The organism is Bacillus sp. RC51 (genome assembly GCF_044908115.1).
GTDB classification, from domain to species: Bacteria; Bacillota; Bacilli; order Bacillales; family Bacillaceae_G; genus Bacillus_A; species Bacillus_A mycoides.
Map to the genome: position 1 here is coordinate 170930 of NZ_JBIYCW010000004.1, position 57671 is coordinate 228600.

60 protein-coding genes, 1 pseudogene, 1 riboswitch and 1 other annotated feature (2 of these 63 running past the window's edge) are annotated in these 57671 nt (G+C 33.4%); of the genes and pseudogenes, 48 read left to right on the forward strand and 13 right to left on the reverse strand.

Features of this window, described 5'->3' with window-relative positions; translation table 11 throughout:
- The 5 genes from ABH959_RS11335 to lpdA form a co-directional block, all read left to right on the forward strand.
- On the forward strand, nt 1-192 hold the final stretch of the coding sequence (locus ABH959_RS11335) for a DinB family protein (RefSeq protein WP_404492599.1). 288 nt of this gene lie to the left of the window's left edge; the window shows 192 of its 480 coding nt (coding positions 289-480); the start codon falls outside the window, past its left edge; its stop codon occupies nt 190-192.
- A 169-nt stretch (nt 193-361) separates the two neighbouring features.
- On the forward strand, nt 362-1360 hold the full coding sequence (acoA, locus tag ABH959_RS11340) for an acetoin:2,6-dichlorophenolindophenol oxidoreductase subunit alpha (protein ID WP_404492600.1): 999 nt from the start codon (nt 362-364) through the stop codon (nt 1358-1360).
- Nucleotides 1361-1377: 17 nt separating this feature from the next.
- On the forward strand, nt 1378-2412 hold the full coding sequence (acoB, locus tag ABH959_RS11345; protein ID WP_074608677.1) for an acetoin:2,6-dichlorophenolindophenol oxidoreductase subunit beta: 1035 nt from the start codon (nt 1378-1380) through the stop codon (nt 2410-2412).
- A 27-nt stretch (nt 2413-2439) separates the two neighbouring features.
- Nucleotides 2440-3639: a dihydrolipoamide acetyltransferase family protein gene (locus tag ABH959_RS11350; protein ID WP_404448813.1), complete on the forward strand. Its 1200-nt coding sequence runs from the start codon at nt 2440-2442 to the stop codon at nt 3637-3639.
- Nucleotides 3640-3654: 15 nt separating this feature from the next.
- On the forward strand, nt 3655-5034 hold the full coding sequence (gene lpdA, locus ABH959_RS11355) for a dihydrolipoyl dehydrogenase (RefSeq protein ID WP_404448815.1): 1380 nt from the start codon (nt 3655-3657) through the stop codon (nt 5032-5034).
- Nucleotides 5035-5202: 168 nt separating this feature from the next.
- Here lpdA and ABH959_RS11360 read toward each other — a convergent pair whose 3' ends face one another.
- Nucleotides 5203-5796, reverse strand: a complete 594-nt coding sequence (locus tag ABH959_RS11360) for a hypothetical protein (RefSeq protein ID WP_000914462.1) — start codon at nt 5794-5796, stop codon at nt 5203-5205.
- 220 nt (nt 5797-6016) lie between these two features.
- Here ABH959_RS11360 and ABH959_RS11365 point away from each other — a divergent pair, with 220 nt between their 5' ends.
- Nucleotides 6017-6673 carry a DUF4085 family protein gene (locus ABH959_RS11365; RefSeq protein ID WP_404448817.1) on the forward strand — a complete coding sequence of 219 codons (657 nt, stop codon included), beginning with the start codon at nt 6017-6019 and terminating at the stop codon, nt 6671-6673.
- 49 nt (nt 6674-6722) lie between these two features.
- On the opposite strand, the gene ABH959_RS11370 is transcribed toward ABH959_RS11365, so the two are convergent.
- On the reverse strand, nt 6723-7214 hold the full coding sequence (locus tag ABH959_RS11370; protein ID WP_404492601.1) for a hypothetical protein: 492 nt from the start codon (nt 7212-7214) through the stop codon (nt 6723-6725).
- A 251-nt stretch (nt 7215-7465) separates the two neighbouring features.
- Between ABH959_RS11370 and ABH959_RS11375 the strand changes: the two genes are divergently transcribed.
- From ABH959_RS11375 to ABH959_RS11400, 6 genes are all read left to right on the forward strand, one after another.
- Nucleotides 7466-8236 (forward strand): DeoR/GlpR family DNA-binding transcription regulator, encoded by a 771-nt coding sequence (locus ABH959_RS11375; protein WP_219375815.1) that lies wholly within the window; start codon nt 7466-7468, stop codon nt 8234-8236.
- Between the two features lie 12 nt (nt 8237-8248).
- Nucleotides 8249-8845, forward strand: coding sequence for a GNAT family N-acetyltransferase (locus ABH959_RS11380; RefSeq protein ID WP_219375814.1), 597 nt, complete (start codon nt 8249-8251; stop codon nt 8843-8845).
- Nucleotides 8818-9156 (forward strand): NIPSNAP family protein, encoded by a 339-nt coding sequence (locus tag ABH959_RS11385; protein WP_404492602.1) that lies wholly within the window; start codon nt 8818-8820, stop codon nt 9154-9156. Before ABH959_RS11380 ends, ABH959_RS11385 begins: the two co-directional genes overlap by 28 nt.
- Nucleotides 9157-9470: 314 nt before the next feature.
- On the forward strand, nt 9471-11321 hold the full coding sequence (locus ABH959_RS11390; protein WP_404492603.1) for a sigma-54-dependent Fis family transcriptional regulator: 1851 nt from the start codon (nt 9471-9473) through the stop codon (nt 11319-11321).
- 115 nt (nt 11322-11436) lie between these two features.
- Complete coding sequence (locus tag ABH959_RS11395) at nt 11437-11682, forward strand: DUF3977 family protein (protein WP_000873838.1); 246 nt, start codon at nt 11437-11439, stop codon at nt 11680-11682.
- 21 nt (nt 11683-11703) lie between these two features.
- Complete coding sequence (locus tag ABH959_RS11400) at nt 11704-11943, forward strand: DUF3953 domain-containing protein (RefSeq protein ID WP_016091504.1); 240 nt, start codon at nt 11704-11706, stop codon at nt 11941-11943.
- A 47-nt stretch (nt 11944-11990) separates the two neighbouring features.
- Here the strand turns inward: ABH959_RS11400 and ABH959_RS11405 are convergent, their stop codons facing one another.
- Nucleotides 11991-12602 carry a TetR/AcrR family transcriptional regulator gene (locus ABH959_RS11405; protein WP_113936326.1) on the reverse strand — a complete coding sequence of 204 codons (612 nt, stop codon included), beginning with the start codon at nt 12600-12602 and terminating at the stop codon, nt 11991-11993.
- A 159-nt stretch (nt 12603-12761) separates the two neighbouring features.
- Here ABH959_RS11405 and kynU point away from each other — a divergent pair, with 159 nt between their 5' ends.
- The 5 genes from kynU to ABH959_RS11430 all read left to right on the forward strand — a co-directional run bounded on the left by kynU (nt 12762) and on the right by ABH959_RS11430 (nt 17241).
- A complete protein-coding gene (gene kynU / locus ABH959_RS11410; protein WP_002032712.1) occupies nt 12762-14048 on the forward strand; it encodes a kynureninase in 1287 nt (428 codons plus the stop codon).
- 2 nt (nt 14049-14050) lie between these two features.
- Entirely contained in the window at nt 14051-14680 is a 630-nt protein-coding gene (kynB, locus tag ABH959_RS11415) for an arylformamidase (RefSeq protein WP_404492604.1), read from the forward strand.
- A gap of 33 nt (nt 14681-14713) precedes the next feature.
- Nucleotides 14714-15553 (forward strand): tryptophan 2,3-dioxygenase, encoded by an 840-nt coding sequence (gene kynA / locus ABH959_RS11420; protein ID WP_404492605.1) that lies wholly within the window; start codon nt 14714-14716, stop codon nt 15551-15553.
- A 126-nt stretch (nt 15554-15679) separates the two neighbouring features.
- Nucleotides 15680-16597 (forward strand): serine hydrolase domain-containing protein, encoded by a 918-nt coding sequence (locus ABH959_RS11425; RefSeq protein WP_113936327.1) that lies wholly within the window; start codon nt 15680-15682, stop codon nt 16595-16597.
- 20 nt (nt 16598-16617) lie between these two features.
- Nucleotides 16618-17241, forward strand: a complete 624-nt coding sequence (locus tag ABH959_RS11430; protein WP_404492606.1) for a Pr6Pr family membrane protein — start codon at nt 16618-16620, stop codon at nt 17239-17241.
- A 66-nt stretch (nt 17242-17307) separates the two neighbouring features.
- Here the strand turns inward: ABH959_RS11430 and ABH959_RS11435 are convergent, their stop codons facing one another.
- Nucleotides 17308-17640 (reverse strand): DUF3889 domain-containing protein, encoded by a 333-nt coding sequence (locus ABH959_RS11435; RefSeq protein WP_404492607.1) that lies wholly within the window; start codon nt 17638-17640, stop codon nt 17308-17310.
- A 144-nt stretch (nt 17641-17784) separates the two neighbouring features.
- Here ABH959_RS11435 and sleB point away from each other — a divergent pair, with 144 nt between their 5' ends.
- The 6 genes from sleB to ABH959_RS11465 all read left to right on the forward strand — a co-directional run bounded on the left by sleB (nt 17785) and on the right by ABH959_RS11465 (nt 22230).
- The gene (gene sleB / locus ABH959_RS11440) at nt 17785-18564 is read left to right on the forward strand and encodes a spore cortex-lytic enzyme (protein ID WP_113936330.1); all 780 of its coding nucleotides are present in this window, start codon (nt 17785-17787) and stop codon (nt 18562-18564) included.
- Nucleotides 18565-18579: 15 nt separating this feature from the next.
- A complete protein-coding gene (gene ypeB, locus ABH959_RS11445; protein WP_113936331.1) occupies nt 18580-19920 on the forward strand; it encodes a germination protein YpeB in 1341 nt (446 codons plus the stop codon).
- A 26-nt stretch (nt 19921-19946) separates the two neighbouring features.
- Nucleotides 19947-20543 carry a YhcN/YlaJ family sporulation lipoprotein gene (locus ABH959_RS11450; RefSeq protein ID WP_404492608.1) on the forward strand — a complete coding sequence of 199 codons (597 nt, stop codon included), beginning with the start codon at nt 19947-19949 and terminating at the stop codon, nt 20541-20543.
- A gap of 104 nt (nt 20544-20647) precedes the next feature.
- On the forward strand, nt 20648-21004 hold the full coding sequence (locus tag ABH959_RS11455; RefSeq protein ID WP_002127693.1) for a hypothetical protein: 357 nt from the start codon (nt 20648-20650) through the stop codon (nt 21002-21004).
- Nucleotides 21005-21031: 27 nt separating this feature from the next.
- The gene (locus ABH959_RS11460; protein ID WP_242245678.1) at nt 21032-21529 is read left to right on the forward strand and encodes a GNAT family N-acetyltransferase; all 498 of its coding nucleotides are present in this window, start codon (nt 21032-21034) and stop codon (nt 21527-21529) included.
- A 164-nt stretch (nt 21530-21693) separates the two neighbouring features.
- The gene (locus tag ABH959_RS11465) at nt 21694-22230 is read left to right on the forward strand and encodes a DUF1697 domain-containing protein (protein ID WP_404492609.1); all 537 of its coding nucleotides are present in this window, start codon (nt 21694-21696) and stop codon (nt 22228-22230) included.
- Nucleotides 22231-22271: 41 nt separating this feature from the next.
- Here the strand turns inward: ABH959_RS11465 and ABH959_RS11470 are convergent, their stop codons facing one another.
- Entirely contained in the window at nt 22272-22676 is a 405-nt protein-coding gene (locus tag ABH959_RS11470) for a hypothetical protein (RefSeq protein WP_113936334.1), read from the reverse strand.
- 209 nt (nt 22677-22885) lie between these two features.
- On the opposite strand from ABH959_RS11470, the gene ABH959_RS11475 reads away from it, so the two are divergent.
- Nucleotides 22886-24055, forward strand: coding sequence for a ParM/StbA family protein (locus ABH959_RS11475; protein WP_113936335.1), 1170 nt, complete (start codon nt 22886-22888; stop codon nt 24053-24055).
- Between the two features lie 11 nt (nt 24056-24066).
- The gene (locus tag ABH959_RS11480) at nt 24067-24402 is read left to right on the forward strand and encodes a hypothetical protein (protein WP_002085171.1); all 336 of its coding nucleotides are present in this window, start codon (nt 24067-24069) and stop codon (nt 24400-24402) included.
- A 220-nt stretch (nt 24403-24622) separates the two neighbouring features.
- Here the strand turns inward: ABH959_RS11480 and mleBCA are convergent, their stop codons facing one another.
- Nucleotides 24623-25480: a BCA family alpha/beta fold macrolide esterase gene (mleBCA, locus tag ABH959_RS11485; protein ID WP_113936336.1), complete on the reverse strand. Its 858-nt coding sequence runs from the start codon at nt 25478-25480 to the stop codon at nt 24623-24625.
- Nucleotides 25481-25721: 241 nt separating this feature from the next.
- On the opposite strand from mleBCA, the gene ABH959_RS11490 reads away from it, so the two are divergent.
- On the forward strand, nt 25722-26648 hold the full coding sequence (locus ABH959_RS11490) for an NADP-dependent oxidoreductase (RefSeq protein WP_113936337.1): 927 nt from the start codon (nt 25722-25724) through the stop codon (nt 26646-26648).
- Nucleotides 26649-26709: 61 nt separating this feature from the next.
- Here ABH959_RS11490 and ABH959_RS11495 read toward each other — a convergent pair whose 3' ends face one another.
- Together ABH959_RS11495 and ABH959_RS11500 are read right to left on the reverse strand one after the other, a co-directional pair.
- Nucleotides 26710-27414, reverse strand: coding sequence for a class I SAM-dependent methyltransferase (locus tag ABH959_RS11495; RefSeq protein ID WP_113936338.1), 705 nt, complete (start codon nt 27412-27414; stop codon nt 26710-26712).
- The gene (locus ABH959_RS11500) at nt 27411-28313 is read right to left on the reverse strand and encodes an SMP-30/gluconolactonase/LRE family protein (RefSeq protein WP_113936339.1); all 903 of its coding nucleotides are present in this window, start codon (nt 28311-28313) and stop codon (nt 27411-27413) included. Before ABH959_RS11500 ends, ABH959_RS11495 begins: the two co-directional genes overlap by 4 nt.
- Before the next feature lie 140 nt (nt 28314-28453).
- Between ABH959_RS11500 and ABH959_RS11505 the strand changes: the two genes are divergently transcribed.
- The gene (locus ABH959_RS11505; RefSeq protein ID WP_113936340.1) at nt 28454-28624 is read left to right on the forward strand and encodes a DUF2197 domain-containing protein; all 171 of its coding nucleotides are present in this window, start codon (nt 28454-28456) and stop codon (nt 28622-28624) included.
- Nucleotides 28625-28695: 71 nt separating this feature from the next.
- Nucleotides 28696-28952, forward strand: a binding site (T-box leader).
- A 77-nt stretch (nt 28953-29029) separates the two neighbouring features.
- Nucleotides 29030-30583, forward strand: coding sequence for a lysine--tRNA ligase (lysS, locus tag ABH959_RS11510; protein ID WP_113936341.1), 1554 nt, complete (start codon nt 29030-29032; stop codon nt 30581-30583).
- Nucleotides 30584-30644: 61 nt separating this feature from the next.
- On the opposite strand, the gene ABH959_RS11515 is transcribed toward lysS, so the two are convergent.
- A complete protein-coding gene (locus ABH959_RS11515) occupies nt 30645-31073 on the reverse strand; it encodes a cell wall hydrolase (RefSeq protein ID WP_113936342.1) in 429 nt (142 codons plus the stop codon).
- A 159-nt stretch (nt 31074-31232) separates the two neighbouring features.
- Here ABH959_RS11515 and ABH959_RS11520 point away from each other — a divergent pair, with 159 nt between their 5' ends.
- The 4 genes from ABH959_RS11520 (at nt 31233) to ABH959_RS11535 (ending at nt 35054) form a co-directional block, all read left to right on the forward strand.
- Nucleotides 31233-32147 (forward strand): acetamidase/formamidase family protein, encoded by a 915-nt coding sequence (locus tag ABH959_RS11520; protein WP_404492610.1) that lies wholly within the window; start codon nt 31233-31235, stop codon nt 32145-32147.
- A 119-nt stretch (nt 32148-32266) separates the two neighbouring features.
- Nucleotides 32267-32974, forward strand: a complete 708-nt coding sequence (locus ABH959_RS11525; RefSeq protein ID WP_016091485.1) for a response regulator transcription factor — start codon at nt 32267-32269, stop codon at nt 32972-32974.
- The gene (locus ABH959_RS11530) at nt 32971-33954 is read left to right on the forward strand and encodes a sensor histidine kinase (protein ID WP_113936344.1); all 984 of its coding nucleotides are present in this window, start codon (nt 32971-32973) and stop codon (nt 33952-33954) included. The genes ABH959_RS11525 and ABH959_RS11530 overlap by 4 nt, the downstream gene beginning before the upstream one ends.
- 200 nt (nt 33955-34154) lie before the next feature.
- The gene (locus ABH959_RS11535; RefSeq protein WP_404492611.1) at nt 34155-35054 is read left to right on the forward strand and encodes a LysR substrate-binding domain-containing protein; all 900 of its coding nucleotides are present in this window, start codon (nt 34155-34157) and stop codon (nt 35052-35054) included.
- A 116-nt stretch (nt 35055-35170) separates the two neighbouring features.
- Here ABH959_RS11535 and ABH959_RS11540 read toward each other — a convergent pair whose 3' ends face one another.
- Nucleotides 35171-36160: an aldo/keto reductase family protein gene (locus ABH959_RS11540; protein ID WP_113936346.1), complete on the reverse strand. Its 990-nt coding sequence runs from the start codon at nt 36158-36160 to the stop codon at nt 35171-35173.
- 511 nt (nt 36161-36671) lie between these two features.
- Between ABH959_RS11540 and abc-f the strand changes: the two genes are divergently transcribed.
- The 5 genes from abc-f (at nt 36672) to ABH959_RS11565 (ending at nt 42797) form a co-directional block, all read left to right on the forward strand.
- A complete protein-coding gene (gene abc-f / locus ABH959_RS11545) occupies nt 36672-38300 on the forward strand; it encodes a ribosomal protection-like ABC-F family protein (RefSeq protein ID WP_404492612.1) in 1629 nt (542 codons plus the stop codon).
- 20 nt (nt 38301-38320) lie between these two features.
- Nucleotides 38321-38914, forward strand: a complete 594-nt coding sequence (locus ABH959_RS11550; protein WP_113936347.1) for a GNAT family N-acetyltransferase — start codon at nt 38321-38323, stop codon at nt 38912-38914.
- A 468-nt stretch (nt 38915-39382) separates the two neighbouring features.
- Entirely contained in the window at nt 39383-40153 is a 771-nt protein-coding gene (locus ABH959_RS11555; RefSeq protein WP_113936348.1) for an ABC transporter ATP-binding protein, read from the forward strand.
- Nucleotides 40128-42059, forward strand: a complete 1932-nt coding sequence (locus ABH959_RS11560; RefSeq protein WP_404492613.1) for an FtsX-like permease family protein — start codon at nt 40128-40130, stop codon at nt 42057-42059. Before ABH959_RS11555 ends, ABH959_RS11560 begins: the two co-directional genes overlap by 26 nt.
- Before the next feature lie 54 nt (nt 42060-42113).
- Nucleotides 42114-42797, forward strand: a complete 684-nt coding sequence (locus tag ABH959_RS11565; RefSeq protein ID WP_113936550.1) for a lipoprotein BA_5634 family protein — start codon at nt 42114-42116, stop codon at nt 42795-42797.
- 76 nt (nt 42798-42873) lie between these two features.
- Here ABH959_RS11565 and ABH959_RS11570 read toward each other — a convergent pair whose 3' ends face one another.
- Nucleotides 42874-43215, reverse strand: coding sequence for a DUF3914 domain-containing protein (locus tag ABH959_RS11570; RefSeq protein WP_113936350.1), 342 nt, complete (start codon nt 43213-43215; stop codon nt 42874-42876).
- A 278-nt stretch (nt 43216-43493) separates the two neighbouring features.
- On the opposite strand from ABH959_RS11570, the gene ABH959_RS11575 reads away from it, so the two are divergent.
- From ABH959_RS11575 to ABH959_RS11620, 10 genes and pseudogenes are all read left to right on the forward strand, one after another.
- On the forward strand, nt 43494-44735 hold the full coding sequence (locus ABH959_RS11575; RefSeq protein WP_113936351.1) for an esterase/lipase family protein: 1242 nt from the start codon (nt 43494-43496) through the stop codon (nt 44733-44735).
- Between the two features lie 86 nt (nt 44736-44821).
- Nucleotides 44822-45847, forward strand: coding sequence for a homoserine dehydrogenase (locus tag ABH959_RS11580; protein ID WP_098168297.1), 1026 nt, complete (start codon nt 44822-44824; stop codon nt 45845-45847).
- Nucleotides 45848-45943: 96 nt separating this feature from the next.
- Nucleotides 45944-47392, forward strand: coding sequence for a MocR-like pyridoxine biosynthesis transcription factor PdxR (gene pdxR / locus ABH959_RS11585; protein WP_002085207.1), 1449 nt, complete (start codon nt 45944-45946; stop codon nt 47390-47392).
- A 4-nt stretch (nt 47393-47396) separates the two neighbouring features.
- Nucleotides 47397-48311, forward strand: a complete 915-nt coding sequence (gene ddlB / locus ABH959_RS11590) for a D-alanine--D-alanine ligase (protein ID WP_404492614.1) — start codon at nt 47397-47399, stop codon at nt 48309-48311.
- 73 nt (nt 48312-48384) lie between these two features.
- Nucleotides 48385-48490, forward strand: a riboswitch (TPP riboswitch).
- A gap of 125 nt (nt 48491-48615) precedes the next feature.
- Nucleotides 48616-49302, forward strand: coding sequence for a thiaminase II (tenA, locus tag ABH959_RS11595; protein WP_113936352.1), 687 nt, complete (start codon nt 48616-48618; stop codon nt 49300-49302).
- A 331-nt stretch (nt 49303-49633) separates the two neighbouring features.
- On the forward strand, nt 49634-52015 hold the full coding sequence (locus ABH959_RS11600) for a pPIWI_RE module domain-containing protein (RefSeq protein ID WP_113936353.1): 2382 nt from the start codon (nt 49634-49636) through the stop codon (nt 52013-52015).
- Nucleotides 52016-52225: 210 nt separating this feature from the next.
- The gene (locus ABH959_RS11605) at nt 52226-52993 is read left to right on the forward strand and encodes a DUF3959 family protein (protein WP_002085215.1); all 768 of its coding nucleotides are present in this window, start codon (nt 52226-52228) and stop codon (nt 52991-52993) included.
- Nucleotides 52994-53136: 143 nt separating this feature from the next.
- Nucleotides 53137-53471, forward strand: a pseudogene (locus tag ABH959_RS11610) (DUF3995 domain-containing protein); the annotation flags it as partial.
- Between the two features lie 364 nt (nt 53472-53835).
- A complete protein-coding gene (locus ABH959_RS11615) occupies nt 53836-54894 on the forward strand; it encodes a glycosyltransferase (RefSeq protein WP_113936354.1) in 1059 nt (352 codons plus the stop codon).
- Between the two features lie 244 nt (nt 54895-55138).
- Nucleotides 55139-55618 carry a homoserine dehydrogenase gene (locus ABH959_RS11620; protein WP_404492616.1) on the forward strand — a complete coding sequence of 160 codons (480 nt, stop codon included), beginning with the start codon at nt 55139-55141 and terminating at the stop codon, nt 55616-55618.
- Between the two features lie 599 nt (nt 55619-56217).
- Here the strand turns inward: ABH959_RS11620 and ABH959_RS11625 are convergent.
- Complete coding sequence (locus ABH959_RS11625) at nt 56218-56409, reverse strand: hypothetical protein (RefSeq protein ID WP_002070042.1); 192 nt, start codon at nt 56407-56409, stop codon at nt 56218-56220.
- Between the two features lie 624 nt (nt 56410-57033).
- On the opposite strand from ABH959_RS11625, the gene ABH959_RS11630 reads away from it, so the two are divergent.
- Complete coding sequence (locus ABH959_RS11630; RefSeq protein ID WP_002085220.1) at nt 57034-57237, forward strand: hypothetical protein; 204 nt, start codon at nt 57034-57036, stop codon at nt 57235-57237.
- 352 nt (nt 57238-57589) lie between these two features.
- On the opposite strand, the gene ABH959_RS11635 is transcribed toward ABH959_RS11630, so the two are convergent.
- On the reverse strand, nt 57590-57671 hold the 3' portion of the coding sequence (locus ABH959_RS11635; protein ID WP_002142003.1) for a hypothetical protein. The gene runs 122 nt beyond the window's last position; the window shows 82 of its 204 coding nt (coding positions 123-204); its start codon lies off the right edge, out of view; its stop codon occupies nt 57590-57592.

Consider the following 57671-nt stretch of genomic DNA (forward strand, 5'->3'; position numbering starts at 1 on the left):
GGAAAACTATTAGAGAAACTGTTACAATGGCAAAGTCTCATAAATGAAGACAAGGTTGAAAGTGATGTAATTGGATTTCCTGTATGTGCGAAGTGGTGGGAAGTATTAGCTAATGTAACGACTCATAACGCGTATCACATTGGTCAAATTATCTACATTCGGAAATTACAGAAGAGTTTTGATAATGAATAAGATAATAATTCTCAAATTAGGTGAACAAAAGTGGACAAAACGAGACAGATGTCTCATTTTGTCCACTTTTTTATTATGAAAGAAAAGAGAAAACCTATTAAATCAGGGATTAGAATTTGGCACAGTACTTGCAATATAAAAGATGAACAAGAAAATAGGAGGGCTGGACATGTTAAAAACAACTGAAAGTAAAGGGAATGAAATTACGAAAGAACAAGTTCGTTGGATGTATGAAAAAATGTTAGAGATTCGTAAGTTTGAAGACAAGGTGCATGAATTGTTCGCGCAAGGCGTTCTGCCAGGTTTCGTTCATTTATACGCTGGTGAAGAAGCAGTAGCAGTTGGTGTATGTGCCCACTTAACAGATAGTGACAGTATTACAAGTACGCATAGAGGTCACGGCCATTGTATCGCGAAAGGTTGTGATTTAAATGGCATGATGGCCGAACTTTTTGGTAAAGCGACAGGGTTATGTAAAGGTAAAGGTGGTTCAATGCATATTGCCGATTTAGATAAAGGAATGCTTGGTGCAAATGGGATTGTAGGCGGAGGTTTTCCACTTGCTTGCGGTTCAGCATTAACAGCTAAATATAAAGGAACGAAAGATGTGAGTGTTTGCTTCTTCGGTGACGGAGCAAATAATGAAGGAACATTCCATGAAGGGGTTAATTTAGCAGCGATTTGGAAGTTACCAGTTATTTTTATCGCAGAAAATAACGGTTACGGTGAAGCAACAACATTTGAATATGCGTCAAGTTGTGATTCCATTGCAGATCGAGCGAAAGCTTACAATATTCCAGGTGTTCAAGTAGATGGAAAAGATTTACTTGCAGTGTATAAAGCGGCGGAAGAAGCAGTAGAACGTGCGCGTAATGGCGGTGGTCCAACAATAATTGAATGTATGACATATCGTAATTACGGTCATTTCGAAGGTGAAGCGCAAACATATAAAACTTCAGAAGAAAAAGAAGAACATTTAAATGAAAAAGATGCGATTGTGAATTTCCGTAAGCATTTAATTCATGAAGCTTTATTAACGGAATCTGAACTTGTGGATATGGAAAAGGCAGTAGATGAAGCAGTGCAAAGATCGATTGAATTTAGTGAAAATAGTCCATATCCGGAAGATGAAGAATTATTAAAAGATGTATACGTTTCTTACAAATAAGAGGAGGGTGAAAAATAATGACTAGAACAGTAAGTATGTCAACTGCAATTAATGAAGCGATGAAAATATCAATGCGTCGTGATGAAAATGTAATTTTAATCGGAGAAGATGTTGCAGGCGGTGCACAAGTGGATCACTTGCAAGATGATGAAGCATGGGGCGGTGTACTCGGTGTTACGAAAGGACTTGTACAAGAATTTGGTCGAAATCGTATTTTAGATACTCCAATTTCAGAAGCGGGTTATATGGGAGCGGCGATGGCAGCTGCGGCAACAGGTTTACGTCCGATAGCTGAATTAATGTTTAATGATTTTATCGGAAGTTGTCTTGATCAAGTATTAAACCAAGGTGCAAAGTTCCGCTATATGTTCGGTGGTAAAGCGAAAGTGCCAGTTACAGTACGTACGATGCACGGTGCTGGATTTAGCGCAGCGGCACAGCATTCACAAAGTTTATATGCGTTATTTACGAGCATTCCAGGTATAAAAGTTGTCGTTCCTTCCACTCCTTATGACGCAAAAGGCTTATTATTAGCGGCAATTGAAGATGACGACCCAGTAATCTTCTTTGAAGATAAAACACTTTACAATATGAAAGGCGAAGTACCAGAAGGGTACTATACAATTCCTTTAGGAAAAGCAGATATTAAACGTGAAGGTTCTGATGTAACAATCGTTGCAATTGGAAAACAAGTTCATACAGCGCTCGCTGCTGCTGAGCAATTAGCGAAAAAAGGACTTGAAGTAGAAGTAATCGATCCGCGTTCTTTATCACCGCTGGATGAAGATACGATTTTAGCATCTGTTGAAAAAACGAATCGCCTGATTGTTATTGACGAAGCAAATCCAAGATGTAGTATCGCAACAGATATTGCGGCAATTGTAGCGGATAAAGGATTCGATTTGTTAGATGCACCTATTAAACGAATTACAGCACCACATACACCAGTTCCGTTTTCGCCACCACTTGAAAAGTTATATTTACCAACGCCGGAGAAAGTAATTGAAACTGTATCAGAAATGATCGGAGACCAATCTTTATTACATGTGTAATGAAACGATGAGAAGGGAGAGAGAAACATGGCTGTAGAAGTTGTAATGCCGAAGTTAGGTATGGCGATGAAAGAAGGTATTATTACGAGCTGGAATATTAAAGCAGGTGATAATGTAGAAAAAGGTGAACTAATTGCTAGTATTAACTCGGAAAAAATCGAAACTGAAATAGAAGCACCAGCTGATGGAACTGTTCTTGATATAGCTGTAAGTGAAGATGAGGGAGTGCCGCCAGGTACTGTAATTTGCTACATCGGTAAACCGAACGAAAAAGTAGAAGCTCATGAAAACATACATGTTGTAGAAGAAAAAGCATCTAATCCAGAACCTAAAAAGGTACAACATCCAGAACCATATGCGATAGATGTGACGAAGCAAAGAGTTAAAATATCTCCAGTAGCAAAGAAAATTGCAAAAACTGAAAATCTCGATATTAGATCATTAATTGGTACAGGACCTGGCGGAAGAATTACAAAGGTAGATGTATTAAAGGCGCTTGAAGAAAGAGTAGCAATTCCAGAAGTACTTGAACAAGAAGAAAGTAAAGTCATTCCTATTACTGGTATGCGAAAAGCAATTGCGAACCGTATGCATGCAAGCCTACAAAATAGTGCGCAATTAACATTAACGATGAAAGTAAATGTTACAGATTTAGTTGCTTTACATAAAGAAATAGCGGAAGTTGTACAAAAACGATACGATAACAAACTAACTATTACTGATTTCGTTTCTCGTGCTGTTGTATTAGCGCTTAGAGAGCATAAAGAAATGAACAGCGCGTATATAAATGATGCCATTCATCAATTTGAACATGTTCATTTAGGTATGGCGGTCGCGTTAGAAAAAGGATTAGTCGTTCCAGCTATTCGCTTTGCTAATAATCTATCTTTAGTAGAGTTATCTAAAGAGATTAAAAATGTGGCACAAAAGGCACGAGCAGGCAGTTTAAGTAGTGATGATATGCAAGGGACAACATTTACAATTAGTAATTTAGGTAGCTTCGGTATTGAATATTTTACGCCAGTATTAAATACACCTGAAACTGGTATTTTAGGTGTAGGTGCAATTGAACATGTTCCTGTATATAAAGGGAAAAAATTAAGAAAAGGAAGTATGTTACCTTTAAGTTTAACATTCGATCATCGTGTACTAGACGGTGCACCAGCAGCTGCATTTTTACGCACAATTAAACGTTATTTAGAAGAGCCTGTAACAATTCTTTTATAAAGAGAAGGTGAGAAAATGAGTAATTTAGTTGTTATTGGGGGCGGACCTGCTGGTTATGTAGCGGCAATTACCGCGGCTCAAAATGGAAAAGATGTCACTCTTATTGATGAAGCTGATCTTGGCGGGACTTGTTTAAATGTCGGTTGTATGCCTACGAAATCATTGTTAGAAAGTGCGGAAGTATACGATATTGTTAATCATGCGAATCGTTTTGGAGTATTAGTAGATAAGCAGAATATATCAATTGATTGGAAACAAATACAGACGAAAAAATCACAAATTGTTACGCAACTCGTACAAGGTATACAATATTTAATGAAGAAAAATAAAATAAAAGTTATACAAGGTAAAGCGAAATTTGAAACGGATCACCGTGTACGAGTTACACATGGTGATAAAGAAGATGTAGTAGTTGGAGACCAGTTTATTATAGCGGCAGGATCAGAACCAACTGAATTACCTTTTGCTCCATTTGATGGGAAGTGGATTTTAAATAGTAGTCATGCAATGTCCCTAGAAAATATACCAAAATCATTATTAATCGTTGGTGGTGGTGTAATAGGTTGCGAGTTTGCAAGCATTTATAGTCGTCTTGGAACAAAAGTTACGATTGTTGAAATGGCATCGCAATTATTACCTGGTGAAGATGAAGATATCGCACAAATTTTAAGGGAGAAACTAGAAAATGATGGCGTAAAAATATTTACAGGAGCGGCTTTAAAAGGATTAAATAATTATAAGAAGCAGACTTCATTTGAATATGAAGGAAGTATCCAAGAAGCCAACCCGGAATTCATTCTCGTTTCTGTAGGTCGAAAACCACGTGTACAAGAATTAGCTTTAGAAAAAGCAGGCATTCAATTTTCAAATAAAGGAATTTCTGTGAATGAACATATGCAAACAAACAGATCACATATTTACGCAGCGGGTGATGTGATTGGTGGAATACAGCTTGCTCACGTTGCCTTCCATGAAGGAACGACAGCGGCATTACACGCGAGCGGAGAAGATGTGAAAGTAAACTATCATGCTGTACCTCGCTGTATTTATACAGCTCCAGAAATTGCTAGTGTCGGTTTAACAGAAAAAGGAGCAAGAGAGCAATACGGTGACATCCTCATCGGAGAATTCGCATTTACAGCGAACGGAAAAGCGCTTATTATTGGAGAACAAACGGGGAAAGTAAAAGTTATTGTGGAACCTAAATATCAAGAAATTGTAGGGATTTCTATTATCGGTCCTCGTGCAACCGAACTAATCGGACAAGGAACGGTGATGATTCATACAGAAGTTACAGCTGATATAATGCGAGATTATATTGCAGCGCATCCCACTTTATCTGAAGCGATTCATGAGGCATTATTGCAGGCAGTAGGACATGCTGTACATGCTTGAAGGTAAAAAGACCAGTCTAATATGACTGGTCTTTTTAGTAAATAATATTTAAGTAGCAATATGTATAAAAAGATACTAGAAAAATCACTATACTCTCATGTTTTTTTAATCGATGAGAGTATAGTGATTTTGAAACTTCTTCACTTATTTAATTGAAATGCGCTGTTACTATTTAATTTCAATAGCTGAAGTTATATCGTTCCAATCTGCAGCTAAATTAGCAGTTTGACCATACCAATCAGAGTGTCTAAAGGAGACACCTTTTCCATATCCTTGAGTTGAAGAATGTTCCCATAGTGTTGTTGAATAACTTGCAGAAGGTGAAGCTGTACTTACAGAAGAAATTCTGTCGTTCCAGCTAGAAGGTAGGTTTTTAAAGCCACTGCTCCAATAAATATACTGTCCACCTTTATTTTGATGCTCATAAAAATCGGTACTACCAGCACCACTACCTAAAGGGTTAATTTGATTTTTAAGTGCCTTTTTATCCTTTTCAATAAAAGCATTCAATGTTTCTCTGCTAGTAAAGCCATAAGCTAACCAATCTCCATTTTCATTTTGCTTAGGTAGTACCATAGTAATTTGGATGTCTTTTTTTGATTGATCGCTTAATTTTGTGAATGAATTAACATTCTTTTCATCAACTTTTAAATAATCAAATGATTTAATTGTATTATCTTTTTCTGCAGCACTTACTACTCCTAATCCTCCAGTTAATGCAAAACCTGCTACTAATGTCCCTGCTACTAATTTCTTCAACATATAACCATCCCTTTTTGTTTAGATTTTTGTACAGGTAAAACTTGTACATGTAAAATGTATTCTAATTTCGAATTTTTGTAAATATTCTGAAGTTTTAGAAATAATAGGCGGAATATTTACAGTTTTGCATTTATTCTTTAGAAAAAATAGCTATTGGAATGATATAATAAATAGATATATTGCTTTTGTTGGATGTTAAAATGTTTTAGGAGGAAAGCCATTGCAGTATTTCAATAAAGATTGGTATAAAGAAATGCAAGTATCTGGATTTTTAATTTTCTCAGAAACATTAGAAGAATGGGAAGAGATTTTGCGAGAGAGCGAAAAGGTAGGAATGGATTATAAGAAAAGTTTGAGAGAAGACGTGGAAGAAAAGAAAGAAGATTTATTAAAGTTTCTACCTAAGTCACTACATCCATACATTCATGATAATACAATTAAGTCAGAATACCCATCAGAAAAGTTAAAGAAACTTATGCTTGATTGGACAGAAGATTATGAGAAAAGAATGAATGATTTAGAACAAGCTTATATAGATAATTATAATGCTATAAAAGAGAAGCTCGCGCAGAATGTCGTTCAACTACATGAATACTCACTACATGACAGTGTAGTCAAATCAGTAGAGAGAAGATCAAAAGATACGCTAATTATAACTTTAGATTGCAGTGGTACTTTCAGTGAATTTGACAAACTGGAAGTAACTTTTACAGGCGTAACGAAATGTTCTATTCCGGAAAATTTTGAAGGTGCTTGGTGGTTATATCATGAAATAGATCTTACTAATGAAGGTTTCGAATTGGGTGTTTTATTTGATTGCCCATTTGAAGAAGTGACGATTTGTGCAAAAGATATATTGTTTGAGAAAGGTAACTAGTAAACTTTATAACTTTACAAACAAAAAAACAGTCTTATATGACTGTTTTTTATTTAGATGCTAAATTATCAAGTTTCCAATATGTATCTGTTAACGGCGCAGCTTTGCTATCTATGTATAAATACATATTATTTAAATCTTTTGGAGAAGTTTTCATATTAAATACAATGTCGGTAGTTAAAGAAAACTCAGATGGAACCTTTTTAGCATTTTCATTTTGTATAAATTCACCTTCGTATTTTTCACCCGTTTTTTCATCTTTTATGAAATATTTTATTTCTGAAAGATCTATCGTTTGTCCGTCAGCACGAGCATTATTTATAGTAACGCGAGCTGTGAGACGCCACTCTTTGTCTATTTTATCGAATTTAGCATTTTCAACAGTTGCTCTATAGTATTCATTTTTAACAATTTCCCCATAATGCATTGCATTCTTTTCAAAAGCGCTCTTTTCTTGTTTTGGTGCAGTATTTCCACTACATCCTGCCATTATTCCTGTAAATAATAATGCTGTACAAGTTACTTTAATTATAGATTTCATAGTAATCCCTTTCTGTATTAAAAAGTAAAACATAGGAATAATTTTACATCAACAGGAAGGTAAATGGAAGTATGTTTGTGGAATATGCAAATATACATTTATTTCGTTTTCAAGTTAATGGGATAGAAAGAGGGAGAAAAACTGTATAAAGCTGAATAAATAAGAATTGAAAATATTGTAATACAGAAAAAGCATGCATATAATTAAAATAAAGATTAAATTTCTGAATCTTCAATAATGGTGGTGATAACATGTTCACTGAAGAGCGTAGAGAGAAAATTTTAGAGTTACTTAAGAAAGATGGAAGAGTAATCGCAAAGGATCTTGCGGAAAGTTTTGATATGTCTATTGATTCTATAAGAAGAGATTTGTCTATTATGGAGAAGGATGGTTTATTAAAAAGAACGCACGGAGGTGCAGTTGAACTTACGCGAGTGAGAAACTTAGCTGCCGAACCATTGAAACGTTATCGTGATAGTTCAATAGATGAAGATGCGATTGCGAAAGTTGCTGTATCCTACATACAAGAAGGAGATTCCGTTTTTATTGGCGGGGCTTCCATTCATTATGCCATGTTAAAGTATTTACCTGAAACATCATTTACAGTTATTACGAATGCTTTAGAAATTGCTAGTAAGTTACGGGAATATAAGAACATTGATACGTACTTAATTGGTGGAAAAGTGAAACCATCAGGAAATATGACAGATACACTGGCCTCTGAATTGATAAGTAGATTCTCTATTGATCTTTATTTCTCTACAGGCGGCGGTATTTCATTGAATGGTATAAGTACTGCGACACCGGAAGTTGCTTATTTTGGAAAAACAGTAAGTAAAATTGCTAGAAGAAATATTTGTTTAGCTCCTCATAATAAACTTGGAATAGACTGCTTTATAAAAGGAGAGTCACTGATAGAAATTGACCTTATAATAACAGATGAAGGGGCTAGTAAAGAAACGATTCAACAATTTGAGAAACAAGGTAAAGAAATTGTAATAGCGTCAATAGACCTCATTTAAAAGGAGTTTGAAATGATTATAAAAGGACAAGAGTTTCATATAAATGGATTAACTTATACAGTTCGTTCTGCAGTTCAAACGGATGCTGAGCAGTTATCAGAAATTAGAGTTCAGATCGATGGCGAAACTGAAAATATGGATAGAGAAGCTGGAGAGGGGTTTATTGATAAGATAGGGTTTCAAAAAATAGTAAAAACAGATAGTGAAGAGATGAAGAATCTTTTTTTAGTTGCAGAAGTGCACAACCGAATCGTAGGATTTTCGAGATGTGAAGGATCAAATTTGAAGAGATTATCCCATAAAGTAGAGTTTGGTGTTTGTATTTTAAGAGAGTTTTGGGGATATGGAATGGGTAAGAGTCTATTGCAACAATCTATTCAGTGGGCTGATGAAAATGAAGTGAAAAAGATATCATTGCAAGTGTTAGAGACAAATGAGAAAGCTATTCAGCTTTATAAAAAGTTAGGTTTGGAGGTAGAAGGTATTCTAAAAAATGATAAAAAACTGTCAGGTGGTAAGTATTATAATACGGTAGTAATGGGAAGGTTTACTGATACTTTTCATAAAAGTGGTGAAGAAGTATGTTTTACAGAAGGAAATACTATGTAGTAAAAAATGAATTCATAGAAATATTTAATGATCATTTCAATGATACTAATTTACCTAATCAAATAAAATATACTTCTCGTTTAATAGGACGCTGGATGAAAGATAATAATGATGGTACGACTGAAGTATTTGCAATATGGGAATATGATAGTTATGAACAGTATAAAGAAATTGAATCAAAAATTAGAAGCGACAAGATACATGTTAAAAGAATACATGATTGGTATGAAAAACATGGCGGGAAAGAATATGTTTTACAGGAGTACATATTAGAGTTAAAAAATGAAGAGTTAGTATGTACTGTAAAGTGATAGAGGGGTGAGGAATAATGGGAATTAAAACAAAATTATATTTTAGTTTAGCATCCACCATTTTATTTGCAATAGCGGTGATAGTTTTCTTTATAAACGGCAATCCACAAAAGTGGTTTTGGTTATGTATTTTCTTTGCGTCCATTATACAAAATATAGTTCTACTAAAAAAGAATAAAGAAGTTCATTAAGATATTCAAATTATTAACATATTTGTGTCATCTTTTTAGTTGTATTGAAAACGCTTTTATTCAGTTTTATAATAAAAGTATGTTTTATAAATCTCCAAAACAATTAATAGGGGAGATGATACAATGTTAGCTTCACCGTTTTACTTACATACATGGAAAAAGTTTGTGGATGAAGGAGTCCTTGATTCGAACCGTATAAACGAAAGAATTTCAGAGTCATGGCATCGATGTAAACAAGCAAATGTGAATCCTCATATGAATAAAGGTCAGAAGATTTTGTCTTCTGATATTTTTCAGGATCAAAAGAAAAAGAGTGAAATCTTCCTTGATATAGCAATACCTCAAATACAAAATATGAGAAAAACCATTGATGAACTGCAAATGATGGCATTATTAATTGATCCAGATGGTTATGTTCTATCATTAAGTGGAAATCAGCAAACGTTGAAACGAGCGAAACATATTAATTTTATTGAAGGTGTGAAATGGACGGAAGCAGCTGTTGGTACAAATGCGATAGGAACAGCGTTACAGATTGAAGAGGCTATTATGATAAGTGGTACAGAGCATTATTCTGTCGCATCTCATAGCTGGAGCTGTGCGGCCTCTCCGATTCATAATGATGATGGGAAATTAATTGGTGTTCTAGATTTCTCCTGTCCAATTGAGTTTTCACATCCATATATGCTCGGAATGGTAACTTCGATCGCGCATGCGATTGAACGTGAATGTAGTATTCGAGTACATCAAAATGAACTGCATTTAATCCACCGTTTTTTAGATGTAATTGACAGTGATGAACAAGTTGTTATTTGTAACCATCGTGATGTTATCGTTTCTGCGAGCAAGAGGGTTCGTGAACGAGTATGTAATTGGTCACGAATGAAACTTGAAGATTTAATGCACAATGGATTGAAACCTAAATTAGAGGTACCGGTATATAGTAATGATAGAATGATCGGGAAATGTATTTACTTAAAGGAAAATAAACAAGAAAATTTATTTTCTACTTACCCGTTTATAAACGGAATTACTTTCCCTGGAGTTATTGGGACAAGCAGCGTATTTCAACATACTTTAGAAGAAATTAAGCTTGTTTCACCAACTGACGCTAGTGTATATGTATGTGGTGAAACAGGTGTAGGGAAAGAATATGTAGCGAGAGCGATTCATGAAAATAGTCCAAGAAAAAATGGTCCTTTTATAGCTGTTAATTGCGGTTCATTACCGAAAGAATTAATGGAAAGTGAATTATTCGGTTATGCTGAAGGTGCGTTTACAGGTGCGCGGCGCCAAGGATATAAAGGGAAATTCGAACAAGCAGACGGAGGAACAATATTTTTAGATGAAATTGGTGAAGTGCCGCCAGAGATGCAAGTGGCATTATTGCGTGTTTTGCAAGAACGAACAGTAACCCCAATTGGTAGTTCAAAAGAGGTACCAGTAAATATTCGTATTATTACTGCGACACATAAAGATTTACTAAGATTAGTAGAAGAAGGGAAATTCCGTCAAGATTTATATTATCGTTTACATGTTTATCCGCTATATGTTCCGTCGTTAATAGAAAGAAAAGAGGATATTCCGTACTTCATACAACATTTTTGTGAACGAAAGGATTGGAATGTTGTATTTCCAAAGAGTATTTGTAATCAATTTTCACAGCATACATGGCCCGGAAATATTCGAGAATTATTAAATGTATTAGAACGCATATACATTTTGTCGCAAGGACGGGAAATATGCGAAAAACAAATCTTTTTTTTATTACAAACAATGATGGGAAATCAACATCAACTTGAATTGCAAGCAGAAAATAAAACGGAGCATACATTAAATTTCCGTGAAAAAATACAGCGTGATAGCATGATTGAAGCGCTAGAAAAGACGAACGGAAATGTTTCATTAGCTGCAAAACTATTAGCTGTGCCGCGCAGTACGTTTTATAAACGAATGCAAAAATTTAGGCTATAAAAGTAGATTTTTGTAATCTACTTTTTCTTTATGGGCTCACGTTCTGTCGGAAGGTGCGCTTGCCAGGGAAATAATAGAATAATTAGAAAGAAGATTTCCTGAAGGGGGTTAGCATGTGAAGTATATTGAAATTGGAATCGGGAATAGGTGGTTCATTCGAACGGAAACCGAAAATAAAGATGGAACTGAATTCGAGGAACGAGGAATTATTAAACCAATTTATTTTGAGTCTTTATATGTACGGATTTGGTTTCGGAAAACGTGTTTTATTTTTGATACGAAAGAGGGCTTTAAGAAAGTAAGAAAAAGTAGAGCTGAGTATAAGTTTATTGTTGGGATGGTGAGTAGGTTAAAACAATAGAATCAAACAGGGGGTGTTTTTATGATTAGAATTATCACATTCATACTCGCTTTTATTATAATGGGCTATTCTATTTACAGTTGGAATGATGATTCGAAGCAAAGTATGCTCATTTTACAATTACTTTTAGGTTTTATGCTTGCCGGTATGGGGATACACAACGTTAAGAAGGATGAAAAAGAGAATAAGAATATGGGGATTCTGCTATTACTTATATCACTTTTTTGTATTATTGTATCGTTAATAAAATATTTTAAATAAACCGTTACTAAGCATATTGAGTAACGGTTTATTTAGGTTATAATGTGCTATTTATATAACCCCGTCGTATACATTACCGTTAAAGTATGTACAATTTCTTCTAATTCTAGTTCTTTATCATTTTGCACGATTGTCCAAAGAAACGTTTCATTCATAGAGAACCAGCCGCATGCGACAATCTCTTTATTTAACTCAGTTCGTACTAATTCATTTTCCTGGGAATGAGTAATGTCTTGTATAATCCGTGTTACAAAGCGTTCGCGAATCTCATCCCATTTTTGACGTATTTCTTTTGAGGTTCTTATTGCTTCTTCAACAACTTGTAATATAGCTCTTTCTTCTTGTGCTAACTGTAAAAAAGCGCGCACTTGATTCTGAATCATATCTCGTGCTTCGGCCTTTGTTTGAGGTAAAAAAGAGCGATCAGCAATATCATAAAAGCGATTCATAACATCTTCCATCAAAACGACGAGGAGAGCATCTTTGTTTTTAAAATATACATATGCTGTTCCATAACCAGTTTCTGCATGTTTAATAATTTGCGTGATTGTAGTTTTCTGAAATCCGTTTTTTATAAACATAGTATAACCGGAATGTAATAGTTTCTTTTTTGTTTCTAAGGAGCGATGTTTTCTTGTTGAAAGAGTAGAATTTTCCAAGGAATCACCTCTTTATACTGAAATATCTGAAAATATAATTGTATTGTAAAAGAAGTTCGTATATAAAGTCAACTGACATAATATCATTGACGTTATATCAATTTAAGTGATATATTTCAATTAGTTAGAATAAAAAGAAAATTAAAAGAAGGTGACACCATGTATAAAGAACCATTTCAACCAACTTATGAGTATGCGCTTGAATGTGATAAACATGATGAACTGAAAGATTTTCAATCTGAATTTTATAAAAAAGAAGGAACAATATATTTAGATGGTAACTCTTTAGGGTTGCTTTCAAAAAGAGCAGAGAAATCGTTACTTACCTTGCTAGATTCATGGAAAGAGTTTGGGATTGATGGATGGACTGAAGGTGAGCATCCATGGTTTTTCCTTTCGGAGAAATTGGGTGAATTGACAGCACCTCTTATTGGATCTTTACCGGAAGAAACGATTGTAACCGGTTCCACGACTGCGAATATACATCAAGTTATTGCGACGTTTTATGAGCCAAAAGGAATACGAACAAAAATTCTTGCGGATGAATTAACTTTTCCGTCAGATATTTATGCACTTCAGAGTCAAATTCGTTTAAAAGGCTTAGATCCAGATGAACATTTAGTACGAGTGAAAAGCCGAGATGGAAGAACACTTTCTGAAGATGATATTATTCATGCGATGACCGATGATATCGCTTTAATCTTATTGCCTTCTGTACTATATAGGAGTGGACAAATTCTTGATATGAAGCGATTAACAGCTGAAGCTCATAAACGTGGTATTCATATCGGTTTTGATTTATGTCATTCAATCGGCTCCATTCCGCATCATTTTAAAGAGTGGGATGTAGATTTCGCTGTATGGTGTAATTATAAATATTTAAATGCAGGTCCTGGTGGTGTTGCAGGCCTTTATGTAAATAATAAACACTTTAATAGACTCCCAGGATTATCTGGTTGGTTTAGTTCTAGAAAAGATAAGCAATTTGATATGGAGCATTCATTAACTGCGGCTGACCATGCTGGAGCTTATCAAATAGGGACACCTCACGTATTAAGTACTGCACCATTAATCGGTTCTCTTGAAATTTTTAAAGAAGCTGGTATTGAAAAGTTACGTGAAAAATCATTACATATTACGAGATATATGCTTGATTTAATTGAACATGAATTAAAAGGCTTTGAATTTACAATTGGAAATCCATTAGAGGATGAAAAACGAGGCGGGCATATTTATTTAGAACATGCCGAGGCGGCACGTATATGTAAAGCGTTAAAAGCAAATGGGGTTATTCCAGACTTTAGAGCTCCAAATGGAGTTAGACTTGCGCCTGTTGCTTTATACAATACGTATGAGGAAGTATGGAATTCTGTACAAATCTTAAAGAACATTATGAAAAATGAAGAATATAAAAACTTTGAAAATAAGCGAGAGGTTGTGGCGTAAGCATGAAAACATCGCAGTGGATTGATATTTCACAACCGCTAAATAATGATATCGCGACATGGCCAGGGGATACACCGTTCTCGTATGAAGTTTCATGGTCAAAAGAAGACAGTGGTTCAGTAAATGTCGGAAAGTTAACGATGAGTATCCATACAGGCACTCATATTGATGCACCTTTTCATTTTGATAATGACGGTAAGAAGGTGTTGGATTTAGATATTCAAGTTTATGTTGGTCCAGCACGGATCATTGACGTTTCTAATCTTGAAAGCATCGGGAAAAAGGAATTAGAAAACTTTCATTTAGAAGGTGTAGAACGATTGTTATTACGTACATCTTCACATGGTAAAGCAAATGAATTCCCAGATGTAATCCCGCATTTACGCGCAGATATTGCAGCCTTTCTTTCTGAAAAGGGAATTCGTTTAATCGGGGTGGACGTACCATCTGTTGATCCTTTAGATGATAAAGAACTAGCAGCGCATCATCAATTATTTAAACATGAAATTCATATTTTAGAAAATGTCGTACTAGATCACGTAGTAGACGGCGATTACGAACTTATTGCATTACCACTTGCATTAACAGATGCGGATGGGAGTCCAGTTCGAGCTGTTATTAGACCAATATAAGTAGAAATGAACACAAAGGGGCGTTTGGCTAATATGAGAGAAAATGAAAAGGTAATTATGGAAAAAGGGATTCATACGGATTTTAAGGAGAATATGACGTACGGAGAGTATTTAAAGCTAGATAGCTTATTATCTAGTCAACAAAGATTATCAGATCATCATGATGAAATGTTATTTATCGTCATCCATCAAGCGAGTGAGCTTTGGATGAAACTAATTTTACATGAATTGAATGCAGCGATTGAATCTATTAAACAAGATAAATTACCACCAGCCTTTAAAATGTTAGCACGTGTATCAAAAATTCAGTCGCAAATTATTCAATCTTGGGATATTCTTGCGACATTAACGCCATCAGAATATATTGAGTTTCGTGATTCACTTGGTCAAGCTTCAGGCTTCCAATCGTATCAATATAGAATGATTGAGTATGCACTTGGTTATAAAACACCACATGCATTAAAAATTTATGAAAAGGACCCAGAATTACATGCTCGTCTTCATAAAGCACTTCATGCACCAAGTTTGTATGATGTGGCGATACAAGCCCTTGTTAAAGAAGGATTTCCAATTCATAAAGATGTGTTAAATCGTGATGTTACGCAGCCTTACGAAGAGGATGCAACGGTAGAAGCGGCTTGGATAGAAGTATATGCGGACGTGCAGAAATATTGGGATTTATATCAGCTTGCAGAGAAATTAATCGATATTGAAGACTGGCTACAACAATGGCGTTTCCGTCATATGAAAACGGTAGAACGAATTATTGGTCATAAAATGGGAACAGGTGGCTCTTCTGGCGTATCTTATTTAAAGCGAGTGCTTGATCAATGCTTCTTCCCAGAGCTTTGGAACGTTCGAACGAAATTATAAAAATAAACTTGTCAGCTATTAAATGCTGGCAAGTTTATTTTTTTGTTTTAATAACAAATATGATTTAATAGAGAGAACGAGATGAACTACAAATATTACATAAACGTTTAGATGGAGGAAGATTTCTTGAATTTCGAGCAATTACAAAATAAATTTGAAAAGAAAAAGGTTAATGCATTTCTTGTTTATCAAAAGGGGGAATTAACGACTGAGTACTATAAAACGATAGACTGTGCAAATGACTTATTTAAAATTAATTCGATTACAAAAAGTATCGTATCTATATTAATTGGTATCGCAATTGATAAAGGATTTATAAATAATATACATACACCAATCACAACATGGATTCCAAATGTACCGGAGAATAAGAGGGAATTAACGCTGTATCATTTATTAACGATGACAACAGGAGAAGATTGGAAAGAGTTCGGAAATGGGGTTGTTTTCCCGAATGATTTTGTGGAATCAGACAATTGGGTGCAATACATTTTAGAAAAGCCGCTCATTGAAGAAATGGGTACGAAAATGAATTATAACTCAGGTTCTTCCCATTTACTTAGTTACATCATTCAAGAATCAACTGGAATGTCGACGGAGCAGTTTGCGAAAAAGTATTTATTTGAGCCGTTAAACATTACGGAGTATGAGTGGCAACAAGACCCGCAAGGTATATATGTTGGCGGATTTGGTATGAAAATGAAATCTATAGATTTATTAAAGTTAGGAAAATTATGTTTGCAGAATGGATATTCGAAGGGAAATGAAATTATATCATCGAAATGGTTAGAGCAATCAAGTACAGCTCTATTTGAAACGTATGAACATGTCGGGGCATATGGATATCACTGGTGGGTGTTAAATAACGAAAGATTTCACATACCGTATTGTATGTATTTTGCTATGGGATACGGAGGGCAATACATTATTATCATTCCGCAGTTAGAGCTCGTAGCTGTTATTAGTAGTCACATGCCCAAACGTGGCCTCGTACCATTAAAGTTATTTATAGAGCATATAAAAGAGAATTCCAATCATAAATAAGAAGAGACAGGAGGTGTTTTATGAGAAGTGCAAAAATGATAGCGATATTAAGATTGTTTTTAAGTCTTTTAGCGTTTAGTGCACTTATTACTCAATTTGTTACAAGAGCACAAGTGAAACCGTTCAATCCAGTTAATTTTTTTAGTTACTTCACAATTGAAAGCAACATTTTAGTGGCGGTAATTCTTCTATTAAGTAGTTTAGGGACAACCCTATTTGGACGTTCGGAGCAGTTTGGAGTTCTTCGAGGTGCAGCTACAGTATACATACTGACTACAGGGCTTATTTATTTTTTGTTATTAAGGGGATTAGAAGAGTCACTTCAAACACCAATACCGTGGGTAAATACTGTGCTTCATTACATCATGCCATTAGCGATGATTTTAGATTGGGTTATAAATCCACCTACGAAGACCATTACATGGAAACAGGCTGCGAGTTGGCTTGTTTTCCCGCTTTTATATGTTGTCTATAGCTTAATACGAGGTCTATTCGTTAATTGGTACCCATATCCGTTTTTAGATCCGAGAATAGGGGGATATGGTAGAGTGTTTTTATATAGTATAGGGATAGCAGTTATTATTGGAGGTATTTGTGGATTGGTGAAAATGTTAGGGAATCGATCTTTAAGTTTAAAACAATAACTTTCATTATTAAATGTGTATGAATAAACCCCTCTGTTTTAAGTAAAACAGAGGGGTTTATTTGTTCTACCGATTTGTTTTGTGAAAGGACATCTTTAAAAATTTCTCTGTTTTCGTATCGAATTCTACATCAACAAAAACACCATATTCTTTCCCACCTTCACGCAGCCACAGCTTAAATTTTTCAACTGTTATTTGAACAGTTTTTGGTTTTCTACCTATATGAAGGTAATCAATAATCTCTGCTTTCGGATATTGTTCTTTCGTTTTTTCAACGGCCAGTTTACCCCATTTTGCATAGGGTGGCTGTGCGTGAACTATAGATGGACCAGTATATATAGTTGAACATGTTGTTATTAAAAAAATTATAAATGCTGTGCGTGCGAAGAACTGCCTCATAATAAGCTCCTTTTGTCTTTTTTTATATTATTTACATATTTCTTTAAGCATATAAGTTTGGATTTTTTTGTCTTCTTTACATAAAAACGAGGGTTTTACAAAACATAACCATGAAATCATTTCCGTAATTAAGGAGGGAAATACATGCGTCAAAAAGCTGTTTTCAAGATAGCGATTTTGCTTGTATTTGTGGGACTATCTTTGATGGTCAGTAGTATACAAACCAAAAATGTGGAAGCCTTTTCTAATCAAGTGATTCAAAGAGGGGCATCTGGAGAAGATGTCATTGAACTGCAAACTCGTTTGAAATATAACGGATTTTATACGGGGAAAGTTGATGGTGTTTTCGGATGGGGTACATATTGGGCGCTTCGAAACTTTCAGCAAAAATTCGGATTGCCAGTTGATGGTTTAGCGGGTGCTAAAACGAAGCAAATGCTTGTAAAGGCAACGAAGTATGATAAGTCGACCGCTAATAAAGATACTACAACTAATAAAGGGAACAGTGGTGGAGGTACACAGGAAAATAAGCCGCCAAAAAGTACAGGGACAAATGTTCCAAACGGTTATTCTCAAAATGACATTCAGTTAATGGCAAACGCTGTATACGGAGAATCCCGTGGTGAGCCGTATTTAGGACAAGTTGCAGTAGCTGCGGTTATTTTAAACCGTGTCACAAGTGCATCATTTCCAAATACTGTTTCAGGAGTAATCTTTGAGCCGAGAGCATTTACAGCAGTAGCAGATGGACAAATATATTTAACGCCAAATGAAAATGCGAAAAAAGCCGTATTAGATGCGATCAATGGATGGGACCCAACTGGGAATGCATTATATTATTTCAACCCGGATACTGCGACAAGTAAATGGATTTGGACTCGTCCACAAATTAAAAAAATTGGCAAGCATATTTTCTGTAAATAGAGCGGAGGTGGAAACATGTTACGAGGTATTATCATCGTATTGTTAACAGTAGGTGTAGTCGGAACAGGGTATTGGGGCTATAAAGAGCATCAAGAGAAAAATGCAGTATTAATTCGAGCGGAAAATAGTTATCAGCGTGCGTTTCATGATTTAGCATATGAAGTTGATTTATTACACGATAAAATTGGAACAACACTGGCGATGAATTCACGTTCCTCATTATCGCCAGCTTTAGTAGATGTATGGCGTTTAACATCAGAGGCTCGTTCTGATGTAGGACAATTACCTTTAACATTAATGCCATTTAATAAAACGGAAGAGTTCCTTGCGAATATCGGTGATTTTAGTTATCGTGCAGCAGTTCGTGATTTAGAAAAAGATCCGTTAAATGATCAAGAATATAAAACGTTACAAGGTTTATATTCAAATGCAGCAAATATACAAGATGAACTGAGAAAAGTGCAGCATCTTGTATTGAAAAATAATCTTCGCTGGATGGATGTAGAAATGGCTCTTGCGTCAAACCAAGATCCAGCAGATAACACAATTATCGATGGATTAAAGACGGTAGAAAAGAATGTAACATCATATTCATCCACAAACTTTGGACCGACTTTTACAAGTGCACAAAAGAATAAAAAAGGCGGATTTGAGGCAAAAGGAAAGGCGATTTCGAAAGAGGAAGCGGAAAAAATCGCGAAATCATTTTTAAACTTAAAAGGGAATGAAAAAGTAGAAGTTGAGAAAAGTGGAAAAGGTGCAAAAGAATCATTCTACAGTGTGAAAATTCAAGATCCAGCAACGAACAATGAGTATTATATGGATATTACCGGAAAAGGTGGATATCCAATTTGGGTAATGAACAACCGAGAAATTAAAGAGCAAAAAATCAGTTTAAATGATGCAGGAAGTAAAGGATTGACGTTTTTAAAGGATCACAAGTTTACAAATATGGAGCTGTTTGATAGTTCTCAATATGATAATATCGGTGTGTTTACGTACGTTGTAAATGAAAATGGAGTGCGTATTTATCCAGAAGCAATCCAAATGAAAATTGCTTTAGATGATGGGTCGATTGTTGGTTTTTCCGCAAAGGAATATTTAGCATCACATCAAAAACGAACGATTCCGAGTGCGAAGCTAACCGCTGCTGAGGCGAGAAAGAAAATTAACCCCGATGTAAAAGTTATGGAAGAACGTAAAGCTGTAGTAGTAAATGACTTGCATAATGAAGTACTTTGTTATGAATATATTGGTACTTTAGGGAAAGATACGTACCAAATTTTCATTAACGCAAATAGCGGTGCAGAAGAAAAAGTGAAGAAGATGCAAGCTGTTGAGAAAATTTATGATTAAACATCAATGATAAAGTGGTGAAAATAATGAAAATCATTATATATATGTTAATGCTTTGTTTCGTTATTACTGGATGTAGCATTGGAAAAAAAGACAATCCTAATGAAAAGCCAGAACAAAAAAATGTCTCGATGAAAAATGTTACGTATACAAATAAATCAAATAAGCCAAATGAAAAAGCAGCTGATCATCTGGCATCTTTAGCTGCAAGTATACCTGGTGTAAACGATGCTACAGCAGTAGTAGTTGGGAAGTATGCTGTTGTAGGTATTGATGTGAAAGCGAAACTTGATCGAACTCGCGTTGAGTCAATTAAGTATTCTGTTGCAGAAAGTTTAAAGAATGACCCGAACGGTGCAAATGCAGTCGTTGTAGCAGATGTTGATACGTATGAAAGACTAAAACAAATAGGCAAGCAAATCAAAAAAGGTAAAACTGGTGAAGGCATACTTGATGAATTAGCAGCAATTGTTGGCCGAGTAATGCCGCAAGTTCCAAATGATATGATTGAAAATAGAGAAACGAATCCGATTAAAGATAATGATAAACAATTACCAAAAGATGAAGAACAACAACTACGAAAAGAACAAGAAGATCAGTCAAATAACCATTTGAAAAAATAGTGAAAACCCCGTACTAAATTGTACGGGGTTTTTCTGTAAGATTAAATATTCAGTTTATTTTCAAGGGAATATATGGTTTAATAATGAGGGGAGGGACAGCCGTTATGATGAAAAAAAGCGCACTCATATTAGGTAGTTTATGCATAGGTTTTAGTATGACAGCGTGTGACCAGAAGAAAGAAGTGAAGAAGAAAACAGCTATGTCTTCTACTATAACGGAAAATAAAAAGCAAGAGACCATTAATATAAATCATTTCTCAAATATTAATGAAGGAATGACTTATTTAGAAGTGAAAGATTTAATCGGTTTTGAAGGGGATTTACTCATAGAAGAAGGGGAAGAACATTCTACACGAATTAAGCAAATTTTTGCTTGGAAAGGAAACGATCCAAAATCATTTGCTAAAATAACATTTTTGGATGGAAAAGTGCATTCTAAAACACAGCAAGGTTTAAGTTAATAACTTGAAGGAATGGGAGAGTTAAGCATGAACATACATACAAGCGAAATACAATTAGTGCCGTATAAGGAGCAATATAAAGAGATAATACAATCATTTACTTTACCAAGTGAACAAGTTCAATTTACAGCGAATCCAGGTGAATTACTGGAGAAAGCGAAAAATGATCGAACGAAAAATGTAGTTGTTATTTTAGACTATAACGGAGTACCTGTCGGTGTATTTATATTACAAACAGGTGATAGGGTACAGGAGTTTACAGAAAATAAGGATGCCATACTTTTAACTTCTTTTTCCGTTAATCACAATAAACAAAAGAAAGGATATGCTAAAAAATCATTGGCGTTATTACAAGACTTTGTAAAATATTATTATCCAATAAAAAATGAAGTGATTCTCGCTGTAAATGAAAAAAATATTCCGGCACAAAAGTTATATGAGAAAGTTGGATTTCAAGATAAAGGGTTTAGAAGAATGGGACCAATTGGACAACAATTCATATTACATTTACCTATAACGAGATAATGAGATAACAAAGCTTACTCTTGAAAAAAATCATGTAGTAAGTTTTTTAATTTGAGATATTTTCCGTACATGATATGTTAGATGTATTAAAGTAAGTATTCGAGAAACATGAAGGTGCAAAACAATTCGCTTGTTAAGCATGTAAATACGTGAGGGGTAAGCATATGACAATTTATATTGCACTACTACGGGGAATTAATGTAGGTGGACATAAAGTAATCAAAATGGCAGATTTGAAAATAATGTTTGAATCAATAGGGTTAAAAAGAGTGAAAACATATATTCAAAGTGGAAATGTAGTGTTTGAGTCAGAAGAAGAGATAAGTTTTTTAAAGGAACGAATTGAATGTGAAATTAACAACGTTTTTGATTTCAATGTTCCAGTCATGTTACGAGCAAATGATGAATTTATTAATATTATTAAAAAGTGTCCTTACGAGACCCATTCGTTATTAGAAGGAGAAAGTGTACATGTGGCCTTTTTAGCTAATCTACTTTCTGAAGAAGACAGTAAGCGGTTACTTATGTACAAAAGTGACATAGAAGACTGCCATATCGAAGGAAGAGTAGTGTATTTATTTTTCAAAAAAAGTATTCGGAATTCTAAACTAATGAACCAGTTTCAAAAATTACATACGCCAGCTACAGTAAGGAACTGGCGGACTGTGAATAAACTGAAAGCAATAGCAGAAGGTATTTAAACATAAAAAAGTGGTTTTCTGCATTTAGAAAACCACTTTTTTTATTTATATTGTTTGGCGACAATGAGTTCAACGATAGGATAAATAAAGAATGAAGAACAAAGCGCTATAAAAAGGGGAAGGTTTTTTACACCATCCAAATTGGAACCCATAGAAAATCCTTCTGACCAGAATAATATAAGAAACATAACACCTACAAGAACAAAATACGCGATTTTAAAGCTTTTATATGTAATTTGTTGTCCCATCTCATCTTGACTTTCTTCTGACACGCCGTGAAGATCTCCCCATGTAATATGATTGATGAGGTAACTAAGTATTAAAGCGCTTGTGAAAATTGTTCCACCTAAAATCGTACCTTCAGTAATGTATTTATACGCTCCGTGTATAAGTACTCCGAGTAATGATAAAACGGTTGTTATTAAAATAAATTTTTTATGATTCATATTAGAACAACACCTCCACTTTTGTAAAAAACTCTTTACATCCATAGTATAAAATCAGAAAAGTTTTATGTCAAATGTTTTTTACATATAAAGTGAATGTTTATGATATTTTGTTTAAAGGATGAAGAAAAAATTACATTACATTTGAATGTAAAAGAATGGGTTCGCATATATTTGGAAGGGATGTCAGATTAATTTAGGGGGTAGTTATGTCTATTCTTTTAAAAGCGGGTGCAGATGCAGGAAATAATGGTTTGAAGTTAATGGTGAAAGGGCAGGAACCTATTTTTATTCCGAGTATTTATTCTTTATATATAGGTGAGTCTACGGGGTTGTTAGATGAGGGTGAAGTTTTATCGTCAGAATTAGAGAATCACATTGATGTGACCATTAGTTCTCCATCGCTAATGTTAAATAATGTACGATACATCGTTGGAGAAAAAGTGATTCAAGATCAATTAAAAGGTACTGAAGTGGAGAAGAAATCAAATAAATCTACTGATGAATTAATGGTCATTACAATCCTTTCAGGTTTAGCGATAAGTGCTATGCGTCAAAGTCCAACTTCAAGTCATATTAATATTCGTTATGATTTATCTGTTGCTCTTCCAATGCAACTTATTACACAGGAAATTGCTGCTGAAAATGCGAAACGGTATATGGGTAATCACAAGGTCATATTCCATTATCCAAATGGACGCGATGTTACGATTAATGTTTCTATTGAGTTTTGTAAATGTCTACCTGAAGGTGCTTCTGGGACGTGGGGGATTGTATATGATGAGGAAGGAAATGTTGTGAAACATAAAATAGAATGTGAACAAAATCAAGTTTCAGAAATTGATTTTGTAGATAAAACTTTATTGTCTTTTGATATTGGCGCGGGGACAACGGAAGAAGTTGTTTCATTAGGGGTAAATTTCCGTCCGCAATTAAGTAAAGGATTATCGTACGGTGTAAAAGAAACGTTACTACAAATTATTACGAGATGGAATCGGAAATATCCTACGAAAACAATTGATAGCATTACAGAATTTAACCAAATTTATTTAAATGAAAAGCACCCAAGAAATGCATTGTTAGTTGAGGAATCGCAGCCAGCATTTTTAGGTTTAGCAGCACGTGTCGCAACGGATATTATTAACAAAATTGATGATATGAAAGACGATCCATATGTATTTATTTATGGTGGGGGCGCAGTTATTATTAAAAATAGCTTGAAAATGATTTTGAAACAAAAAGGACGCTTGAAAAATGTGATTTTTGTAGATAACCCGTTATTCACCAATGCTCGCGGGTTATTAGTATATACATGCTCGCCAAAATATAGAGAGCATAAGCAAAAAGAGTTAGGGTTTACAAACTTAACGATAAGTTAGTTGGTGGAAGTATGCGATCTAGGCGATATAAACGTGGTGATCGAGTGAAAATTAATATTAATAAATCAGTATCGCCTGAAATGATTGCTTGGCTTAATAAACAATCTAATCCAACTAATTTCTTTTTCTTTGCGGCCCAGCAATTATTTAAACAAGTAGGAGATATTGATGTATCAAAAACCTTGCCAAGTAGCCATGTTTTTTCTTTATATATAGAACCATCATCTCTATTAAAAGTTGAAATGAATCCATTTAAACACGTACCACTAGAAAATAGTAAATCCACCGAAAATGTAAAAAAAAAATCGTGGGAATCTGTTGATCAGTTAGATTGTCCATTTTTTTAAGCATAGAAAAATATAGGTAGAGCCCATCACTATACATACGAATGCAGTGATGGGTTTTTGATATTGTATCGTAATCTTTATAAAGTGAAACTATAATCAGTGGGGGTTTTGTTCATACCCCACTGATTATTAGCCTTCACCAATCGGGAGTTTTACTGCCCACAAATAGCGGGATAAATAGAAGGGGCAAAACAACTTGTGCCCCTTCTAATAGTTGTTCTTATCTTATATGGGATATATGTTCTGAAACTGCTTTAATAATTTTATCCCAGTCATCGGGATGATTCTCATGTCCTGTACCTTCAAGGGGTAATAGCTTTGAGCTCGGAATTTCATCAATAAGTGCGAGTCCATGTTCAAGTGGAAGAGCTGTATCGTGCGTACCATGAATTACTAAAGTAGGTACTAGTAACGACTTTAGTATACCTTCATAAGAATCATCACCTGTAAGGAGGGCGTGATTAAACATACTTAATAGATTGTTAGCACGTTCTATTTCTTGCTTTACTTGTTTTAAAGTTCTTGCTTCATCAAATATACGCTTTGATCCACAGAGTAGACGTGATCCTGTAATTAAATATTTCGCTATAACATCTTTATTTGTCCAATCTAAATTTGCACCATTAGCATGATGTGTCAAAATTCTTTCATCCATTGGAGGCAAATCACGAGTATTGTTATCAGATCCAATAACGCTTGTTGCTAGTAAAGTTAAGGTCAAAATTCTTTCAGGGTGTTTTACTGCAGCAATTTGAGCAATCATACCTCCTAATGACATGCCAAAAAGGTGTGCCTTGTCAATATGATACGCATCGAGTACTCCGATTGCATCTTCAGCCATGTCTGCTACAGTGTAATTGGAAGTCCCAGGCTCATATGTAATAGAGCGACCAACATCACGGTTATCATAGCGAATGACAAATCTTCCTGTGCTAGCTAACCTTTCACAAAATTCTTCATCCCAATAAACCATTGAACACGTAGCTCCCATAATTAATAATATTGCTGGGTTATTAGGATTGCCAAAGCTTTCTGTACATATATCGATACCGTTTACTTTGAAAACTTGTTCACTCATAGCACACTCTCCGTTTCATTTAAAGGCCATTAATAAATAAAGAGAAATATAACTTTGGGTGTTTCTTAGGCGTAAATTAGATTGTATTTAAGTGAAATAAATGTTTTTTGCACTCATGATGCTTAATTAGTAGAGTAGAGTAGCATAAATATCACCTCCTAACATATTTATTGTCATCCAAGGCGGAAAATTTTGAAAAATAATTGTTTGTTATTACAATAAACAACAAGGGGGAGAGGAAATGAAAGCAATTGCTATTGATCAATATGGTAGTGTTGAAGAATTACAAGAAAGACAAGTTCCTAAACCAGTTGTTAAATGTAATGAAGTATTAATACGTATACAAGCAACATCTGTCAATCCTGTTGATTGGAAAATAAGAAAGGGAGAATTACAAGAGAAGCTGCAATTTTCATTTCCAATAATATTAGGTTTAGATGTTGCTGGAGTAATTGAAGAAGTTGGAGAAGATGTGGACCATTTCAAAATAGGAGATAAAGTGTTTACGAAACCAGAAAATATAGGGAAAGGCTCCTATGCTGAATACATTACAGTGAAATCAGATTTAGTAGCACATATGCCAAATAATATTAGTTTTGAAGAAGCTGCGTCTATACCTCTTGCAGGACTAACAGCTTGGCAAAGTCTTGTTGATTACGCACAAATAAAAGAAAATGATCGAGTATTAATTCATGCTGGAGCGGGCGGAGTAGGTAGTTTTGCAATTCAAATTGCAAAATCATTTGGCGCCTTTGTCGCTACAACTGCAAGTAGTAAAAATGAAGAGTTTTTAAAGTCTTTAGGTGCTGACCTCATTATTGATTATAAAAAAGATAAATTTGAAGAGCTACTATCAGATTATGATATTGTGTTAGATACAATCGGCGGAGAAGTACAAGAAAAAAGTTTTCAAATTATTAAATCTGGTGGTGTTCTAGTTTCTATCGTTCATGAACCACGTCATGAAGTAAAGGGCATAAAATCAGGGTTTTTATGGTTGAAACCAAGCGGGAAGCAATTGGACGAATTATCTGTTTTGATTGAGCATGGAAAAATTAAACCTATCATCAGTAAGGTTGTTCCGTTTAATGAAAAAGGCGTTAGAGAAGCTCATATTTTGAGTGAAAGTCAGCATACTAGAGGGAAAATTGTAATTACGATGGAGTGATATTTACATAAATATAGGAGTGGTGACTATAAAAAATAAAAATTGTCACCACTCATATAAACTACAATTTTTGCACGACAAAAGTAATCGCATTCGTATTGAATTGAATGTGTTTACCGTTTCGTACAATATCATACGCTAAATTTTTTATTTCAACTTTTACTTCTTTCCATTCGTTATAAACGCCTTTTAGTGTACGTATCATTTCTTCCGTAGAAAGGTTAATTTCAATTAAAGCATCTAATCCTTCTCCTGTTTCTAAATCTATTTCTTGAATGTTAGAGTTAACGATTAAACAATTGATACCGCCACTCTTTGTCCCATTTTTCATAGTCTGAAGCACTTTTTTAAAATCGTCTATTGATCTAACATGTTCTAAACTTGATACTGCAACGATGTAGTCATAAGTATTAGGAGCAATATAGTAGTTTTCAATTGCTGCTTGTTCCGTTTTTATGTATTCAAATACACCATATTCTTTGCTATAAACTTGTAACTTCATTAAAGCCGAATCAAGTAGATCAACACAAGTAACAGTGCCGCCACTATTCATGATTTTTTGTGCAATTGGAATACTGTTTCTACCGACACCAGATCCAAGGTCAAGTATTTGTAGGTCTTTCTGTCCTTCAAAATAGTTCAGCATGCCCATAACTGTTTTAACAGGTTTATACAGCCAAGATCCTGCTTCGAATAATTTATATTGTTCATAGCAAAGATCGTGATACTTTTTCTCTTCTTGTCTTATGTAATCGATTCTGTTCATAGTATTTCAGCTCCAATAGTTTCATGGCGAAATGAATAGGTTCGACAACCTTTAACATTCATTTGAATTCGAAATATACCACCAGCATGTGGGTACTGTTTTAATTCCGCATCGGTCATTCTTGTTCTGGCTGTTGTGATATATAAATCGGTCAAATTAGGTCCTCCAAATGTACACGACGTTACATACAAAGCAGGAATCGGAATGCTTAAAATCTGTTCTCCAGTCAAGGGATTCCATCTAGTAATCTTCGAGCCTCCCCAATGCGCAATCCATAAACAACCTTCTACATCAATTGTCATACCATCGGGTAGACCTTCATTTTCAGGGAAGATGATAACATCTGTTGGATTGCTAATTACACCAGTATGTATATCATAATGAAAACGGACTACTTTTTTTGTAGGTGTATCAATAAAATAAAGGTATGTATCGTCAGGAGACCATGCTATGCCGTTTGATGTATTTACATGTGCAACTTTTTTATCTACGTTGAAATTATTGTTTAAACAATACAAGGAACCAGCAGCATTAATACCGTATAAGTCTGTAGTGCCTGCCCAAAAGCGGCCAGCCGGATCGCATTTCCCGTCATTAAAACGATTTTCTATTAAATGTGGTTCAGGATCATAAATATGTGTAAGCTCTTCTGTATTTAGATTAAAAGAATAAAACCCTCTTTCTAGAGCTAAAAGTACTACATCATCTAGATATGGAACGACACAGCCGATTTGCTGATTGAGGGCAATCACTCGGTTTGAATTATTAGTGGGGGTATAAATGCATAGTTTTTTCTCCATAATATCAACCCAGTATAAAAGCTGCTTTTTTTCATTCCAACATGGTCCTTCAGCTAAACTTGCTTTAGCATCTAAAACTAATTCTATATTATTGAACAAGATGTTCACCTCGCTTTATAAGATATTTATATAATTCGATAAGAATAGAGGTAAACCTTTTGTGAGAGATTATTAAGATTTATAATGTCGAAAACAGACCTTTTCAAGTTATTAAAAAATGTATAAACACTGTGAGGAAAATGCATATGATGTTTTATGAGATTGTTTGCTTTTCGTGTAAAAATGTATTCCGAGTATACGAAGGAAGTGAAAAATATAAGCGATTTAAGGAGAAACCGAAAGGGACATCTTGTTGTGATGAGTGTAGCCACAGAATTCAATTAGAAGCGATAAAAAATTTTTTTAGGTAGTTTTATATTTTTGTTCAGAAAAAATTGACAATAAACACATAATAAATTATCATATGTAAAAATCAATATTTAAAATGGCATTGAAGAGAAGAGTAGTTAAGAAAGAATACGTACAGAGAGCTCTGGTAGCTGAGAAAGAGCGGTATACATCTTAATGAAAAAAGACTTGGAGCTGCGCAAGGAACTAATTTATTTAGGGATGGTGCGACGGGTTCTCCCGTTATAGAGATAGGGTATAAGCATATTTTGCCGTACCTGAAAAGGTTAATATGGTGACGTATTAACAAACTGAGGTGGTACCGCGAAGCTAATAACTCTCGTCCTCAAGATGAATAATCTTGGGGGTGGGAGTTTTTTTGTTGTATAAAACTGAAAATGTGAAAATACAATTGAGGTGAGTGGCATATGCATTGGGCGTATGAAGTAGCACATGAATTAATTAGAAAACATCCAAACAAAGAAACTTTTGTTTGTGCAGCTGGAATTAGTCCATCTGGTTCTGTTCATATTGGAAACTTCCGTGAAATAGTAACGACTTATTTCGTTGTAAGGGCTCTGCAAGATTTAGGGGAAAAGACTCGGTTTATCTTTTCATGGGATGATTATGACAGGTTTAGAAAAGTTCCTAAAAATATTGATCCTTCTTTTGCAAAATATATTGGTATGCCATACTGTGATATTCCTGATCTGTATGGGTGTCATAACTCGTACGCAGAGCATTTTGAAAAAGAGTTTGAGAAATCGCTACAAGCATTTGGGATTGAAGTGGAATTCATATATCAATATGCTGAATATAGAAGCGGAAGGTATAACGAAAACATATTAGAGTCTTTGTATAAAAGAAAAGAAATATATGATATTTTAATGGGTTTTAAAACAGGAATACACCGAGAAGAAGATAGAGAAAACTTTTATCCCGTTACGTTATATTGTGAGAGGTGCGGGAAAGATGCAACAACTATTACACATTTTGATGAAGTATTAAAAACAGTTCGGTATGACTGTGAATGTGGAAATCAAAATAAATTATCCGTATTAAATACAAGTCAAATGAAACTGAATTGGAAAATCGATTGGCCGATGAGATGGATGATAGAGGATGTTATTTTCGAACCGGGCGGAAGAGATCATTCATCGGAAACCGGTAGTTATAATGTATCAAAAGAAATTGCAAGGAAAATATTCAATTGTGAAGCCCCTCAATACGTTGCTTATGATTTCATTGGAATTAAAGGGCATCATGAAAAAATGTCCAGTTCTTCAGGGAATAGCATTACACCTAGCGACTTATTAAAAGTGTATGTACCAGAAGTGATTCTTTTTATGTTTGCAAAATATAGGCCCGGCGCAGCTTTTCATATTGGACTTGATGAAGATGTGATTCGCAATTATACAGAGTATGAGAGATTGAAGGATAGTTATGAAAATAAAACACTCAAAAATGAAGATTTATTTGATGCAATTAAACTTTCTAGGCTTGATAGCCGATTTAAAGAGTATCCAAAGTTTAATCAAGTAGCAGGAACTTTACCTTTATTAAATTTTGATTCATCAGTTTTACAAGATATATTAGGAAAAATAGATAGGAGTTTTGCATTACCTGAAATGATAGCGATAAGTAATCGTGTAGAGTATTGGATAAGAAACTTTCAATCTGAAAAAGTAATAACGGTAAATCAAGAGAAAAATACGGCGTTTTATAACACATTAGAAGATAGGCAGAAAAAATGGGTAGTAGAAGTTTGTGAAGTACTTCGTTCTAATAACGATCATTCTAACTTAATGGAACTATTGTATCCGATTTGTCTTCATGAAAATAAAAAAATAATGAGAGAGAATCAAAAACAATTGTTTGCCATTATATATAGGCTCATTATGAATCAATCAAACGGCCCGCGTATACCACTACTTATACATGTTGTAGGAGTTGAAAAATTTGTCTCGTTATTAGATTTCTAAAATATAATAAAAAACAACGCAAGTACTTAAAAGAATAAGTACTTGCGTTGTTTACTTTTTACTAGCGCGTATACATTTTTGGACATTCATCACCACTTGGTTCATAAAAACAATGACTTTTAAATTGTCCTGCAAACGGCTGGTTATACCATTCGGGTGGACAAGCTCCAACTGGACGAAAATACCAAAGAGCCCATCGTGCTGGCCAGCGCCATTCACCTTGTAAAACTTTTCTTGCGATTTCTTTTTCTGATTCACGGGCACGTTGATAAAAGTAACCGTATTGAACTGCTTCGAATCCGCCAGGGCTTTGATATACTGCATCACGCACAGATCGAAGTTGTTTGAAATCTAAGCAATCACAAAATACACGGTTTACTACAACACATCCAACAAGTTGTTCACCTTGTCGTCCTTCGCCCTCAGCTTCAGCACGGATTAAACGTGCTAGTAAATCAACGTCACTTTCGTTGTATGGAATAAGGGGCATTGTAATACCACCTTTCTTTACCTGTTATAGTAAAGAGTGTATGTTTCAAAATGAGCTAAGTGCATTTTTCTTGAAAATAACTACTAATTTTAAAAAGGAGCTTATGCAGATAAAAGCTAATTATTATATAGAAGATAAAAACGAAAAAGGAGAGGTACTATGCATCGTATTCATAAAGAACATATCATTTACGCAATGTCACCAGAAAATAATCCATGTATTGAAGTAGAAATTGGGAGCCGTCTTGTATTTGAAACATATGATTGCTTTGAAAATCAAATTGATTCTGAAGATGTTGTGTTTCAAGAGTTAGATTGGAATCGAATTAATCCAGCGACTGGACCTGTATATATTAAAGGCGCAGAACCTGGTGATATATTAGTCGTAATGATTGAAAAAATTAAAATTGCAGAGCAGGGTGTTTTAACTACAGGTGCGAACCTAGGTGTAATGGGTGATAAGTTAAATGAAAATACAGTAAAAATTGTCCCAATACATAATGGATATGTTTCATTTTCAAATGAACTGCAAATTCCAATTAATCCAATGATTGGTGTGATTGGTACTGCACCGAAAGAAGAGAGTATTTCATGTGGTACACCGCATGATCATGGCGGGAATATGGATTGTAAAGAGATTAAAGAAGGAACAGCATTATTATTACCTGTAAATGTTCCTGGTGCTCTTTTAGCATTAGGTGATTTACACGCTGCGATGGGTGATGGTGAAATTGTTGTTAGTGGAGTAGAGGTTGCTGGTGAAGTAACTGTAACTGTTCAAATTATAAAAGAAAAGACATGGCCAATACCAATGGCTATCCAAAAAGAAAAAATAATGACAATCGCTTCTGAGAAATTGTTAGATGATGCAGCTAGTCGTGCTGTACGTAATATGGTGACATTTTTACATGAAGAATTAGAAATGTCTAAAGCTGATGCAACTCTTTTATTATCAGCAGCAGGTAATTTGAAAATTTGCCAAGTTGTGGATCCACTAAAAACGGCGCGGATGGAACTAGGAAGGGAATATGTGAAGAAGTTAGGATTTTCTCTAAATGAATTTCATATTAAATAAGAAAAATAGAAAAGGATACTTTTGTATAAAAGTATCCTTTTCTATTTTACGGATTTTGTGAAAAGAGGTAGTATTTATATAAGTATATTTGAGATTGTGGATCAAAAAGGAGTTCAGAGATGGTTAAAATTATGATTGTTGAAGATGATATGAAAATTGCGGAGCTATTATCAACATATGTTGCGAAATACGGTTACCAAGGAATTATTGTAACGGATTTTCAAAATGTGTTAGACATATTTTTAGAAGAACAACCGGAGTTAGTTTTATTAGATATTAATTTACCAAGTTTTGATGGTTACTATTGGTGTCGTCAAATTCGCGGGGTTTCTACATGTCCGATTTTATTTATTTCGGCCCGTGAAGGTACGATGGATCAAGTTATGGCGTTAGAAAATGGTGGCGATGATTTTATTCCGAAGCCGTTTCATTATGAAGTTGTAATGGCGAAAATCCGTAGTCATTTAAGACGTGCTTACGGAGATTACGCACCGAAACTAGAAGAACGAATGGTTGAGCAACAAGGGCTTTGTTTATATCCCGAAAGACTTGTATTAAAACTTAGGAACCAAGAGATTGATATAACGAGAAACGAAGCCATTTTATTAGAGATGTTAATGAAAAATTATCCGCGTGTTGTAAGTAGAGAAGTATTATTAAATAAATTATGGGATAGTGAATCCTATGTTGATGATAATACATTAAGTGTAAATACAACACGTGTGCGTAAAAAGTTGAAAACGTTACAAATTGAAGGAGCAATTGAAACAATTCGTAGTGTTGGATATAGATTACATATTACTTGGGATAATGGTATGGAAAAATGATAAGGTTGTTTATACGTGATCATATACCACTTATTTGTTTTACTGCGATCCAACTACTAGCCATATTCTTAGTTTATTGGTTTGATGGGCATAATCATATTTCAACGGCATTATATGCAATGTTTTTAGGTGCTTTTTTTATGGTAAGTTATTTAGTATTTCGTTATTTTACACATCGTTCTTTTTATGAACGTTTAGCAAATCCGTTGCAATCTTTGGATGAATCTGTTCAAAAATCTGATTTTGCAGTTTTATCTACTGCTCTCCAAGATTTGCTCGAAGTACAATATCGACATTATCAAAATCAGCTCCAGTTACAAGAGAGGAAAAATAATGATCATTTAACCTTTATGAATCAGTGGATTCATCAAATGAAAACACCTTTATCTGTAATAGAATTAATTACACAAGATGAAGTGGATTCGCGTTTTGAAAGTATTAATGAGGAAACGGATAGGTTGAAAAAGGGGTTAGAGATGGCACTGTATGTCGCACGTTTAGAGGCATTTACACAAGATTTTTATGTGGAAAGAGTACAACTACATAAAATAGTGAATGATTCTGTACATGAACATAAACGCTTTTTTATCCGGAATTTCGTATATCCAGAGCTTGAAATTGATAAGGGTATTACTGTAGAAAGTGATGCGAAATGGTTACAATTTTTAATTGGACAAATTATATCGAATGCAATTAAATACTCATCAGGTAGTAGAGAAAAGATTAAAGTGAAAGCTTGTAAGGAAGGTAATAATATTGTACTTGAAATTGCCGATAGTGGCGTAGGGATACCGAAGCAAGATTTACCAAGAGTGTTTAAACCTTTCTTTACAGGAGAAAACGGTAGAGATTTTAAAGAATCAACGGGAATGGGACTATATCTTGTATATGAGATTACAAAACAATTAGGACATAATGTAGAGATCCATTCAGAAGTTGGTAAAGGTACCGTTGTACGAATTAAATTTTGTAATGTGTAAAAAGTAATCAAGGCTAAAGAACTTTTGAGATAAGTTTTTTAGCCTTGTTTTGTATCCTTGATACAATTTGAGAATGACAGATTATTTACCTAAGAGAATTTAAAAGAACCTGATGAAGTTAAAAGAAATAGTAGGCCTATAAACGTTTTTTAGTAATACAAGAGAAATCTTTGATAGTTGTAAATGATAGGAGGATTGAAATGGATATTCGAAAAATGAGATATTTCATAACGGTGGCAGAAGAATTAAACTTTAGTCGTGCAGCAGAGCGTCTTATGATGGCACAACCTCCTTTAAGTCAAGAAATTCGTAAATTAGAAGAAGAGTTAGGAGTTCAACTTTTTCATCGAACGAAAAGAATGGTTGAACTTACGGATGCCGGAAAAATATTTTTAGAAGGTGCGCGGCAAACATTGCTTCAAGTAGATAGAACCATTAAAGAAACACAGCTTGCGGATGAAGGGAAGATAGGACATTTAATAATTGGTTTTGTCGATTCTACAGAAACCGTTATAGACATATTAAAAAAATTTCGAGAACGTTTTCCTAAAATACAGCTCATATTACGCGAGATGACAACAGACCAGCAAATAAAAGCGTTATATGAAAAACAAATTCATATTGGATTTATTCGTTCCAAGCAGAATAATGAAATATTAGTTTCCGAAGTTTGTTCTGAGGAATGTTTAAAATTAGTTTTGCATGAAGAGCATCCTTTAGTTTCATTACGTAACATTTCAATCAAATCATTAATTGATGAACCATTTATTTTATTTCCCCGTCATTTCGGTACAAACTTTTATGATTTAATTATTAGTTACTTTTGGGAGCATGGAGTCAGCTTAAATATTGTTCAAGAAGCGATTCAAATGCAAACGATTGTGAATTTAGTTGCTACAGGGATGGGGATTTCTGTCGTTCCATCATCGGTGGAAAGCTATAAAAAATCGGGTGTCATGTATAAAGACATTCAAGAAAATACACCGAAAATAAATTTATATGTTGGATGGAGACAAGATGAAAAATCTGTCGTATTAGAGAACTTCTTAACAGTTGTTAGAGAGGTTTATACGACTTCACAATTTGAATTTGAAAAGTAAAGGCCCATCTTGATGGGATGGGCAGGGGGAAAGTTGGATAGGAAAACTTCTATTTTTATTTTAAAGTCAGACTACAAAGATATTTTGTGGTTTTTAAAAAGGAATTCACTGATGTTTCAACCTGTTTTACTCGGATCGTACTCAATGAAACCTTTTAGTACACTATCAATTTGATCCATTATTTCAGGTTGTAATTTAATACTAGAAGCAATTACGTTTTCTCTTATTTGCTCCGGATTTGAAGCGCCAATAATTGCAGAGGAAACAGCTGGATTTTGTAGTACCCAAGCAACTGCGAGTTGTGGTAGGGTAAGATTAGTTTCTTGCGCGATGGGATTGAGTTTCTGAATTGCAGTGAGTACATCATCACTCATCCAACGTTGCACGAGTTTGTGGAAAAATGGTTTACCAGCATCTGAATTAGCACGTGATTGAGTCGGTATTGGTTTACCAGGTTGATATTTTCCAGAGAGAATACCTTGTGCGAGGGGAGACCATACAACTTGACCAAGTTCCTCACGTTGACATGTTGGTATTACATCAGTTTCAATAACTCGCCACAACATCGAATATTGAGGTTGGCTAGCGATAAGTGGAATGTTCAATTCTCGTGCAAGTGCTGCACCGCGGGTAATTTGTTCTGATGTCCATTCACTTACGCCTAAGTAAAGGACTTTACCTTGTCTTACAAGATCAGCAAAAGCTAACATCGTTTCCTCAAGAGGAGTTGTTGAGTCAAATCTATGTGCATAATAGACATCAATGTAGTCTGTCTGCAACCGCTGTAACGATGCATTGCAATTTTCTATAATATGTTTTCTCGATAATCCACGATCATTTTTTCCAGGTCCGGTCGGATGGCATACTTTTGTACATAGTTCTATGCTTTCTCGGCGTGTACCTTTCAAAGACCGGCCAAGTACTTCTTCGGCTATAGTGTCCGAATAGACATCAGCAGTATCGAACGTAGTAATTCCGACATCTAGTGCGGCTTTCACACAATCATTTGCAGTATCTTCGTTTACTTTTCCACCATGGTTAATCCAGTTCCCGTATGCAATCTTACTTACTGTTAATCCACTGTTTCCTAGTTTACTAAATTCCATTGTAGTATCCTCCTTTTAAAATGATATCTTTATTATAAGAACTGAAATGTAATATGTATAATATGTAATTAATGATACATTTATATAAAAATTATATAAGAGAGAGTGCGTAGAAGTTTACTACTAAGGAAATCTAAAGCCAGTAGTATTACAGATGTTGTTTGTGTTTGATCGATATGAAGTGAAGATAAATAGACCTAAAAGAAAGCAATCATTTTCACAGCACATATAATTACATTTACTCATACAGTACTATCATGGTACAATATGGTTACTAACGACGGAAAGGAATGATGGGTGGACGATGATTAACTAATCTTATTTTTAAATGTTGAAATTCAATAAATTTCAATTTATAAAAAATAGGATTAGTCTGCCCAATCTCCTTACAACGGTATTGCTATTTATTATGCGTAATAGCTTATTTGGGTATAAATATGTTAACGACTAATCCTGCCAAATTAATTTGGGAGGATTTTTTTGTTCTCCCTTAATGAAAGGGATCGGTAATATGAAAGAAATTTTAAAATTAAATGATGTGTATGTTGAAATAATGGAAAATACTTTATTAGAGAAAATGAATGTTACAGTAAGACAAGGGGATGTTATCGGATTAATCGGTAAAAATGGTGCCGGTAAATCAACGTTACTTCAATTAATAAATGGGAAGATTGAGCCATCAAAAGGGAATGTTGAATGGCAGGAAATGAATATGACAACGGCATATGTTGAACAAGAAATAGAATCTTTTATTAGTAATGATATGATTGCAAAAGAAGCAGAACTTCTTGCGAAATGGGGCGTGCCAACGAACGATTTTCTTACTTTAAGTGGTGGTGAAAAGCTGAAAGTTCGACTAGCAAAAGGATTTGCCGAAAATCCTAATTTATTAATATTAGACGAACCGACAAATCATTTAGATGAGATGAGTACGGAATTTCTCATTAAGCAAATAAAAAATATGAAGGGTACAGTTATCGTTGTATCGCATGATCGATACTTTTTAGATGTTGTCGCAACGAAAATATGGTCAATTGAGGAAAAGAAACTAATTGAGCATAGCGGTAATTATACGAGTTATATGAAAGCACGTGAGCATACAAGAATGACGCAGCAACGTGAATATGAAAAACAACAAAAAAAGATAGAACAAGTAGAAACACATATAAAAGAATTAAGTTCATGGTCACAAAAGGCACACGCACAGTCTACAAAACAAGAAGGAGTTAAAGAGTTTTATCGTGTAAAAGCGAAGCGAATGGATGCGCAAGTGAAGTCAAAACGAAAACGTCTCGAAAAAGAGCTGGAGAAAACGAAAGTAGAACGTGTGAAAGAAGAGTATTCAGTGGAGTTCGCTATTCAAGCGAATAAAAAAGTAGGAAAACGCTTTTTAGAAGTAAAGAAATTAAAAAAAGACTTTCATGGAAAGACATTATTTGAAAACGTTAATTTTACAATCCAGCACGGTGAGAAGGTTGCGATTGTTGGACCAAACGGTAGCGGGAAAACAACCTTATTGAAGATGATTATGGAAACAGAAACTGCTGAAGGAGAAGTATGGGTTTCACCATCTGCAAACATCGGTTATTTAACACAAGAAGTATTTGATTTACCACTAGATAAAACACCAGAAGATTTATTTTTTAAAGAGACATTTGAAGAAAGAGGAAAAGTCCAAAATTTAATGAAACATTTAGGATTCCAAGCTTCTCAATGGAAAGAGCCGATTGAGCATATGAGTATGGGGGAACGAGTAAAATGCAAGTTAATGGCTTATATTTTAGATGAAAAAGATGTACTTATTTTAGATGAACCGACGAATCACCTTGACCTCCCTTCACGTGAACAGCTTGAAAATACATTAGCTGAGTATAATGGAACACTCGTTATAGTTTCTCACGATCGATATTTTCTAGAGAAAACAACTAACACGAAACTCGTGTTTTCAAATAATACGATACAAAAGCAGCTAGAGGAACTTATTAAAACAAGAGATGATATTGAAGAGCTACGTTTAACGTTAGAAACAGAGCGACAAGAAGTATTAGGTAAATTAAGTTTCTTAACTTCTAACGATAAAGAATATAAAGAACTTGATGAACGATTTATAGAACTTACGAAGCAGATTAAGGCGCTTTAATATAATTAAGGGGGATTAACATGGGAGAAGAGAGTTCGACTAATTTATTTAGAATAGACTGTGGAGATATATACTTGCAAGAGTTTACTATCAAAGATGCGGAGAGTATTTATAAAATATCGAATCAACCGGAAATAGAACAGTTTTTACCAGACTGGAAATCAACGAAAGAACAAAGGGTTAATTGGGTTGCAAATTATGAAATACCAGAAAATAAAGCATTTCTTAATGCAGTGAGAACTACGACTAACATAGATGATCACATATTAAGACTAGGAATATTTAAGAAAACCACAAATGAATTTATTGGATGGTGCTGCACAGGTATTAAAGGTGAACTTCCTGCACCAAATAGAGAAATAATGTATGCTATTTCAAGCGAGTATCAAAGCAATGGTCACGCTACGAAAGCGACTAAAGGGTTAATTAATTATTTGTTTGAAAATACAAATGTAGATGTCCTCAACGCAATTGCTTTAATTAACAACGTACCATCAAATAAAGTTATTGAAAAATGTGGATTTACTTATTTGAGCCAACAGACGATAGAAAACCAACTATATAATCATTATTTATTAAGCAAATCAGAGTGGATAAAAAATATTGCTCTTTAAAAGGAGTTATAATGGAATGAAATGATTTTAAAAAAGCTTAGAGCTAAAACTCTGAGCTTTTTTATGTACTATTTACTTTTGGATTATACTTATGAATTATAAGTTATGATTTATCGTTTTGAAGTTCTATAGTTATTCTTTATAATATATTTTATGTTGCTAATAAAGAATACAAGGAATACAGCAACTTTTAATGATGATAATCGTTTCTTAAACCCACTTTTATTTATATATTTAATAGGCTTACAAGGTGTCCTGGCAACCAGAAATAAGTAGTATTGTATTTTATACTACTATATAGATATTATAAGATGAATAATCGTTAATTATAGTTTGAAAACAGGTTTGTTATCAGTTTTTTTAGAAATCTTACAAGCGTGTAAGATAAATGAAAGATGAATCAATATGTGCTATAAGACAATTCATTTACACTTTATAGTGAGCAGTGGAAATGAAGGGAGAATATAAATGGAAATTTTACATGCAAAAAGTATTAGTAAAGTATATAAAGGGAAAATGCCTTTTAAAGCATTGGTAGATATTGATTTATCAATTCAAGAAGGTGAATTTATAGGGATTATGGGGCCATCAGGGAGCGGGAAAACAACGTTATTAAATATGGTATCTACTATCGACTCTCCAACATCGGGAGAAATATTAATAAATGGTACAAATCCTTTCCAGTTGACATCAGATAATTTGGCTTTATTCCGTAGGAAACAATTAGGATTTGTTTTTCAATCATTTAATTTACTTAGCACACTTACAGTAAAGGAAAATATCGTATTGCCGATGACATTAGATGGTGTTTCTGTACAAGAAATGAACAAACGAGTTGAAGAAATTGCAGAGAAATTAAATATTACAGATATATTGAGTAAAAGAACTTTTGAAATTTCAGGGGGGCAAGCTCAAAGAACAGCAATTGCTCGTGCAATTGTTCATAAGCCACAATTATTACTTGCAGATGAACCAACAGGGAATTTAGACTCTAAATCTTCAAATGATGTAATGGAGATGCTAGATACTTTAAATAAAGAAGAAAAAGCTACGATGATGTTAGTTACACATGATCCGTATGCAGCGAGTTTTTGCAGCAGAGTTATCTTTATTAAAGATGGTCAATTATATAACGAAATTTATTGCGGTGACAGCAGGCAAGCCTTTTATCAAAAGATTATGGATGTCCTTTCTTTGTTAGGAGGGAAAAGGCATGACTTTTCGTCAGTTCGCATTTAATAATATTTTTCGTAATAAGCGTACATACGCTGCCCATTTTTTAAGTTGTGCATTTTCTATTATGATTTTCTTTACGTATGCCCTTTTATTATTTCATTCTGATTTACAAGGGGAATTAAAATCGACGAGTACAACAATAAGTGCATTTGGAACATTAGGATTTACAATTTCGCAAGGCTTGATTTTTGTATTTTCATTTTTCTTTATTTTATATTCAGTAAGTTCATTTTTAAAAACACGTAAGAAAGAATTTGGCATTTTAATGATGCAAGGAATGTCAATGAGGCAGCTTAAGAAATTATTATTAATTGAAAATATGTTAATTGGACTTGGGTCAATTTGTATAGGGATTTTCATCGGACTCATATTTTCTAAACTAGTGTTATTGATAAGCGCAAGTGTATTAATGATTAGTAATGGTTTACCTTTTTATATACCAGTGCAGGCGGTATTATTAACATTCATCACATTTCTTTTATTATTTTTAATTGTTTCGCTTGTTACTTTTAAAATGATAAAAGTAACGGAACTTGTGGAACTTATTCAAGCAGAGGAAAAGCCAAAGCCTGAACCGAAAGCTTCAATTCTATTATCACTACTTTCTTTAATTAGTGTAGGCTATGGATATATTTCAGTATTTCGCTTTATCCCAAGTACTAATTTTATTACGCTCGGAATGGGTGTACTTCTAGTTATTATAGGAACGTACTTTTTATATACACAGTGTAGCGTGTATATATTGTATCTTGCTAAAAGAAATGAATCATTCTTTTTAAAGCGAACAAATATATTAACATTTTCAGAATTAATTTACCGTATGAAAGATAACGCAACGATGTTTTTCATTGTATCTATTATTTCAGCAGTTGCATTTACAGCAATCGGTACAACAGCTGCTCTTGGTAATAGGAATTTAGTATGGATGACAAACCCATATACATTTCTGTATGAAAGCTCTGAAAACAACAAATTGGTAGATAAACATCTCTCTATTATAAAAAAACATCTTGAGGATGCAAATATTCCGTACCGAATGGCTTCATCTTCAAATAAATTTACAGAAAGTAACGTAAATGTATTGAAATTAAGTGAATATAACGAACTTACGAGAGCACTCGGGTACCAACAAGAAACGATTGAAAAAGAAGATGAAATTTTACTAATCCCTGGGAGGGTGTCACAAAAACAAGAATTTAAAAATGGTGACTATAAAAAAAATATTGAAGTCATTCAAGGAGATTGGACAAAGACATTTCGTGTGAAAAAAACTGTGGGAAATTTAGTTTTACCACATGATCCTAGTAGTATTTATATTGCTGTTCAAGATCATGTGTATGATGAAATTCCTCATACAAGTAATCCAAAAGATGAAAATATTCAACATCGTACTTACGGATTTGTTGTAGATGATTGGATAAAAACGAAAGAGATTTCAAATCAATTAAAGAATGTATTCGATAAAGATCTTAGGGACAGAGATTTCTACTTTGAAGCTTTAACATTAAACTTGTTGGAGGCAAAACAAAAGAATGGTTTATTACTTATGGCAAGTATTTTAGTCGGAATCGTTTTCTTTACATTTGCTGCTAGTTTTATTTATTTCCGATTATATACTGATTTGGATCGCGATCAACAGCAATATAAAATGATTTCGAAAATGGGATTAAGTAAACGAGAATTAAAAAAAATTGTAACGAGACAGTTAGTATTAATGTTCTTCTTACCGATTATCATTGCAGTGATTCATACTGTAGTTGCGTATACGGCACTGCAACAATTAGTCGATTTTTCTATTTTAAATAGCTCGATCGTTATTTTAATTTCATTTATATGTATACAAGTTTTATATTTCTTTATAACTCGTTGGCGTTACCTACAAAAGCTTTATAAAGTTATGGAGCAATAGAGTTTATTAGCTTGTAAGACTACATTAAAGTATGTGGAAAAAATGAACTGTATGATGAAAGGAAACGCGATGAAAAGAACTTTAACTATTTTTATGTTAACGATACTACTTTTAATAAGTTTTAGTGCATGCTCTAAAAAGGAAAATCCATTTCCTGCAAACGGTTTATTAATCATTGGAGATGAAAATAAAATTCCACCAATTATTAATCGTTATCAAGAAATTACGAAAGAAAATGAAGTGTTTTCTGTGAAAAAAGGTAAAGTTGGAAATGGACAGGTATTAATTTTAAATGAATCTACAGCACAAGCATTGATTAAAGAAAAAGTTTTTCGTAAACGAGATAATGGCTCCAATTATATTATAGATACGTTACCGAAATTCCCAAAAGAAGGTTCGCTGTTGTTTACACATGAAGACGAAAAGAATATGAAAAGTATTGAATTAGAAGGAAAAGAGATTCCAGTTTCATACGATAGTGACGCTTGGATAGGTAACACTCGTAAATATCCAACGCAATGGTATGTGATTGTAGCACAAAATAGTGTGTATAAAGAAATAAAGGTAAATGAAACGAAAATGCACCTTCTTCATCTGAAAAAATCTTTAGGAGATGAAAAACCTAAAATGTCGACAGATAATACATTGGTTAATGAAAATGTCAAAGTAACAAGGCTAATTAAAGGTTTGGAAGGAGAAGTATCTTTTCAATTTGTAACGATTGGAGAAAAATCTTAAAAAAGAGTTCAAGGTTGATAAAAACTTTATCAATCTTGAACTCTTTTTAGTTTATAGACCAATCAAATATTATGCTTTACATTACTTCATCTAATCGGGCCTCACTCGTTTCTTCAATCGTATTTGAATTTTGAACTGAATTATTTTGAGCTTCTTTTTCTTTACGAGACTTTTGTAGCATTTCAAGGATGATCCATAAAGGAACACCTTTATCCTTTAACATCTTCCATAAATCTAATTCGTTAAATTTATGCTCAGGCTGTTTCATTTCTTTTTCAGAGGAACGAATATCGAACTTGATAGGATCATCCGCTTTCTTACCTTCAAGTTTAGTAGAAGAGATAGTATTATGCTCAAGAATAGATGGAGTTATTTTAGTAGGTTGAGATAATGTATGAATGTTTGATTCAATTTGCATGCTTTTTCCTCCTTTTCAAGTAATGAAATAAGTTTTCTTATGATTATTAAATCCATTTGACATGAGGAAACTATATTCAATTATAAATTCAAATAATCAGATTTAAAAGTTGTATTGTGAAAAGTAAATGTTTACTTGAATTAATATTTATCAACATTTGTGTATGTTGTCTATATATACAACGTATATAAAATACTTTACATTATGTTTAAGTTAAAAACTGATTGTGTCAATCTTTTTCACAGAAAAATGAAAGCGTTTAATTAGGGGGAGAAAGTATGGGGAAGTTATTTTTAAAAGTATGTTTTTTTACATTAGTGACTGTTTGTTCATTCGCAGCGAAAACAACATACGCTGAAGAGAGACAACAAAATAATTATCCTATCATTTTAGTGAATGGATTTGCTGGATGGGGTAGAGAGGAAATGCTAGGGGTAAAATATTGGGGTGGTGTTCATGATATACAAGAAGATTTAAAAAGAAATGGTTATACAGTACATACTGCAGCTGTTGGGCCAGTTTCTAGTAACTGGGACCGTGCATGTGAATTATACGCGCAAATTAACGGTGGAACAGTAGACTACGGCGCGGCGCATGCTGAGAAACATGGACATAATCGTTTTGGTAGAACTTATAGTGGATTTGCACCGAATTGGAGTGAAACAAATAAAGTTCATTTAGTTGGGCATAGCATGGGTGGACAAACGACAAGAACATTAGTGCAGTTATTAAAAGAAGGCAGTTATGAAGAAAAAAATCATGTGAAAAATCATCCGAACGCAAAGATATCACCACTATTTGAAGGCGGTAAATCGTATGTTCATAGTGTTACAACTTTAGCAACTCCTCATAATGGGACAACACTTGCAGACGGGAGTCTTCTATTGCCATTCGTTAAAGATTTTCTCATTACAGCTGCGAGTTTAGGAGGAAACAATAATTTATCATTATATGATTTTAAATTGGATCAATGGGGTATGAAAAAATATGCTGGAGAGTCCTTTTTCCAATATACTGATCGTATTTTAAATAGTTCAATTTGGGAGAATACAAAAGATATTAGTCAATGGGATTTAAGTACTGATGGAGCAAAGGAGTTAAATAATTGGGTAAAGACGCAATCGGATGTATATTACTTATCCTATAGTGGACATGCATCGCAAGCAGCACCTATAACAGGTTTGCATCTACCGCATATAACAATGAATAAAGTGCTAATGGGGAATGCATTCTTCTTAGGCTCTTATGCAAGATATGAAGAAAACCGACCATTAATAGATACTTCTTGGTGGCAAAACGATGGTGTAGTAAATACAAATTCTATGATTGCGCCTGCGTCTAATACTTTTGTAAATAATAATGAGTCTTTACAAATTGGAAAATGGAATCATATTGAAATGAAAGCAAATTGGGACCATCTTGATATGGTAGGGCTTAGTGTTTCAGACACGTTAGGTTTTTCTAACATTCAAGAGTTTTATAGAACAATTGTTGGAAAATTATCACGTCTACCGAAATAGATAATATAAAGCGCTCTCGATGGAATTCGAGGGCGCTTTATATTATATTGAAAGAGGGATTTGGTATAAAGATATGGGGGGATATTATGAAAATTCAAATTGTATTATCAGGATACGGGACAGTAGGAAGAGAGTTTATAAAATTATTAAATGAAAAATATTTATATATAAATGAAACATATGGAATTGACTTAGTTGTTAGTGGAGTGATAGGAAGAAATATTGCAATACATAACGGGAAAGGTTTGCAGATTAATGATTTATTGACGTATGGTGATGGTTCTGCTGCAATTGAAAAATATATCGAACATTATCCAGAGGAACGCGGAACGATTAATATAAATGGTACTGTATTGGTTGAATCAACTGCTACAAATCTTAAAAATGGAAATCCAGGGAAACAGTATATGAAACAAGCTATTGAAAAACAAATGGATATAGTAGCTATTTCAAAAGGTGCACTTGTTACAGCTTGGAGTGAACTGAATACAGCAGCACGTATTTCAGGCTCACGCATTCGATATAGCGGTGCAACTGCCGCTGCGTTACCGACATTAGACATAGGACAACTAAGTTTAGCAGGTTGCCATATTGAAAAAATAGAAGGAATATTGAACGGGACAACAAATTATATCCTTACAAAGATGCATGAAGAATATAAGACGTTTGAAGAAGCATTGCAAGAAGCACAAAATAAAGGAATTGCGGAGACTAACCCGTTATTAGATATAAGCGGGATGGATAGCGCTTGTAAATTATTACTTTTGACGAATAGTTTAATGGGAAACGATTATTCACTCAAAGATATAAAAATAAACGGAATAGAGCACGTTACAACGCAACAAATTCAAAATGCAAAGGAACAAAATAAATCAATTAAATTAATTGCATCAGCATATAAAGATGATAATGGAAAAGTAAACCTTAGTGTACAACCTTGTAATTTAGAGAAAGAACATCCGTTAGCAAATATAAATGGCACGGAAAAAGGAATTACGTTCTTTACAGATACAATGGGACAAGTCACTACAATTGGTGGAGCTTCTAATCCACGCGGAGCTGCAGCTGCTGCTTTAAAAGATGTAATCAATTTATATCGAAATGATTTATAGGCTTTATAACCGTACCGCTATTAATAAAAAATACATATGTAGTGGACCTTTTGAGAATGAAATAAATATGCAAAAATAATTGCAGGGGGTAAGAAATTGTTTAAAGATTTTAAAGTTGTAAAAGATCGTCCCGTTTATATTCAATTAAAGGATTATTTAAAAAAGATGATTATGAAAGGGCATTTGTTGGGGGACCAAAAAATCCCATCAACAAGGGAACTGAGTGAATTATTATCAGTGAGCAGAAATACAGTACTCTCTGCATATGCGGATTTAGAACAAGAAGGACTCATTTATGCAGTTAAAGGAAAAGGAAATTTCGTTGCGAAGGTGGATATAAGTAACACCTCGTCTGTTGAAATAGATTGGAAAAATAAACTTAATACAGTTACCACATTAGCGGATGAATTAGACTTAATGAAGCATGGAGTTCGCTGGGAAAAAGGAATGATTGTTTTTAATAGTATAGCTCCGGACGAAAAGCTATTTGATGTTGAAAATTTCAAAAGAGCTTTTCTTACTCGTATGTCCATTGAAGGGGATATCGTATTGAACTACGGATATGCCAAAGGTTATAGACCGTTAATGAATTATTTACTTCATTACATGGAAATGAAAGGTGTAGATATTTCGAACAAAGATATTCTAATTACAAATGGATTTACAGAAGGATTAGATATTGTGTTATCTTCTTTATCGAAGAAATCAGGGCGTGTTATTTGTGAGAACCCAACTCACCATGCTGCATTGAAGCTTTTTCGTTTACATGGACTTGAAGTTCATGGAATTGATATGAATGATGATGGTATTGATACGAATGAAGTAGAAAAAAGTTTGCGTGAAAAGGATTTTGATTTCGCGTATTTAATCCCTTCTTATCATAATCCAACTGGTATTGTTACGAGTTCGGAGAAAAGAACGGAATTGATGAGGTTATTTTCAAAATACAAGATCCCTATTATAGAGGATGGGTTTAATGAAGAATTACGTTATTCGGGTTCACATTTATCGCCATTATTAACTTTTGCAGGGGCTGGTAATAATGTGATTTATATTAGTAGCTTTTCAAAGGTACTTTTCCCTGGTTTACGTGTAGGTTGGATCATTGCAGATAAAGAACTGATACATTATTTAGAAAGTGTTAAAAGAGCCAGAACCATTCACACATCTACGTTAGATCAAGCTGTTCTGTTTCAATATTTACATGAAGGATATTTTGAAAAATATTTAAAAAAAGCAAGATCTGTTTATAAGAAAAAATATGAGTTAGCTGTTGGGGCGTGTAATCAGTACATTCCGTTTAAAAGAATGACTGGAGACGGTGGACTTCATTTGTTTATAGAGTTGGAAGAAAAAATTCAAGCCCGCACACTTTTACAAAAGTGTTATGAGAAAGGAGTTACCTTTTCTCCTGGTGATGTTTTTTACTCTGATGGAGGAGGAGCGAACACATTCCGATTAGGATTTTCACGTTTGAAAGAACAGGAAATTGTTAGAGGGATTCAAATAATTGGTGAAACTTTAAAAAATGAAACTTGGAGTTGAGAAAATGAGAATTGGCGTTATTATGGGAGGAGTATCCTCTGAAAAACAAGTATCAATTATGACTGGGAATGAAATGATTGCACATTTAGATAAGAGTAAATATGAAATCGTTCCAATTACGTTAAATGAAAAAATGGATTTAATTGAAAAAGCGAAAGACATTGATTTTGCATTGCTAGCATTACACGGAAAGTACGGAGAAGATGGTACAGTTCAAGGGACGCTAGAGAGTTTAGGTATTCCTTATAGCGGTAGCAATATGTTATCTAGCGGTATATGTATGGACAAAAATATTTCGAAAAAGATTTTGCGTTATGAAGGAGTAGAAACACCAGATTGGATTGAACTTACAAAAATGGAGGATCTAAAGTTTGAGGAGTTAGATAAATTAGGATTTCCGTTAGTGGTAAAACCAAACTCTGGCGGCTCAAGTGTTGGAGTTAAGATTGTCTATGATAAAAATGAATTAATCTCTATGCTGGAAACTGTATTCGAATGGGATTCTGAAGTAGTAATTGAGAAGTATATAAAAGGTGACGAGATTACATGTTCAATTTTTGATGGGCAACAGTTACCTATCATTTCGATTCGACATGCTGCTGTGTTCTTTGACTATAATGCAAAATATGATGATACTAGTACAGTTGAAGAAGTTATTGAACTTCCAGCTGAAATAAAGGAACGTGTAAATAAAGCGTCACTGGCTTGTTATAAAGCATTAAAATGTAGTGTTTATGCAAGGGTTGATATGATGGTGAAGGAAGGAATTCCATATGTAATGGAAGTTAATACATTACCAGGGATGACACAATCAAGTTTACTACCAAAAAGTGCGGAAGCAGCGGGAATTAATTATAGCAAACTATTAGATATGATAATTGAAACTTCATTAAAAGTAAGGAAAGAAGAAGGTTTTTAAGGTAGTTATATAATTAATTCTTTTGACAGTTCCATGAATTATGCTATGATAATTACAATACGACAACTAAATATTTATCCACTAGGGGGGCCTTTTATAGGCTGAGATCAGATGAAATTTTGAGACTCTTAGTACCTGATCTGGTTAATGCCAGCGTAGGGAAGTGGGAAAGACGTTGCTATTTAACGAATATATACTGTCAATTTCACTTTCTTTACGCCTGTAAAGAAAGTTTTTTTTATTTTACAGCTTTAATAATTGTGGATAAATACGTATATTTTTTACATTATTTGGAGGGATTTAAATGACTTTTTCACAATCATTACGTAAAGAAGTAGATTCAATTTGGGAAGCAAGTTTTAGCCATCCTTTTGTAAAAAAACTAGGCGAAGGAACATTAGATTTAGCTAGTTTTCGATATTATGTGCTTCAAGATTCTTATTATTTGAGTCATTTTGCTAGAGTACAAACGTTAGGTGCTGCAAAGGCTCTTGAATTAGAAACGACAGCTCGTATGGCACACCATGCACAAAATACGTATGAAGCTGAGTTATCATTACATGAGAATTTCGCAAAAAAATTAGGGATTACAAAAGAAGAAAAAGATAATTTCATTCCTGCGCCAACTGCATATGCATATACATCTCATATGTATCGTGCAGCTTATGAAGGGCATTTAGGAGATATTATTGCGGCTATTTTACCTTGTTATTGGTTATATTATGAAATCGGTGAACGATTAAAAGAATGTCAACCAGAAGAGCCAATTTATCAAGAATGGATTTCTGCATATGGGTCTGATTGGTTCCGTACTCTAGTAGAAGAGCAAATCACACGATTAGATATGATCGCTGAAAAGGTAACAGAGGCAGACCGTAATCGTATGAGACAACATTTTATTTTTAGTAGTCAATATGAATATTCGTTTTGGGAAATGGCATATACAGTAGAAAAATGGCCGATGAATGAAGAAGTTAAAGGTGTTATTTAATTAAGAGTATATAAAAGGTATCGCTATATAAAGAGGCGATACCTTTTATTATATTTAGTTTCTGTAATTTTTTTGTAAATCATAGATAAAAAATATAATAATTCATTATAATGATTTTATAATATAAAGTCCCATAAGGAGGTAGTTATATGTTAATAGGTATTTTATATTAATTTGATTTTAATAATGTTTTATTTATATAACTAAATGTAATTTAGCTATTTCCTTTAATGTGCTTGGTTAAAATTTGATTCGTTAATGCTTAAAAAATTGGTATCTTTTCTAGTATTATTCATGATCAATATAAATTAAGAGAGGAAGTATTAATAATATGGAAAAATTACAGTTATTAGCATTTAAAAATATAGTAGAACCCCTCTATAATGAGAAAGTATCGTATATTTATTTTCCTATTGAATGGCTTGAGATTGTAGAGATACATTATAGAACATTTTTATTAACGAGCAAATTAAAACTTGTAAATGAAAGATTGTATGAAATGTTTTCTGATATATTATTCATTCAGCATAATCCATATATATTAAAGGAAGATACACCTTGGATTGTGGCTAAGGAACCAATGAGACAAGAACAGTTAGACTATATTTTCCAAAGCTGGTATGAGGTTATTCGTGATTGGAAACCGAATAAATTAATAGATCCACCACATTTAGAATGGCAGCATGATTTAATTAGTAATTTACCAGTATTACATGATAAAAAAACGTTTTCTAAATGGGTACCGGCTCTAATTACTCATATCTTTTGCGAACAGCCTTTACGTATGGAAAATAAAAATGAGGAAGAAATATATTTTTCGCCACTGCGATCACAACATATTTCTGAAGCGATGTCTGAGCCAATTAAAGATGAAGAAACACATGATTATTTCGCTTATGTATATCGGTTTGAATACGTAACTCGTGGAGGTGAGAATATTCCGCTATTAAAAGTATCTGTAGGGATTAGGCGGTTTTATCAACAATATAATCATAAAGATATTTCTATACTTTTAGGGCGAAAGCGGAGCCAAATACTGATTTCAACTCCTGAATTTGAATTAAATAAGAAACAGCAAAGGTTTATAAAGTTAAAAGTGCAACAAGCTGAAAAAGGAATAAAGTGGATTAAACGTTTTAGAAATTTAAAAGATGATTATAGGATAGGGGGAGAAGTTAAATTAGAGCGCATTCTCCAATGTCCGAAAGAGTATATTAGAGGAACTAATGTAAGAGTACTTCTTCCATATAACGAAAATATATATAAAGTTCAAGGAACAAAAATAAAATTTGGTATAAAAGTAAGAGAAAAAGAGGAACTTTTTAATGAATTCCAACGAATATTCCCATACTTCACATTACTTCCAGAGGGTAAAAAAGTATTAACTAATAATGAGAATGAGTTATTACCTTTATTTGCACCAAAGGGATTAGACACAATTACCTTAGAAGTATGGTCAGATGATATAGTAATAGAGATAGAACAAGCGTTATTAGATAGCAAAATAGTTTTAGCTCAAAACGGAGATTCCTCCTATGTATTAAATGCAGACAATCCGGTGTTGTTAAAAATAGTAAGATATAACATTGGGAAATTGTTACAAAATCCATATAGAATGCAATATAGTCATAAAAACAAAAAGAAACTAGTAGACGATGTCGTAAAAGCTGTACATGCTACGGCAGGTGAGCAAAATGAAATGAAATTAGCATTAATTGCAATGAAAAATTGTGATGGTCGCGAAAAAATTAATCCAAAGCAAATTATTCGGGAAGGATTCGCTCAAACGGAACGTATTTCAGCATTTATTAATTTATTTATCGGACAAAGTGTATCTAAAAAAGAAATTATTAATGCCATTCTTAGTTTGTTAGAACAAAAGGGGTTCTTAAAGTGTAGTTGGAATAAGATAAAATTACCGGGGATAATTGTAAATTTATCAATTGAGAAAATGTCTAAATATGATTTCTTACCTATTTTTTCAAAAATAAATGGGAGAGAAATATTATATAAATTATATGGTCAAGAAGAATGGGGCACAATTGATCATACTTTATTAAATATAGGTAATAATAAAGTGTTTTTACCACAACCATCAAAAAGGAATGATATAGGAGTCAGTTTTAAACAATTTATGTCAGAAACATTAGTTGAAATTTCACAAGATGCACATAAACAAAATAAAGAAGTTTATTTTATTGTAGATGCCAATATGAGGAAATATTGGATAGAGGAATTACAAAATAAAAGCGTTAATATTGGGGTTTCACCTGAAATAATCTCAAATTTAAAAGAGGATATAAACATAATTAGAATTAATACTAACTCAGATGTACCGAACTATATTGTTAGAGACCAAGAACATGTTATGAATGAAACGAGATTATTTGTAGATCAAATGGGAATTTACTATAGCACGGCTGCATACGAATTAGATTGTAATGAGATAGTACATCAGTACATACTCGAAGTTATCCCGCTTGGTGTAAAATCTGAAGAGAGAGAAGAAATCGCCAAAATGATACATTACATGTGCTGTAAATCAACCTTGCTCTCAGAACAAAATATTCATAATACGCATGTAATGCATATGGCTAAATTAATTAAAAATTATACTACCGATATTGATTCAAGGGAGTTTAAAGAATTCAATGACGAATTAGATGAAGATGTAATAATTTTTGAAAAAGAAGATACATTGATATTAATATAAATAATAGTGTACAAATCCTGCTAGTAATAATGAGCAGGATTTGTCATTTTTCATTGTAAATATAGATATGATTTGTCATGTATATTTTCGGTTTCATATTTACTTTATTTACATACAGGATTAAGATGTTTTTTAGAAATACAAAAACTACATCATATGGAAAAGCGATTTTTATTAATTGAAAAGAAAATTTGAAAGGAATGGGGAATTGTGAAGAAATTAGATGTATTATTAATGCTACTGAGCGGCCTCTTTCCAATTGCAGGAATGTTAAAGCAAATCCCTCTTGAACAATCTTTATATATTGGAGGACTTTTATTTTTTACTAGTTTCGGTAGTTACTTTGCGAAAAAGATATATTCACGTATATGTAGCTGGATAGCCTATGCACCATTTATAACACTACTGTTAGTTATTTGGAATCAGGATATTTCAATAAGTTCAATAATAGCGAACGCGAAAATCGCCGCTTGCATTGCGTTAATTCCGTGTTTATTCCGGTTTCGTACATACGGGCTTACTTTGGGCTTATTCTCATTATGGGCCGCGTTACTATGGGATATAAAAGAAGTGCAGTCGTTAGTCATACTTGAGCGTATGATGAATTTAATGACAAGCCATTATTTATATATTCTCCTTTTAGTTGGAGGACTTATATTAGGTGGATTACTTGCGATGTTATTACACCGTAAAGAGAAAGACACTAATAAAGAAAATACTAATTTATTTAAACAAAAAAAGAAACGTAAAAGGCTATCATTTAAGATCCGCTTTCCAAGATTACCGAAATTTAAGATGAAATTATTTAAGTTTGGTGGAAAAGGTTCTAAACGTAAAAGGCCAGAAACAATGCATGAGCGTAATAACGAAGAACCAGTTGTAACATATGAAATGGCAGAGCAAATAGATCAATATAAAGAAAGTACTGTTCAAGGACAAACTAGGATGGAACGTCGAAAAAATAGGTATAATGCATAATAAATTCCACTAACCCCTTAATGATTTATCGTAAAATTGATAAATCACTAAGGGGTTTTTATGTAATTAAATATAGGTTGCGTATGAAGTATTCATAGCATATTTTAAAGGTAAGGATTTAAGTAAAATAATAGGAGGACAAAATGCTTATTATTACATATATTTCTGTTTGCATATTATTTTTAGTTAGTTTTTTACATGTTTATTGGGCTTTCGGAGGTAAGTGGGCGACAAATAGTTTCATTCCAACTAAAGCTGGAGAAAAGGCGTTTACACCAGGTGCAGGAATGACATTGTTCATTGCGTTATTGTTAAGTATGGCAGCAATGATTTTATTACAACAAGAAAATATTGTTTATTTCGCAGTTCCCAATGTTTTTGTTCAAATAGGACCCTGGGTTTGTATGGTTGTTTTTTCATAAGAGTAATTGGTGAGTTTCATTATTTTGGTATATTTAAACGAAAAAAAGATACGCAGTTTGCTAGAATGGATACTGTTTTATATGTACCACTTTGTGCATTTTTATCTTTATCCTTCTTATTAGCAATAATAACGTGAACATATAAAAGGTAATTGTATAGTGAATTTAAAAAATATAAATATACGTATGTCGGATAAGCGGTTTCTGTGTAATCAGAAACCGCTTATTTTGTATGATTGCATTTTATTGCAAAAGAGTGTGACACATTATAGCGTATGCACAGTTTTAGAAGTATTAGTCAATTAAATAATAACTTCATGTATATCTTGAGGTATGTATTTGTGAAGATAATTTCTTTTTCAATCATATAATACATTAGGAGGAGGGATTATCTTGACCGAAATAACAATTAGTTTATGCATGATTGTAAAAGATGAAGAGCAAGTTATCGCAAGGTGTCTAGATTCAGTAAAACACATAGTTGATGAAATCGTTATTGTAGATACTGGATCTACAGATAGAACTAAAGATATTGTTCGAAAGTATACAACTAATATTTATGATTATAAGTGGAATGATAATTTTGCGGCGGCCAGAAATTTTTCATTTTCTAAAGCGAAAAAAGATTATATTTTATGGTTGGATGCTGATGATGTTTTATTTGAAAAGGATCAGCAGAAATTTTTAAATTTAAAACAAGAAATGAATAATGATATTGACGCTGTATTAATGTTGTATCATTTGAATACTGGATTAAGTATGGAGCTAATGTATATTACAACACGTTATAGGCTTGTTAATCGCTCAAGAAATTTTCAATGGATTAACAAAGTGCACGAATTTATACAAGTTGAAGGAAATGTGTTGCACACGGATATAACTATTACTCATTGTAAAGAAAAGCCAAGAATTGATCAGAATTTTAAAATTCTCCAATCCATAATTGAGACAGAAGAAGTTACGCTTACAGATTGGTTCAATTATGCGAATGAATGTATGTTTCAGCAAAAGTATGATCAGGCAATTCAATTTTATAAAAAAGTATTAGATAGTAAAGAAAAATGGGGAGAAGGAAATGTTTATGTGTGCGGAAACTTAGCGTATTGTTATATGCAACTTCAAAAGTGGGATAAAGCATTAGAAACTTTTACAAGGGCTTTTCAATACGGGAATCCAAGAGGGGAAATTTGTGTTGGGATAGGGCATGTCATGATGGAACAAAAAAAGTATAAAGAAGCAATTCGTTGGTATTTAGCAGCCACGAAAATTACATATCCTAACGAGGCGATACTTTATAACCCCGCAAGTTACAATTGGGTTCCATATTTCCATATAAGCTTGTGCTACAGCCATTTAGGAAACTATGAAAAGGCGTTACAGTATAATGAATTAGCAGCAAATTATATACCTAATCATCCAGCGGTAATATATAACCAGCAATATTTTAATACTTTATTACAAAGTAAAGAGAAGGGTTAATTAAGCAAATAAAGTCAAGTTATTTTTATTAATGATTTCATTTTCTATAGTGATATACACAATATTAATTATGAGGATGGACTGCTTCTAGTTGGTACGTAACTTAAGAAATTATTACAACTATGTAAGGTTAATGTAATGATAATTGATAGTAAATTAAGATGTTTGAGTGTATTGTTAATAGGATTTAAAAGTATTTTTTATATATAAGGGGAAATAATATTTAATTAGGAAGTGTAATTAAATGATTGAAATTAAATCTATTATCCATTCGTACAAACTAAAGAGAAGAATAGCTAGGGATTTATACGGCAATAGAGATGAATTGACGCTGTTATTAAATGAATTTAATAATATAAAATGTACGGCTGCATCTGAAAAAAAGAAAAATAGTATGCTATCTCGTTTACAATTAATTTATCAAAATATGAAATTAGATAAGCAGTACCCTCTTCCATTTACTTTAAATAACAAGTTATTGGAGCGGTTAGAAAATGAATCTCTTCAAACTATTGAGGGTTGTGTATCATGTCTACATGTAATGTTGAATATAAATTATGAGAAAATAAAACATTATGGATCGAGCACAAGTAGGTCATTTGTTCCATTATCGCAATCTTCAATTTGTCTTGCTGATTGTGTTTGTTTAACAGGAGTTGTATTGGGGTTACTAGGAACAGTGACATTTGGAGGATTAATGTTATCTGTATGTTCTCTTACATAAAGAAAAAAGGACACCCACTTAAGGTGTTTTTTTTAGCTACTTAGGAGAGCTTTTGAGATAGGAGGGACATGGATTCAAATCTATAGTTACACATTTTTATTGTGTTGTGTAACTTAAAAAGGAAAGTATCAGCAACTGCTTATTTTGTATGACTATAAACATTGGCTATTTGGGAGCTGTAATAGAATGCTTAGAAGGGGGCAAAAAATGGTGTGTGAAATATTAATAAAAAAGGACAAGTAGTCGTACCTACTGTCCTTTAAAGGAGAAAAGTCTTTTGGTTAAGAACTACGAATAAACAGAAAATCTGCTTGTAATTAGTTTTATCCCAAATACTCATGCCTATACAAAAAAGGGATAAGTTCAAAAATACTTATCCCAGGAAGGGAAATCCCAAACACCAAAATGGCTTGTATTGGTATACAGGTTCAAAAGTAGTATATGTCAAACAAAAAATCTCATACAAAAAGCAGACAATCAAAAGTATTGTCTGCCAGAAAGTCAGATGAATTAGCCAACTGTGAAAAATTGCTTTCCCACTTAAAGAAGAGTAAAGGCAACAAATTTGAAAGAAATGAATTGGGATTTAGTTATTGCTTCTATGAATGATGCATTTTTTTCATTTTTTTTGTCCCCAAAAAACAACTAATAATTGCGAGTAATGCATTTGAAGAAATGAAATTTACGGTCCAATAAATTCCTGTTCCAGCAATTATATCGATAATTATAAATCTTTTAATTGCCGAACTTTGTACTACATGAAAAATAAATTGATTGTTATCGTTACCCAATGTTATCACATCCCTTATCTAATATATGACAAGGCATGCTTGCTCTAGTCTTCATGATAATATACGAAAAAGAGTAATTAGCAGAGGCTTATAAAGTAGTTATAAATAAAAGATAACTATCGGAAGTTAAATTATTAACTTCAGTGAAAAAAATAACAATCATAATTTATCCTGCGTTATTGATGGGATATTATGTTTTACTTAAGGGCTTATGCGGAAAGTTTGATGAAAAATTCTTTCATTAAAAGTACGATTCCTAGCAGAAACAAGACTTCAATTGAGAACCAAAACATACTTTTGTGAGGTTTTTTAAACTCCATAATAATTGATGAAAATAAAAAAATTGCGATAAGTATGGTGATTAAGAGTCGGATTATATCAACCATTAATAACACTCCTAATATTTAATCAGTATTATTATGTAATCTTTTCCAAAGATATATAATTCTAGAAACATTCTATTGAAATTTTAATGAAAAGAACAGGTGGTGTTTAGTAGCTTTTTTCTCAAAATCATTTCAAACGTGTAGTGGGAAGTGATAAAAGTGATAAATCCACGTTTTAATAAAAGGATGTAAGCGTATTTTTAGCGAATTATAGATAATTAAGAGAGGCGGTGACACTATGAAGTATGTAAAAGTCAGTATGAATGGTGGAAGTGAGCACAAATTCTCAATGACTTTAGAACGATTTGAAGAGTTTATTACTACAGAGAATGGATTATTAGAAAATAAATTAGTTTGTATTGAAAATGTAATGATTAACCCTACTAATATATCTTCTGTAGTTGAAAAAATTGGTGTACCTGCTAAATTTATGGAAGTGTAAAGGTAATTAGATAAAAAACATCCATGGGGATGTTTTTTGTTTATAAATAAAGCAATTGTACAATGAAAGTATGAGAAAATTTTATTAGTAATAATGTAGGCTATTAAGAATGAATGGATATAGAAAGGTCTTTTCTAGCGTGTTAGTTACTCCAATGTGTATGTATCTATTTGGTATCTAGACATTGTGCTTTCTAGTGCACAATGTAATAAGTACAAGCATATAGTATGTAATAGGACAAGATCTTCGTGTCCTACTAAATACTCAGAAAAAACCTCTAATCACATTAGGGCATCCAATAGCAGGGTGCTCTAATTTTTTATGAAAAATGTAGCTTCACAACGGTTTCGTTTCAATTATAGTTTTCTTTAATGTTAATAAATATTAAGATTAATATGATAGCAATAATTAAATTAGACAAATAGAAATTTTGG

Bases quoted from the DNA above. Each gene is read 5' to 3' on its own strand.
- ABH959_RS11450 (WP_404492608.1), top strand. From the start codon at position 19,947: ATGAAAATCATTATATATATGTTAATGCTTTGTTTCGTTATTACTGGA.
- tenA (WP_113936352.1), top strand. From the start codon at position 48,616: ATGACTTTTTCACAATCATTACGTAAAGAAGTAGATTCAATTTGGGAA.
- ABH959_RS11370 (WP_404492601.1), bottom strand. From the start codon at position 7,214: ATGAAATCTATAATTAAAGTAACTTGTACAGCATTATTATTTACAGGA.
- ABH959_RS11430 (WP_404492606.1), top strand. From the start codon at position 16,618: ATGAGAAGTGCAAAAATGATAGCGATATTAAGATTGTTTTTAAGTCTT.
- ABH959_RS11460 (WP_242245678.1), top strand. From the start codon at position 21,032: ATGAACATACATACAAGCGAAATACAATTAGTGCCGTATAAGGAGCAA.
- ABH959_RS11530 (WP_113936344.1), top strand. From the start codon at position 32,971: ATGATAAGGTTGTTTATACGTGATCATATACCACTTATTTGTTTTACT.
- ABH959_RS11620 (WP_404492616.1), top strand. From the start codon at position 55,139: ATGATTGAAATTAAATCTATTATCCATTCGTACAAACTAAAGAGAAGA.
- lpdA (WP_404448815.1), top strand. From the start codon at position 3,655: ATGAGTAATTTAGTTGTTATTGGGGGCGGACCTGCTGGTTATGTAGCG.
- ypeB (WP_113936331.1), top strand. From the start codon at position 18,580: ATGTTACGAGGTATTATCATCGTATTGTTAACAGTAGGTGTAGTCGGA.
- ABH959_RS11380 (WP_219375814.1), top strand. From the start codon at position 8,249: ATGATTATAAAAGGACAAGAGTTTCATATAAATGGATTAACTTATACA.
- ABH959_RS11390 (WP_404492603.1), top strand. From the start codon at position 9,471: ATGTTAGCTTCACCGTTTTACTTACATACATGGAAAAAGTTTGTGGAT.
- ABH959_RS11555 (WP_113936348.1), top strand. From the start codon at position 39,383: ATGGAAATTTTACATGCAAAAAGTATTAGTAAAGTATATAAAGGGAAA.
- ABH959_RS11350 (WP_404448813.1), top strand. From the start codon at position 2,440: ATGGCTGTAGAAGTTGTAATGCCGAAGTTAGGTATGGCGATGAAAGAA.
- ABH959_RS11580 (WP_098168297.1), top strand. From the start codon at position 44,822: ATGAAAATTCAAATTGTATTATCAGGATACGGGACAGTAGGAAGAGAG.
- ABH959_RS11525 (WP_016091485.1), top strand. From the start codon at position 32,267: ATGGTTAAAATTATGATTGTTGAAGATGATATGAAAATTGCGGAGCTA.
- ABH959_RS11480 (WP_002085171.1), top strand. From the start codon at position 24,067: ATGCGATCTAGGCGATATAAACGTGGTGATCGAGTGAAAATTAATATT.
- ABH959_RS11455 (WP_002127693.1), top strand. From the start codon at position 20,648: ATGATGAAAAAAAGCGCACTCATATTAGGTAGTTTATGCATAGGTTTT.
- sleB (WP_113936330.1), top strand. From the start codon at position 17,785: ATGCGTCAAAAAGCTGTTTTCAAGATAGCGATTTTGCTTGTATTTGTG.
- abc-f (WP_404492612.1), top strand. From the start codon at position 36,672: ATGAAAGAAATTTTAAAATTAAATGATGTGTATGTTGAAATAATGGAA.
- ABH959_RS11400 (WP_016091504.1), top strand. From the start codon at position 11,704: ATGATTAGAATTATCACATTCATACTCGCTTTTATTATAATGGGCTAT.
- ABH959_RS11600 (WP_113936353.1), top strand. From the start codon at position 49,634: ATGGAAAAATTACAGTTATTAGCATTTAAAAATATAGTAGAACCCCTC.
- ABH959_RS11520 (WP_404492610.1), top strand. From the start codon at position 31,233: ATGCATCGTATTCATAAAGAACATATCATTTACGCAATGTCACCAGAA.
- ABH959_RS11535 (WP_404492611.1), top strand. From the start codon at position 34,155: ATGGATATTCGAAAAATGAGATATTTCATAACGGTGGCAGAAGAATTA.
- ABH959_RS11495 (WP_113936338.1), bottom strand. From the start codon at position 27,414: ATGAACAGAATCGATTACATAAGACAAGAAGAGAAAAAGTATCACGAT.
- kynU (WP_002032712.1), top strand. From the start codon at position 12,762: ATGTATAAAGAACCATTTCAACCAACTTATGAGTATGCGCTTGAATGT.
- ABH959_RS11615 (WP_113936354.1), top strand. From the start codon at position 53,836: ATGATTGTAAAAGATGAAGAGCAAGTTATCGCAAGGTGTCTAGATTCA.
- kynB (WP_404492604.1), top strand. From the start codon at position 14,051: ATGAAAACATCGCAGTGGATTGATATTTCACAACCGCTAAATAATGAT.
- ABH959_RS11435 (WP_404492607.1), bottom strand. From the start codon at position 17,640: ATGAGGCAGTTCTTCGCACGCACAGCATTTATAATTTTTTTAATAACA.
- ABH959_RS11630 (WP_002085220.1), top strand. From the start codon at position 57,034: ATGAAGTATGTAAAAGTCAGTATGAATGGTGGAAGTGAGCACAAATTC.
- ABH959_RS11375 (WP_219375815.1), top strand. From the start codon at position 7,466: ATGTTCACTGAAGAGCGTAGAGAGAAAATTTTAGAGTTACTTAAGAAA.
- ABH959_RS11540 (WP_113936346.1), bottom strand. From the start codon at position 36,160: ATGGAATTTAGTAAACTAGGAAACAGTGGATTAACAGTAAGTAAGATT.
- acoA (WP_404492600.1), top strand. From the start codon at position 362: ATGTTAAAAACAACTGAAAGTAAAGGGAATGAAATTACGAAAGAACAA.
- lysS (WP_113936341.1), top strand. From the start codon at position 29,030: ATGCATTGGGCGTATGAAGTAGCACATGAATTAATTAGAAAACATCCA.
- kynA (WP_404492605.1), top strand. From the start codon at position 14,714: ATGAGAGAAAATGAAAAGGTAATTATGGAAAAAGGGATTCATACGGAT.
- ABH959_RS11360 (WP_000914462.1), bottom strand. From the start codon at position 5,796: ATGTTGAAGAAATTAGTAGCAGGGACATTAGTAGCAGGTTTTGCATTA.
- ABH959_RS11550 (WP_113936347.1), top strand. From the start codon at position 38,321: ATGGGAGAAGAGAGTTCGACTAATTTATTTAGAATAGACTGTGGAGAT.
- ABH959_RS11560 (WP_404492613.1), top strand. From the start codon at position 40,128: ATGACTTTTCGTCAGTTCGCATTTAATAATATTTTTCGTAATAAGCGT.
- ABH959_RS11475 (WP_113936335.1), top strand. From the start codon at position 22,886: ATGTCTATTCTTTTAAAAGCGGGTGCAGATGCAGGAAATAATGGTTTG.
- ABH959_RS11465 (WP_404492609.1), top strand. From the start codon at position 21,694: ATGACAATTTATATTGCACTACTACGGGGAATTAATGTAGGTGGACAT.
- ABH959_RS11515 (WP_113936342.1), bottom strand. From the start codon at position 31,073: ATGCCCCTTATTCCATACAACGAAAGTGACGTTGATTTACTAGCACGT.
- ABH959_RS11575 (WP_113936351.1), top strand. From the start codon at position 43,494: ATGGGGAAGTTATTTTTAAAAGTATGTTTTTTTACATTAGTGACTGTT.
- ABH959_RS11490 (WP_113936337.1), top strand. From the start codon at position 25,722: ATGAAAGCAATTGCTATTGATCAATATGGTAGTGTTGAAGAATTACAA.
- ddlB (WP_404492614.1), top strand. From the start codon at position 47,397: ATGAGAATTGGCGTTATTATGGGAGGAGTATCCTCTGAAAAACAAGTA.
- mleBCA (WP_113936336.1), bottom strand. From the start codon at position 25,480: ATGAGTGAACAAGTTTTCAAAGTAAACGGTATCGATATATGTACAGAA.
- ABH959_RS11505 (WP_113936340.1), top strand. From the start codon at position 28,454: ATGCATATGATGTTTTATGAGATTGTTTGCTTTTCGTGTAAAAATGTA.
- ABH959_RS11565 (WP_113936550.1), top strand. From the start codon at position 42,114: ATGAAAGGAAACGCGATGAAAAGAACTTTAACTATTTTTATGTTAACG.
- ABH959_RS11570 (WP_113936350.1), bottom strand. From the start codon at position 43,215: ATGCAAATTGAATCAAACATTCATACATTATCTCAACCTACTAAAATA.
- acoB (WP_074608677.1), top strand. From the start codon at position 1,378: ATGACTAGAACAGTAAGTATGTCAACTGCAATTAATGAAGCGATGAAA.
- ABH959_RS11470 (WP_113936334.1), bottom strand. From the start codon at position 22,676: ATGAATCATAAAAAATTTATTTTAATAACAACCGTTTTATCATTACTC.
- ABH959_RS11385 (WP_404492602.1), top strand. From the start codon at position 8,818: ATGTTTTACAGAAGGAAATACTATGTAGTAAAAAATGAATTCATAGAA.